Source organism: Microvirga solisilvae (assembly GCF_022808595.1).
Classification (GTDB): Bacteria; Pseudomonadota; Alphaproteobacteria; order Rhizobiales; family Beijerinckiaceae; genus Microvirga; species Microvirga solisilvae.
The window spans coordinates 335,262-390,414 of record NZ_JAKUCN010000002.1; the positions used below are offsets into that span (position 1 = coordinate 335,262).

Here is a 55,153-nt window from a genome sequence, read left to right on the forward strand (position 1 = left end):
TCCGAGGCTTTCCATCGCGCAGAGCTGTTTAAGGGATCGTTGCCGGATAAGGTTAACCGTCGAGTTCCGGATAGCGCCGGAAGATGCCGTCCTCATTGAAGGGGATGCGGCGCGGGCTTTCGAGATAGGCTTTGATCCGGGGGCGCCGGGCGACAGCTTCGTGAAGGGCCGCGACCTTCGGTGTCTGCTTGAGCACGCGCTTCGTCGCCTTGGGAAAGGCGTAGAGCAGACCTTCCACGACCTGGAACAACGACAGGTCGGCATAAGTGAGCGAGCGCCCGACGAGATATCCGCTGCCGGACGGATTGCGCGCGATGATCGTCTCGAACCAGTCGAAGAATTTCGGGATGCGCTCTTTGCGGTATTCGGCGGAGCGCCTCAGCGCCTCTTCTTTCTGATCCTCGTAATAGAGGCCGATGCCGATGGGATGATGCGTGTCGTGAGCCTCCGCCACGATATCGGCGATGGTGAGCTGGATCTGATGCGTCCACAATCCGCCCGCCGGATCCTTCGGCGCCAAGCCATGCCGTGCGCCGAGATAGAGCAGAATCGCCGCCATCTGTCCGATGATGGTGTCGCCATCCTTCAGGAAGGGAGCGGCAAAGGGCGGCTGCTCTACCTCGTCCATGAGCTTCATCAGCGCATCCATGCCACGAGGCTGGCGCGCCACATCAATGTAATCGGCTCCCGCCTCTTCGAGCGCCAACCGCACGAACTCGCCGCGTCCCGGAATCGTCGGCCAGTAGTAGAGTTCGTAGGCCATGTGCTGCTCCCGCTCTCTTTGTTGTTCCGTCGCACGAAAAGAGTGGAGCGCTGATTGAGGATTTCAAACGCCGTCTTGCGCCAACCGATCCAAGGCTTCGCCTTCGAGCCTGTAATGTCTGTGGTGGAGATCGCGCATGCCGATGGATTCGTAGAAGCGGATGGCGGGGCGGCCTTCTTCGACGAAAAGCTCGATGCGAATCCAGCTACGTTCTTGCGCGATCCGCGCAACGGCCGCCATAAGCAAGCGCGCCGCGCCGGAGCGGCGCTCTTCCGGCAGAATATAAAGTGCATGAACGATGCCCATGGGCTTGCCGCGCCAGCCCGCATAGCCGCGAAAGAACGAGACGAAGCCGACAGGTTGTCCCTCGCGCTCGGCAATCAGAGCCTCGAATAGAGGATCGGCGCCGAAGCCTTTCTCTTCGATATCCTTCACTGAGACCCAAGGCGTCTGACCGGGAAGGTGATCCTCGATCAGGCCGGATGTGAAGCGAAAGAGCGTTTCGGCATCCTCAGCGGCCGCCCTGCGCACGCGAAGCGGCGAGCGCTCCATATCAGCAGCTTCCGTCTTAATGTGCCTCGTCCCAGTTCTGCGCGGCACGGGCTTCCACGGCGAGCGGGACTTTCAGGGTCACTGCGGGGAAGGGGGCTTCCGTCATCACGCGGGAGATCACGGGCAGTGTTGCCTCCACCTCGTCGTCGGGCGCTTCGAATACCAATTCGTCGTGCACCTGAAGCAGCATGCGTGCGGAGAGGCGCTCGGCCTTGAGCGCCTCTTCCATGCGGATCATGGCGCGGCGGATAATGTCGGCGGCGGTGCCTTGGATTGGGGCGTTGATCGCCTGACGCTCCACGCCCGCGCGCTCGGACGGGTTCGACGACTTGATCTGCGGGTAATGGCACACGCGCCCAAACAGCGTGGTGACGAAGCCTTTCTCCTTACAGAACCGCTTCGTCTCGTCCATGTAGTTGCGGATGCCGGGGAACTGCTCGAAGTACTGCTTGATGAACGCGGAGGCTTCCGCGTTGCCGATGCCGAGGCGGTTGGCGAGGCCGAAAGCGGAGATGCCGTAGATGATGCCGAAATTGATGGTCTTAGCCTGACGGCGCAGATCCGACGTCATCTGGTCGAGCGGCACGCCGAACATGGCCGACGCCGTTGCCGCGTGAATGTCGACGCCATTCGCGAACGCTTCCTGTAATTGCGGAATGTCGGCGATGTGGGCGAGCAGGCGCAGCTCGATCTGGCTGTAATCCGCCGAGATGATCTTGTGTCCCTCGGGCGCGACGAAAGCCTTGCGGATCTTGCGGCCCGCTTCTGTCCGGATCGGGATGTTCTGCAGGTTGGGATCGGACGAGGAAAGACGTCCCGTGGTGGTGGCTGCAAGCGAGAAGGACGTATGCACCCGCTTGGTCTCAGGGTGCATGTGGTCCTGCAATGTATCCGTATAGGTCGATTTCAGTTTCGAGAGCTGACGCCATTCGAGGATTTTCGCGGGCAGCTCATGACCGGCCTGCGCCAACTCGTCGAGGAGGGTCGCGGGCGTCGCCCATTGGCCGGACGGCGTTTTCTTCGCGCCGGGCAAGCCCATCTTGCCGAACAGAATGTCGCCGATCTGCTTCGGTGAACCGAGCGCGAATTTCTCGCCCGCCATCTCGTGGATCTCGTCTTCGAGACGCGCAAGCGTCTGCGCGAAATCGCCTGAGAGGCGGCTCAGGATCTGCCGGTCCACGAGAATGCCGCGCATCTCCATGCGCGCGATCACATCGACGAGCGGACGCTCCAGCGTCTCATAGACGGTGGCGCGATGCTCCGCGACGAGGCGGGGTTTCAGAACCTGCCAGAGACGCAGCGTGACGTCGGCGTCTTCCGCCGCGTAGGCTGTCGCCTTGGAAATCTCCACCTTGTCGAAGGTCACCTTGTTGCGGCCTGTGCCGGCAACATCCGAGAAGCTGATCGGCGCGTGGCCGAGATGGCGCCGGGACAATTCGTCCATGCCGTGCGAGCCCTTGCCGGCATCGAGCACGTAGGAGATCAGCATCGTGTCGTCGATGGGACGCACATCGATGTTGTGGCGCTTGAACACGATCCAATCGTATTTCAGGTTCTGCCCGATCTTCAGAATCGATGCATCCTCCAGCATCGGACGGATCGCATCGAGCGCGTCGGTGACGGGGATCTGTCCCTTCACGAGACCGCCGCCGAAGAGATCGGATTCATCGCGGTGCTGCAGCGGCACATAACAGGCTTTGCCGGGCTCGAGCGCAAGAGAGAAGCCGACCATGTCCGCGCGGTTCGCATCGAGGTCGCTCGTCTCCGTGTCGACGGCGACATAACCCTGCGCGGTTGCCTGCGCGACCCATTCCTTCAGGCGCGCGAGATCCGTGATCGTCTCATAGGACGATGTGTCGATGGGAACGGATGCCGCTTCCGTCGCGCGCTTGCCCGCAAGCTGCGACGGCGTGCCGACGCCCTCAACAGGCTTGCGCGCAGCGCCCGTCTCCGGAAGATCCATGCCCGCGAAGGGATCGACATCGCCCGAAACCGCATCGCCCTTCTCGAAGAGCGGAGGTTCAGCCGCCGCCCCGGCAAATCCGCCGCTGCGCTCCCACTTGATCGCCTCGCCGCCCGGCATCAAGCGCGGGTCCGGCTCGATCGCGGCGGGATCAGCATCGTAGATTTCAGCGATGCGGCGCGTGAGCGTGCTGAACTCCATGGCTTTCAGGAAGCCGACGAGCGTCTTGGCATCGGGCTCGGGCATGCGCAGATCGTCGAGCGGCACGGGCACCGGCGCTTCGCAATCGAGCGTCACGAGCTTCTTGGAGAGGCGCGCGGCCTCCGCGTTGTTGATCAGCGTTTCGCGGCGCTTGGGCTGCTTGATCTCGTTCGCGCGCTCCAAGAGCGTCTCGAGATCGCCGTATTCCTTGATCAGCTGGGCTGCGGTCTTGAGACCGATGCCGGGCACGCCCGGCACATTGTCGGAGGTGTCGCCCATGAGCGCGAGAACGTCGCCGATCTTTTCCGGCGGGATGCCCTCCCACTTCTCGGTGACGGCGGCTTCATCGAGATTACGCTCGGGGCGGTAGCCCGGCTTGCCCTTGGAGCCGGATTCGAAATCGTAGAAGCAGACCTTCGGGCCCACGAGCTGCATTAGATCCTTGTCGGAGGAGATGATGAGCACGTCCGCGCCGCGCGCCTTCGCCTGCTGCGTATAGGTGGCGATGAGATCGTCCGCTTCGTAGCGCTGCAACTCCACAGGCTCCAGGCCGAAGGCGCGGATCGCCTCGCGCATGAGTGGCATCTGCACCTTCAGGTCTTCCGGCGCGTCGGGGCGGTGGCCCTTGTAATCCTCGTAGAGTTCCTTGCGGAACGAGCCCTCGGACTTGTCGAGCACGATGGCGAGATGCGTGGGCTTCAATCCCGCTGCGCCGTCGCGCATGAATTGCAGCAGCTTGGTGACGAACAGGCGCACGGCCCCCGTCGGCATGCCGTCCGAGCTGCGGGTATTGTACTTCTGGTCCTGGTTCATGGACTGGAAGTAGGCCCGGAAGATGAAGGAGGAGCCGTCGACGAGGAAGATGTGGTCGCCGGCTTGGACGGGACGGGAGGAAGCCATGGGTCTCGGAGCTTGAGAGAATTCGACCCGCTACAAATAGTGTTTTCAGGGCCCGATGGCTACGTCCACGGCTTCGTTATGCAGCCTTGAGGCGCGCCAAATCGAGATCGAGTTCCCTCAGCGCCTGCATCACCACACCCTCGGTGAGGAGATCCAGGGAGGATTCGACCACGTGGATGGCGGCGAGCGCCCGGAGTTCCGGAATGGTCTGCGATTCGAGGGCGGCCTCGAAGGAGGGGCGCAGCAGGTCCATGGCCCGGGTGCCGGGGCCGCAGATCACGATATGGTCGGGCTCCAGAGTCTGGATCAGGATGGCCACCGCATCGCCCAGAACCTCGCCGGCTTCCTGGAAGAGATGGAGCAGGGCGGGTTCGCCCGCGCGGGCCTGCTCGACGATGGTGCCCATGGCCTCCTCGCCCGGCAGCAGCAGGGTCGGGGCGGGGCGGTGGTCGATAAGCTGCGCGTCCCGGTGCAGGGCATAATCGGCAAGATAGGCCTCGATGCAGCCGCGCCCGCCGCAGCGGCATTGCGGTCCGCTCCGGCGCAGGCGCACATGGCCGAACTCGCTGCCGCCGAAGCGCGCGCCGCGATACAACTCGCCCTGGATGAGAAATCCCATGCCGACACCGTCGCCCACCATCAGGCAGGCGGTGCGGCCTGAGCGAAAATCGGGATTGAGCTGGGCGATGGCAAATGCCATGGCGCTGGCGTCATTCTCGATCAGCACCGGCTTACCGAGCCGTTCGCTTAAGCCTGACGCAAGGGGCAAGTCGCGGGTGCCTAGCACCGGGCTCCAGGCTACGACACCATCGCGGGTATCCACATAGCCCTGGCACGCAAGGCCGATGGCCTTCACGTTGGTTGCGCCGGTCTCGCTGGCGAAAGCGGTGATGGTCTGCGCCAGAACATCCATCAGCTCTTCGGCCCCGAGGCTGCGCAGGGGCCGCTCGATATGGCGGCTCGCCCGGTTGCGGCCGGCGCTATCCACGAGGCGCAGTTCGATGCGGTTGAAGCCGGTCCAGACGCCGATCACACAGCCGAGCGAATCGGCAAAGAACAGGCGTGTCTTGGGGCGGCCTCGGATGAGGCCTGGGCTCTGATCCGCCGCCTCGTCCGCCACCAGGATGCCCTCATCCAGCAGGCTCGCCGTCAGCTCCGAGACGCTCGCCGGGCTCATGCCGATATGCTGGCCGATCTCCACCCGCGCCATGGGTCCTTCCCGGCGCAAAGCGTCCAGAAGGCGCCGCCGGGCGGTTTCGCGGGGGGAGAGGGACAATGTGGTCATGGCGCTTATTTATTCACGCAACGAATAAATCACCGTGGGATAAAAAGGCTATCCGACCAAATAATGAGAGAGGGGCCGCTTGAACGCAAGGTTGAGTGGGATAATTATTTCCCCGCTCGAAATATAACGCATGGCAGCGTGAGCCAACGTTCGTTGATCCGCCAAGGAGAGACAGCCTGCCATAAGCACAGGGCCTTGCAGGGAATTCCGGGCCCAGGAGGAAATCTATGTCGTTCAAGAAGCACGCTCTCATCAGCCTTGCCGCCTTGGCCCTTTCGACTTCTGCCGCCCTCGCGCAGGCCAAGGGTCCGGTCGTTGGCGTCAGCTGGTCGAACTTCCAGGAAGAGCGCTGGAAGACCGACGAAGCCGCCATCAAGGCTGCGGTCGAGAAGGCCGGCGGCACCTATGTGTCGGCCGACGCCCAGTCTTCGCCTGCCAAGCAGCTCACCGATATCGAAAGCCTGATCTCCCGCGGCGCCAAGGCGCTGATCATTCTGGCGCAGGACGCGGACGCCGTTCGCCCCGCCGTCGAGAAGGCCGTGGCTGAGGGCATCGCGGTCGTGGGCTATGACCGCCTCATCGAAATCCCGCAGGCCTTCTATCTCACCTTCGACAACGTCGAGGTGGGTCGTCTCCAGGCTCGTGAAGTGCTGAAGCTGAAGCCCGAGGGCAACTATGCCTTCATCAAGGGCTCGGGTGCTGATCCGAATGCCAACTTCCTGTTCCAGGGCTCGATGGAAGTGCTGAAGCCCGCCATCGATTCCGGCAAGATCAAGAATGTCGGGGAGGCCTACACGGATGGCTGGCTCCCGGCCAACGCGCAGCGGAACATGGAGCAGTTCCTCACCAAGAACAACAACAAGATCGACGCCGTGATCGCCGCCAATGACGGCACTGCCGGTGGCGCGATCGCAGCTCTGAGCGCACAGGGCCTCGCAGGCACCGTGCCGGTCTCCGGCCAGGACGCCGACAAGGCCGCTCTGAACCGCGTCGCGCTCGGCACGCAGACCGTGACCGTGTTCAAGGACGCTCGCGAACTCGGCCGCAACGCCGCCGAAATCGCGGTGCAGCTCGCCAGCGGCAAGAAGCTCGCCGATATCCAGGGCGCGAAGCCGTGGAACCTCGGCCCGAAGAAGCAGAACATGACTGCTCTCTTCCTCACCCCCGTGGCGATCACGAAGGACAACCTCGATGTGGTCATCAAGGCCGGCTGGGCTTCCAAGGAAGTCGTCTGCCAGGGCGTGAAGGCCGGCTCGGTTGCAGCTTGCAACTAAGACAGCTTAGTCCTCGATCAGCCCTTCCCGGCAAGCCTGCCGGGAAGGGTCTTTCTCATTGAACTTCTTTTTTGCGTGACGTCATGAACGCACCTGTTGCCACAACCGCGCCGCCGCCCAGCAGCACATCCGGCTCGCTTCTCTCGAAGCTCGAGATCGATGTACGCATGCTCGGCATGCTGGCGGCCCTCGCCGTGATCTGGCTCGGTTTCGATCTTCTCTCCGGCGGCGTTTTTCTGACGCCGCGCAATCTCTGGAATCTGTCGGTGCAGACCGCCTCGGTCGCCATCATGGCAACGGGCATGGTGCTCGTGATCGTGACCCGCAACATCGACCTGTCGGTCGGTGCGATCCTTGGCGTCACGGGCATGATCATCGGCGTCGCGCAGGTGCAGTGGCTGCCCGCCTATCTCGGGCTCGAGCACTGGCTCACCGCGCCGCTCGCGGTGCTGCTCGCCATCGCTGTCGGTGGAGCCATCGGTCTCTTCCAAGGCTGGCTCATCGCCTATCTCGGCATTCCCTCCTTCATCGTCACGCTCGGCGGCCTGCTCGTGTGGCGTGGCGCGGCCTGGTGGGTCACGACCGGTCAGACCGTCGCGCCGATGGATACGCGCTTCAAGGCGTTCGGCGGCGGTGTCGAAGGCGCGCTCGGCGCGACCGCCACATGGGTGATCGCGGCCATTGCCTGCGGCCTCATCATCATCGGGCTCGGGCTCTCGCGCCGCCGTCGCCTGCGCTTCGGCTTTCCTGTGCGTCCGGGCTGGGCCGATGCGGTGATCGCCTTCGTTGCCTGCGGCGCGGTGCTGGCGGCTGCCACCATCGCCAATTCCTATCCCATGCCCATGGGCACGGCCCGCGCCTGGGCCGAGGCTCGCGGCATCACATGGCCCGAAGGCGGATTGTTCATCCCGCAGGGCGTCGCGCTGCCGGTGCTGATCGCCGTGATCGTCGGTCTGGTGATGACCTTCATCGCTACACGCCGCCGCTTCGGCCGCTATGTCTTCGCCATCGGCGGCAATCCGGAAGCGGCTGAACTGTCAGGCATCAATACCCGCTGGACGCTGATGAAGGTGTTCGGCCTCATGGGTCTGCTCTGCGGCATCTCCGCGTGCATTTCCACCGCGCGCCTGAATGCTGCCACCAACGCAGCCGGCACGCTCGACGAGCTTTACGTGATCGCCTCTGCCGTGATCGGGGGCACGTCGCTTGCTGGCGGCATCGGCACGATTGCCGGTGCGATGCTCGGCGCGCTCGTCATGCAGTCGCTGCAATCAGGCATGGTGCTGCTCGGTGTCGATACGCCGCTCCAAAACATCGTCGTCGGCGCGGTTCTCGTGCTGGCGGTGTGGGTCGACGGTCTCTATCGCCGTCGCATCAAGTAAGAGAGGACGCGTATCATGCACAACAATGGAACGACGCCTCTCGTCGAGATGCGCAACATCTCCATCGCCTTCGGCGGCATCAAGGCCGTGGACGACGTGTCCATCGATCTGCGCCCCGGCGAAGTGGTGGGCCTGCTCGGCCACAATGGCGCTGGCAAGTCGACGCTGATCAAGATCCTCTCCGGCGCCTACAAGCCGGATGCGGGCGAGATCTATGTCAACGGCCAGCACGCGGATATTTCCACCCCGCGCGATGCCAAGAAGTTCGGCATCGAAACGATCTATCAGACGCTGGCGCTCGCCGATAACATCGATGCGGCGGGAAACATCTTCCTTGGCCGCGAGGTTCTGACGCCCTACGGCACGCTCGACGATGCGACGATGGAGTCGGAAACACGCAAGGTGATGGCGCGTCTCAACCCACATTTCCGCCGTTTCAAGGAGCCGGTGAAAGCGCTCTCCGGCGGTCAGCGTCAATCGGTGGCGATTGCGCGCGCGATCTACTTCAATGCCCGAGTACTGATCATGGACGAGCCGACAGCCGCACTCGGCCCCGCCGAGACGCAGCAGGTGGCCGATCTCGTGCTGCAGCTGAAGAAGGAAGGCATCGGCATCTTCCTCATCAGCCACGACATCCATGATGTGTTCGGCCTCGCCGACCGCGTGAGCGTGATGAAGAACGGCAAGCTCGTGGGATCCGCCAAGGTGCAGGACGTCACGCAGGACGAAGTGCTCGGCATGATCATCCTCGGCAAATGCCCGCCCAGTGCAACGCCGGGACCGGGCGCGAGTTGAAGAAGGCGGTCATCCCGGGGCTGCATAGCAGAACCCGGGACGACAGTCTGGTTAAGCCCTAGACCCCAGGGCGACTTGAGCGGAGGCTTCGGCTTCCGCTTCTTTTTTTCGGACCGAGTCCATCGTGTCCCGTCGCACGATCAGGCAGAGGATCACGAGCGGAATGCCGAGCGCCGCCGTTCCGGTAAACAGCAGCGGATAGCCATAAGCATCCACCACTGCGCCCGACGCGCCGCCGATCAGTTTTCCGGGCAAAGCATAGAGCGAGCTGAGCAGCGCGTATTGCGTGGCGGCGAAACCCGGCGATGTGAGGCCCGACATGTAGGCGACGAGCGCCGCGCCCGCGAAGCCTTGCGCGAAATTGTCGATGCTGATGGTAAGCGTGAGGCCCGTCAGCGTGGCGTTGCCGGCCGCGAGCCAGGAGAACATCGCATTCGATCCGGCGGCGATGCTCGCACCGATCAGCAGGCTCCACCAGAGGCCAATGCGCGTGAGCGCGAGGCCGCCGGCAAAGGCGCCGATGATGCCGATCCACACGCCATAGAGCTTCGAGATATTGGCGATATCGGCCTTCGAGAATCCGAGATCGATATAGAGCGGGTTCGCCATGATGCCCGCCATGAAATCGGGCAGGCGATAGCAGGCGATGAGCGCCAGGATCGGGATCAGCATCATCCGCTTGCGCTGGAAGAGATCGGCCAGCGGTTCGATGATGGCCTGCGCGAAGGGCATGTTCTTGCGCACCTGGAACTCGTCGATGCGTGGGGCGAGCATCGTGCCGATGAGGCCGACGAGCATAAGCGCCGCCATTGCGAGATAGGCGGAATGCCAGTTTACGATCTCGGCGATGTAGAGCGCGCCCGCGCCGGCGCAGATGAGGGCGAGGCGGTAGCCCAGCAGGAGGGCCGCCGCCATCATGCCCTGCCGCTCGGTAGGGGCGGCATCGATGCGCCAGCCGTCGATCACCACATCCTGCGTGGCCGAGAAGAAGGCGATCATCACGGCGGAAACGACGGTGAGCGGCAGGCTTACCTGCGGCCCCGTCAGCGCCATACCAATCAGACCAGCCATGACGCCGAGCTGCGCCAGCGCCATCCATCCGCGGCGGCGGCCGAGAAGACGCGCGAGCACCGGCACGTCATAGCGGTCGACGATGGGGGCCCAGAGAAACTTGAAGGAGTAGGCGAGGCCCACCCAGCTCATCAGGCCGATGACGGTGAGCGAGATGCCCGCCTCCCTGAGCCAGGTAGACAGCGTGCTGAACACGAGGAGGAAGGGAAGACCCGAGGAAAAGCCCAAGGGCAGCATGAGTGCGATGCGCCCATCGGTCAGGACGTCTTTGAGGGACAGGCGGCGTTTGGCTTGGACCATGGCAGGCTCGATGAATGTTGCAGGCTCAAGAACCCCTTAGGGGCTTCAAGCCTGAAGCTGGCACCTGAGCCCTTGTAGAGATGTTAACGCGCTGTTGCCAGCTGCGTTGCCGGACCACCAGAGGACGCCACCGGCTGCTGCGCCAGGGTCTCGATGGCATCGGCCAGATGATTGGCGAGGCAGTCGTAGCCCTTGTCGCTCATATGGAAGCCGTCCGCCGAGAGCATGGAGCGCAGCTCCTCCACGGAGCGGCTGTTCCAATCCTGCATCAAGGCATAGCGGGAGAACACCGAGACCTTCCGTTCCTGCCCGAGGGTGCTGACCGCCTGGACGAAGCGCTCGTAGCGGCCCATGTCCTTGATCGCCGGGAAATATTGCTGGTCGAGGAGGATTAGGCTCGATCCCGAAGCTTTCACGGCAGCAATGCCGCGCTCCAAAAGCGCGCGGAACGCATCCTCGTTCACGCCCTTGATCGCATCGTTCGTGCCAACCTGCCAGATCACGAGGTCGAAGCTCTGGGCTTTAAGGGATGACTCAAGCCGCTCGATGGTCTCGATGACTGTCTCACCGCCCTTGCCCGCGTTCACGACGGTGACACTGTCTTTCCAGCTGTCGTCCAGTTCGTCTTCGAGCTGCGCCGGGTAAGCACGGTCCGGCGAGGAGGCGCCAGCGCCTTCCGTCGAGGATGATCCGATGGCGAGAATGCGAACCGGTTCATGGCGCGCGATCTTCCGGGTGAGGGAAGGCACGGTGTCGTTGATGGTGAAAACCTTGCGCTTCGTCGCGCAAGCCATGTTCTCCGAGCTTGCCGCAGCAGGCAGGCCGGTCAATGCCAAGCTTAGGAAGAGAGCCGTCCCGGTGAAGCCGACAAATCGAGCCCCTTTGCCTGCTCTTTTTGGCGGGCAGGCACCTTTTGTTTGTTCCATTCGAGATATCGCGCCAGTGCAACAAGACCAATGATACCAAGAATGGTGAATACCATGCCGATCAATTGCGGACTAGCGGAGGATTTAACGGTTGCCAGCGTCATGATGACCTGCCCGGCCGCACTCAGAAGAGAACCCGCAGCAAAGATCGTGAGGGCGTTCTGCCCCAGGCGGATCAGGTCCGGTCCAATGGGCGTCCTCTTGAAGGCGTCCCCGATATGGAACTGGGCCAGGAGATAGGCGAGCGCCAGGAAGTGCAGAACGCGGGCAAGCCCCAGATCGTGCTTCACGAGATCGAACTTCGTCCCGGCAAATTCAGGTAGCGCAGGCATCAAGCCGAAACCTGCGGTGACGGCGAGGGCAGAGAAGACGATGAAAGCGAGAGAGGCAATCGCCAAGCCACGCTTGTAGGGAACAGGCCTCTCCAGCATCAGCAATCCCGTCAGGATGCCGAGCGTGAACAGGAACTGCCAGGCAAAGGGATTGAAGAACCAGGTTCCGGGCTCAGGCCAGCTGTGCAGGGTGAGAACGCCCATGCGCGCCAGGGCATAGACGCCGCCGGACACCAGAAGGGCGAGGCCCGCATGGATGCGCGCCAGGATGAGTGCGACCGGCGCCCACAGCATGAGGGTGACGTAGAGCGGGAGAATATTGAAATAGCCAAGCTGGTGCCCGAGCAGAATGATGCCCGTGATGCCCTTGGCTGTGTCGCCGAACACGGCATTGCGGCCATGCTCCTCGATGAGCCCGATCTCTTCGCTCAGCTCATAGCCGATCGAGAAGAGAACGATGGCGCCTGCCGTCAGTGCGAGGTGGACGCGGTAGAGTTCGAAAGCGCGCTTGAGGCAGCGCTTCACCACGCCGAACAGATCGCCCTGCGGAAGCTTGGGGCCATAGACGAGCGCAACGGAGAGGCCCGAGATGAAAATGAAGGCTTCGGTCGAATCGGAGAATCCGAAATTGCGCGGCGTGATGTGTTCGATCAGGTTGCCCGGAATATGATTGACGAAAATGATCACGAGGACGAGGCCCCGCCAGAAATCAATCGTCATGTTTCGCTTTTGGGCAGCCATCGATCTGTTCTTCAATCCTCAATGCATAATGAAACGCCAAGGTGGCAAAGGGGTTGCCTTGGCAAATCGCAAAGGCGGATGCAGCCGCGTGCACCGAAACAACTCAAACTATCATTGTGAGAACGGCGGACCGAATTACAAAAAATTCATGTTTGCGCAAGCCTAGCAGGCGGAACCGTTTTCAGTTTCTTGGATACCTTTGAAGAGCTTGGATAAAAAGACTTCGAGGGCCTGTTCGGGTGGACAATCCTTTTCTGTGAGAACACGAAGGCCCCATTGTTCGAGAACCGTTTGCTCCACCGGATTGGGGCGTAACATAAAAACATATGACGCCGGGCGATCACGCTCGTAGCCCGAGCCTGCCCAAGTTTTCCAGAGCCGATGCATGAGAAAGCGGATGTTGAGGTCGCTCATGCTGTAACCGATGAAGAGAATGGTTTTGCCGAGCGAATCCGAGCGGAACTTGATGTCGAGCGGTGATTCGAAGGAGAGCCGATCAAGATAATCCGTTTCCGTGATCACGATGGAGCCGTCATCGTCGAAGTCGCCATGGAACTTCACGATCTGTGTCATGCCTTCGCGCACGCGGGCAATGTCCTTGGCGCTCACGATCTTCACGTAATCCTTGCCCTGAAGATCGAAGGCGGCTTCCAGGTTCCGGTCGAAATTGGTGGTGTAGATGATGGGAAAGTCGAGCTTGCAGATCAGCTCATGGACCTTCGAAGCCTTGAGCTTATCATCAGGGATCGTCCAGTTCCGGTCCATCCAGCTGCGCAAGGGGCCGATACTGCCCTGCTTGATGCGGTAATATTCCGCCAGCGTCAGGTAGTTCAGGTCGTCTTCCTTGAAGTCGGAAGGATCGATGGCAAGCTCGTCGGTGATATGCTCGATCAGAGTGCTCCAGGACGGCAGGCCCACGGTCATGGAGACGCCGGCTCCGGCAAACAGAATGGCCTGCCTCTTCCGAATCGCGGCGACCAGGTCTTCCAGCACAACAAACTCCTCACAACAAACTCCCGTCCATAACGCTCGAAACCGCCGGTCGGGCTCAACGGGTGGATAAGTTTGGCCGTTTGGTGTGTTGTTGAGAGAATGAGCCGCCAGCAGGAGGGAGTCGCACGTGACAGCCTACCGGATCAAGCAGATCGACACCGTCTATGAAGGATGGCGCAAGATCCTCAAGATGACCGTCCAAATGCCGGACGGGCGGACCATGATCCGCGAGGTGCTGAACAGCGGCGATGCCGCCGCCGTGCTGCCCTACGACCTGGAGCGGCGCAAGGCGATCCTCGTCCGGCAGTTCCGCGCGCCCGTCATGCACCGCGAGGGGCATCCGGATTTTCTGGAGGCCGTGGCAGGACTGCTCGACGAGGACGAGCCCGAGGCCTGCGCAAGGCGCGAGACCATGGAGGAGGCGGGCATCCGCGTGGAGCGCCTGGAACCTTTAGGTCATTTCTGGTCGGCGCCCGGCATCACGACCGAACGGCTGCACCTGTTCCTCGCGCCCTATACGCAGGCCGACCGCGTTGCCGAAGGCGGTGGGCTGGCGCACGAGCATGAAGACATCGAGGTGCTGGAGGTGAGCTTCGAGGAATTGGCGAACCTCGTCGCCTCCAACACCATCGCCGATATGAAGACCATGATCCTCGTGCAGGCCCTGCGGATGAAGCACCCGCAGGCTTTTGAAGGTTAGCCGAGCCGCTCGGCGTGCCAGCGCAAATGATCCTCAATAAAGGTTGCGATGAAGAAATAGGAATGGTCGTAACCTTCCTGGCGGCGCAGGGTGAGCGGCTGTCCTGCTTTCGCGCAAGCCTCTTCCAATAAATGCGGCTTCAGCTGGTTCTCGAGGAAGCCATCGGCGGTTCCCTGATCGACGAGGATATGATCCACACGCGCTCCGCCCTGGATCAATGCGCAGGCATCGTAGTCATGCCACGCTGAACGGTCCGCTCCGATATAGTTCGACAGTGCTTTCTCGCCCCATGGGCAATTCATCGGCGAGGCGATGGGTGCGAAGGCCGAGACGGCCTTGAAGCGTTCCGGATTGCGCAGGGCGATGGTGAGTGCACCATGGCCGCCCATGGAATGACCGGTAATGCCTTGCCGCGACATGTCGGCGGGCAGGTTCTCGGCCACGAGCGCCGGCAGTTCGCGCTCGATATAGGAGCGCATGCGATAGTTCTTCGCCCAGGGCTCTTGCACGGCATCCACGTAGAAGCCCGCGCCGAGACCGAAATCATAGGCGCCGTCCGCATCATCCGGAACGCCATCACCGCGCGGGCTCGTATCCGGCGCGATGAGGATGAGACCGAGTTCCGAGGCAACACGTTGCGCGCCTGCTTTGACGGTAAAATTCTCCTCCGTGCAGGTCAGCCCCGAGAGGAACCACACCACCGGCACCTTGCCCTTCGCAGCTTGCGGCGGAACATAGGCCGCAAAGCGCATGGGCGTGCCGGTTTCCTGCGAGAAATGGCGATAGACGAATTGCGTGCCGCCAAAGCAGCTCGCCTGCGAGACGATTTCGAAACTCAAAACGCTCTCCCGATCAGTAGATCACGACCGAGCGGATCGACTTGCCCTCGTGCATGAGGTCGAAGGCGGTGTTGATCTCGTCGAGCGGCATGGTGTGGGTGATGAGATCGTCGATATTGATCTTGCCCTCCATGTACCAATCCACGATCTTCGGCACATCCGTGCGCCCGCGCGCGCCGCCGAAAGCGGTTCCCTTCCACACACGGCCGGTGACGAGCTGGAACGGGCGCGTCGCGATCTCCTTACCGGCTTCCGCCACGCCGATGATGATGCTCTCGCCCCAGCCGCGATGGCAGCATTCCAGCGCCTGGCGCATCACATCCGTGTTGCCGGTGGCATCGAACGAGAAATCCGCGCCGCCGCCAGTGAGATCGACGATGGCCTGCACCACCTTGTCGTTGCCGATCTCCTTCGGGTTGATGAAGTCGGTCATGCCGAACTTCTTCGCCATCTCCACCTTGGCGGGGTTGATGTCGACGCCGATGATCTTGTCCGCGCCCACCATGCGCGCGCCTTGAATCACGTTGAGGCCAATGCCGCCGAGACCGAACACGACGACATTCGCGCCTGGCCACACCTTCGCGGTGTAGATCACTGCGCCGATGCCGGTGGTGACGCCGCAACCGATGTAGCAGATCTTGTCGAAGGGCGCGTCCTCACGCACCTTGGCTAGAGCGATCTCGGGCAGCACGGTGAAATTCGCGAAGGTCGAGCAGCCCATGTAGTGGAACACGGTGTCGCCGTCGCAGCGGAAGCGGCTGGTGCCGTCGGGCATCAGGCCCTGGCCTTGCGTGGAGCGGATCGCGGTGCAGAGATTTGTGCGGCGCGACAGGCAGGATTTGCAGTTGCGACATTCGGGCGTGTAGAGCGGGATCACGTGATCGCCGGGCTTCAGCGTCGTCACGCCAGGGCCGACCTCGCGCACGATGCCCGCGCCCTCATGACCGAGGATGGCCGGGAACTTGCCTTCGGAATCGAGGCCGGAGAGCGTATAGGCATCCGTGTGGCAAACACCCGTGGCCATAACTTCGACGAGCACTTCGCCAGCCTTCGGGCCCTCCAAGCGGATGGTCTCGATGGTGAGAGGCTTGCCGGCCTCCCATGCAACTGCGGCCCTGGTTTCCATGCTCGTCTCTCCTCTGATTCGATGAGGTGGACTATGTGAAGTGCCATGACCCAAGGTCAATGGAGGCAAGCTGCTCTTCTCAGGCTTTCCAGAAGCACTTGCCGGGCATATGTGTCTCTTCGACAATCAAAGGATCAGCCTGTGCCCAACGTTCGCGCCGCTATCATTCCCGTCACGCCGTTCCAGCAGAACTGCACGTTACTCTGGTGCGAAAAGACCAAGAAGGCGGCAGTGATCGACCCCGGCGGCGATCTGGAGAGCATTCGCGATGCGATCGCGCAGAGCGGCGTGAGCGTGGAGAAGATCATTCTCACCCATGGCCATATCGATCATGCGGCAGGCGCGGCGGAGTTGCGCGAGGAGCTTGGCGTCACAATCGAAGGCCCGCACAAGGCGGATGACTTCATGCTTCAGCGTCTGGCCGAGCAGGGGCAGGCTTATGGAATTCCCGCGCGTCCGGTCACGCCGGATCGCTGGCTCGACGAGGGCGATACCGTCACCGTTGGCGAGCTGACACTCGACGTTCTGCATTGCCCTGGTCATTCGCCGGGCAGCGTCGTGCTGGTGTCGAAGGCGGAGCGCTTCGCTATCGTGGGCGACGTGATCTTCCAGGGCTCCGTCGGTCGCGTGGATTTACCCGGCGGCGACGGCAAGGCGCTCATCGCTTCGATCAAGGACAAGCTCCTGCCGCTCGGCGACGACATTGCCTTCATCTGCGGCCACGGCCCCATGAGCACGCTCGGCCAGGAGCGGCAGAGCAATCCGTTCCTCCAAGGTGAAGGATTGCTCTGAGAGCGCTGCATCGGTCTGATATTCCAGGGCTCAGATGACACGAGCCCTGGAATTCATCTCTTAGCTTTTGCGATGGCTGGGCTTAGGCCTGTCACCCGTTCCGTCGTACGCCGATAACGACGGGCGACTTGTCACGCTCCAAAGTGCTTCGAGAAATTTCCTCGTTGAACTGCACGATGGCCAAGGCCTCATTCAAAGCACGGACATACCGCGTGCGGCTGGTATGGCGGTCCATGGCCCAATGATAGCGGACCTCATAGGTCTTCGGCGTATTAGCTTCCTTGAGTGCGGCGGCTTGTCGTGCCTCATCCTGACGACGGCGGCTTTCGGCCTCCATGTCACGGCGACGATCTGCCAGCTCCCGATCGCGGTCTGCCTGCTTGCGGTCGCGTTCTCGCCGCTCGTTGTCGCGGCGCTCCTGATATTCACGATCATAATCCCGGGCAGAAGAGGTCGTGTCCGTTTCATAGACGCCTGAGCTCTCCGAGTATTCACGTGAATCCTCTCTCTGCGGCACTCCGAATGCTGAGATCCAGAATGCGGCAACAGAAATTCCAGCAACTTCCGCAGAACTATCCGCCCACATACATGCGATGATGATGAAGAACGTTGCCCACCAGCGATGCTGATACAACCAGGACACGATGGGGATGTTTTCGACAATGCCCCATACGAATGCTCCAATGCTATAAAGAAGCGCCTTTCCGATAAAATACGCGAGGATCAGGCCTACGATCGTCAGGCCTGCAATCAATGTGTCCATAATGCCCCCCGGCGGACGAGTTTTTAGGATGCGAATTCTTGAGGATGGTTGTGGTGATCCCACCCGAAACATACTGCAGCCGCAGTGTAAAAAGCAGGTAAAGCGGCCAAGGGAAAATCCCCTGGCCGCTTCATTCTAGTCGCTCAGACGCATTGCTTATTCCGCAGCCTGGATCATGACGGCGCCCTTGAGGCCCATGCGTTCCGCGACGCCGAGGCCATAGGCCTTGTCGGCGAGGTAGAAGTGGATGATCTGGCGCTTCACGATCTCCTCCGGCACGCCCTGCATCGCTTCCGCGATGTTGTCCATGAGACGGCTCTGCTCCTCCGGCGTCATGAGGCGGAAGAGGTTGCCGGGCTGCGTGTAGTCGTCATTGCCGGCGCGGTGGTCGTAGCGGTCCGCATTCCCTGAAATCTTCAATGGCGGCTCGGTGGCGCGCTGCGTCTGAACCGGGCCGTTGAAGGAATTCGGCTCGTAATAGGCATCGCCGCGATTGGGCGCGTCGAAGAGCATCGCGCCATCCGCATGGTAGTGATGCACGGGGCAACGCGGGCGGTTGACGGGAAGCGCCTCGTAATGCGTGCCGACGCGATAGCGGTGCGCATCCGCATAGGCGAAGATGCGGCCCTGCAGCATCTTGTCGGGTGAGAAGCCGATGCCGGGCACGATGTTCGACGGCGAGAACGAGGATTGCTCCACCTCCGCGAAATAGTGGGCGGCGTTGCGGTTGAGCTCGAGCACGCCGACTTCGATCAGCGGATAATCCGCATGCGGCCACACCTTGGTCACGTCGAAAGGGTTGTAGGAGGTCTTGTCCGCATCCGTCTCCGGCATGATCTGCACGCAGAACTTCCAGCGCGGGAAGTCGCCGCCCTCAATAGCCTCGTAGAGATCGCGCTGGGCGCTCTCACGATCCTTGGCGATCATGTCCGCGCCTTCGGCGTTCGTCCAGGTCTTGATGCCCTGCATGGACTTGAAGTGGAACTTCACCCAGAAGCGCTCACCTGCCTCGTTGATGAACGAATAGGTGTGCGAGCCGAAACCGTGCATGAAGCGGTAGCCCTGCGGCAGGCCGCGATCCGAGAACAGGATCGTCACCTGATGCAGGCTCTCGGGGCTGAGAGACCAGAAATCCCACATGGCTTTCGGCGAACGCAGATTCGTGGCGGGGTGGCGCTTCTGCGTGCGGATGAAGTCGGGGAATTTCAGCGGATCGCGGATGAAGAACACCGGCGTGTTGTTGCCGACGATGTCCCAGTTGCCCTCTTCCGTATAAACCTTCAGCGCGAAGCCGCGCACGTCGCGCTCGGCGTCAGCCGCGCCGCGCTCGCCGGCGACGGTGGAAAAGCGCAGGAAGACCTCCGTCTGCTTGCCGACTTCGGAGAACACCTTCGCCTTGGAATATTTCGTGATGTCGTTGGTGATGGTGAGCGTGCCATAGGCGGCAGAACCCTTGGCGTGCACCACGCGCTCCGGGATGCGCTCGCGGTTCTGGTGTGCCAGCTTCTCGACGAGCTGGTAATCCTGCAGCAGAAGCGGGCCGCGCTCGCCTGCGGAGAGGCTGTTCTGGTTGTCGGCAATCGGCGCACCGGCCGTGGTCGTCATCGTGGTCTTGGTCATGGTCGTCCCCATTGAGTGGAGGCACCATGCCGGGGCGTGGCAATAAGGTCCAATTGGATTGATTACAAAGAGCGATCAGATATTCTTATCGCCGTCATGATCACCCTTCGACAGTTACGATATTTCGAGGCGCTCGCGCGCACGCAGCATTTCGGGATGGCGGCCGACCAATGCGCCGTGACCCAGCCTGCGCTTTCCATGCAGATCAAGGAACTGGAGCGGGAACTCGGCATCGAGCTCGTGGAGCGGCGCGGCAATTCCGTGGTGCTGACCTTGGCGGGGCAGGAGATTGCCGCGCGGGCGGAGACAATCCTGGGTCAGGTGCGGGAATTGTCGGAGTTGGCGCGCCAACATCAGGGTGTGCTCTCCGGCCCCATGCGGCTCGGCATCATTCCCTCGGTCGCGCCTTATCTCCTGCCTGCGATCCTGACGGAAGTGCAGCAGCATTATCAGGCGCTCGATCTGCAGATCCGCGAGACGCAGACCGACACATTGGTAGATGAGCTGTCACGGGGCGCTCTGGATGTGATCCTGATCGCGCTACCGACTCAGAACACACAGCTTGAAGCCATGCCGCTCTTTGATGATCGCTTCCTCGTGGCGGTGCAGGCTCAGGCTGCCGATCAATGGGCCTCGAAGGATCTGCTGGAATGGATCGGGCAGGAACGTCTGCTTCTGCTGGAGGAGGGCCATTGCCTGCGCGACCAGGCGCTTCACTATTGCCAGATTGCCAACAGGCAGGCGCGACAATCTCTCGGTGCGGCATCGCTCACCACCATCATGCAGATGGTGGCAGCGGGCCATGGCATCACGCTCTTGCCTGAACTCTGCGCGGAAGCGGAAGTCGACCGCCAGCGCGTGGCGCTCATTCCATTTCCCAGCGATCCGCCGAAACGCAGCTTGGGCCTTGTGTGGCGGAAGTCATCGGGGAGGAAGAAAGATTTCGCGGCTCTGGCCGATCTCATCAGAAGCGTGCGCCAAGCGCAGGCGGCATGACAAAAGAAAAGGCTCCCCGACTCTCGTCGGGAAGCCTCTTAAGATCAGGAGCGATTGGCTTTAGCAGCCCGTGAGCTTCACACGCTCCACTTCGAGGCCGAAGAGCGGGCGCACGCGTGTGCCTATCACATTGCCCGCGAAGGCCGCGACGAGCCACACCCAGCCGTGGAAGCTGCCGGATGCGATGCCGGAGAAATATGCGCCGATATTACAGCCATAAGCCAGGCGCGCGCCGTAGCCGAGAAGCAGGCCGCCGACGATGGCGGCAGCAGCCGAGCGCAGCGGGATCTTCCAGGTGGGTGCGAAACGTCCGGCGAGCGATGAGGCAAACTGAGCGCCGAGGATGATACCGAAATCCATCACCGTCGTGATGTCATTGAAGATGCTGCTGTTCAATGCGGCCTGATTGGCGGGGCTCGACCAATAGGGCCAGCTTGCCACGTCGAAGCCGATGAAAGCGGCGATCTTCGAGCCCCAGAGGGCGAAGGCCGAAGTGACACCCCAGGGACGGCCCGCGAGATAGAGCGTGACGAAGTTCAACAGCGCCAACGCCACCGCACCCGCAACGATCGGCCAAGGGCCGCGCGTGAAGCGTGCCAAGCCATGACGCGGCGAGGGCGCGGATTCGATGAGCCTGCCGTGGCGGCGCTTCTCGAACACCACGGTGATGGCGGCAATGAGCGCGAAGACGGTGAGCTGCACGGCGAGCGCCGTCCAGGGGCCCCAGAGCTCGATGATGGAGATCTTGGGCAGGCTCGGCAGCGCCGTCCACCAATGCAGATGCGCTGCGCCGATGGCGGAGCCTGCGATGAAGGCAGCAAGCGTGATCACCATGCGCGTCGAGCCGCCACCGACAGTGTAGAGCGTGCCGGAGGCGCAGCCGCCGCCGAGCTGCATGCCGATGCCGAAGATGAAGGCGCCGAACACCACGCCGATGCCGGCGGGCGAGACGTTGCCGGCGACCGGCTGGCCGAAGAGAGTGCCGGAGGCGAGCACGGGGAAGAAGAGGATGGAGGCAATCGCCAGCATCACCATCTGCGCGCGCAGACCCTCGCCACGCCTGTCTGCGATGAAGACGCGCCAGGCGGAGGTAAAGCCGAAAGCTGCATGATAGAGCACAAGGCCAAGCGCCGCGCCGAGCACGTAGAGGGCAGCCTGCTTCGGATTGATGATGGCCCCCAGAAGGGCCGCGCCGCCAATGATGCCTGTGGCGGCAGCCAGGGACGCCGGAGCATTGATGGTCGAGCTTGTCCGGTTTCCGACGGAAAGAGGTGAAGCCACTGCCGAGCTGGACATTGACGTCTTCCTTGATTGCATAGGTGGAAGAGAAAGGCCTTTGTGGCCTGCGCCATGAACATGTGGTTCTTTTTAAAGAACGTCAATAGTTGTATTATTTAATAAATGCGCATTTAAATAATGTGAAATAGGGCGGGATTGCCTATCCCGCTCCCCCATCCGATGTTTCCTTCACATCCCAAGGATCGACCTTAAGCATGTCCATCAAGCCCGACCTCCCCGCCGCCATCGGCAACACGCCGCTCATCAAGCTCCGCCAAGCCTCCGAGGCGACCGGCTGCACGATCTTGGGCAAAGCCGAGTTCATGAATCCCGGCCAGTCTGTGAAGGACAGGGCGGCGCTGTTCATCATTCAGGATGCGGTGAAGCGCGGAGCGCTCCGTCCGGGCGGCGTGATCGTGGAGGGAACGGCGGGCAATACGGGCATCGGCCTGGCACTCGTCGCCAATGCGCTCGGTTTTCGCACGGTGATCGTAATCCCCGAGACGCAGAGCCAGGAGAAGAAGGACATGCTGCGGCTCGCAGGCGCCGAACTCATCGAGGTGCCTGCCGTGCCTTATGCGAACCCGAACAACTACGTGAAGGTCTCGGGACGTATTGCGGAGCGCCTCGCCACTTCCGAGCCCAACGGCGCGATCTGGGCGAACCAGTTCGACAACGTGGCGAACCGTCAGGCGCATATCGAAACCACCGGTCCGGAAATCTGGGAGCAGATGGGCGGAAAGGTGGATGGCTTCGTGTCGGCCGTTGGCACCGGCGGCACGCTCGCCGGCGTGGGCATGGCGCTGAAGGAGCGCAATTCCCGCATCCAGGTGGCGCTCGCCGATCCCATGGGTTCTGCCATTGCGAGCTGGGTCACGACAGGCGAGCTGAAGGCCACGGGCACATCGATCACGGAAGGCATCGGTCAGGGGCGCGTCACGAAGAATCTCGAGGGTGCACCTATCGATATCGCATTCCAGATTCCCGACGAGGAAGCACTACCGATCGTATTCGATCTTCTCGAATATGAAGGCCTGTGTGTGGGCGGCTCGTCCGGCATCAACGTGGCGGGCGCGATCCGCCTCGCCAAGCATCTGGGTCCGGGGCATACCATCGTGACGGTGTTGTGCGATTACGGCACGCGCTATCAGTCCAAGCTTTTCAATCCGGCCTTCCTGCGCGAAAAGAACCTGCCCGTGCCCGCATGGCTGGAACGCACGTCGCAGATCGATCCCGGTCTCGTGTAACAAAAAACGCCGCGCTCACTGACACGGGCGCGGCGCATGCATGAAGCGAAAGGCTGTTACGCTGCGGACGGCGTTTCCGTTTCTGTCGTGTCTGTCTCATCTGCCCGCATCTGATTCGAGCGGGAGAAATGGACCTGCGTGCGCGGCGCCTGCACGGTCTCGGCTCTTGCTACAACGTTCTGAAGATCCGCTTGAATGCTGTCGAGAAGATCGATCATCCATAGTTCGCTGGAATCGATCTTGTCGCGCAAAGCCGATTTGGCGATGTCCACTTTCGCGGAAATTTCCATGGGGCTGCGGGATTGCAGGGTGCTGAAATCCTGCTCGACGGTCGTGAGCTCGACGAGAAGCTCGTCGCGCAAGGCGCGCTGCTCGTCCGCGGTGATCAGGGGCGAATTCAGCATTCCGCGCAGGGCCGCCCACCGCAGGCCGAGCGCGCTCACGGATTGAGTGCTGCTGAGTTCTGCGAGCTTTTCATTTTCTGCCACGGGATCATCCTTCTTGAAATCAACTGAATGGAACCGTGACAGAAAGCGCGATGGTTGTGGCGTGAATCGGGCAGAGGCTCGAGAAATGCATGAACCGCGCGCGAAAACAGCACGCGCGGTTAACGAATTCAGCGAATAAAGAAATACAGTGTCAGCACGACGCCGACTCCGATCACGAGCCAGCGGATGACGTTGGTCGGGAGGCGACGGCCGAACACGACGCCGAGATAGCCGCCGATGACCGATGCCGCGCCGACGATGAGCGTCTCGGGCCAGCTCACGAGACCGGCGGCGATGAAGAGCACGACGGCCACGAGCTGGATCAGCGTTGAGCAGAGATGCTTCGCCGCGTTGATGAGATGAAAATCGTCGCCTTCGGTGATGGCCAGCGCTGCCAGCATCACGATGCCCATGCCCGCGCCGAAGAAGCCGCCATAGACGGCAACACCCGTTTGAAAGGCGAGGCCCCCAGCCCAGGCGCGCGTGGACGGATGCTGTCCCTCGCTTTTCCCGATGCGCCGGGCGAGCGCCACGATGCGCGGGCTTGCGGCAAAGAGCAGAGTCGCGAACAGCAGAAGCCACGGCACGAGCTGCCGGAAGGCTTCGTTGTTCGTGACCGTCAGGATGTAAGCGCCACCCAAACCGCCGATCAGACTCACGATGCCTAGAGCCGCGAAGCGGCGTATGTTGGCAGCGAGCTCTTTTCTGTAGGCCCAGGCGCTCGACAGGTTCGCGGGCGTGACCGCTACCGCGCTGGTGGCATTGGCGACCACCGGCGGCAGACCCGTCGCCACGAGAGCCGAGAAGGTGAAGAAGGTGCCGCCACCCGCAATGGCGTTGACGAGTCCCGCCGCGAGACCCGAAGCGGCAAGAAGCGCCGCAGAGGAGAGTTCCATGATCCGATCAGTCTGCCGAGATGAGAAGACAAGGTGGGAGCTTGGACATAGCACCTAAGGCTCCCCCCGCCCATTGAGCGAACGTCTAGCCAAGATAATGGGACAAAAAACCGCTGCCTAGCTTCGGAAAGCGCTCGCTTTCCTGTGGATCGCAGCTTGGGCGTCCATTGCTCTCAAGGCCTGGAAGGCGGATTTTAGAACACATGTCGAACATCATTCCCCTCGCCCCGCGCCTGAAACAGGCCAAGGCCCCCGCCTCCGAGGCGGAGGAGCGGGCGGCGCTGGCGGCTGATCTTATCGATCTGGTCGAGCGTGTGCGGGAAATGACCGAGCATGTGGCTGCTCTCTCCGGCCCTTCTCTTCAGATCCAGCAGACGGCCCAACATCTGCTGGATGCCGGTACCGCGCTGGAGCGCGCCGTCGAGTCCCTGACCGAGAACGGCGAGTGGGTGCCGTTCTGAAAGCCGCGACGGCTTCCCTCTATTTCAGCGCCTCCATCCGCTCTTGCGCCTGAGCCATCCCGAGATCGCGGGCGCGCGCATAAAATTCCTGCGCCTTTGCCGCATCCCCCCTGATGCCGAGAACATGCAGGCGCGAGAGGACATTCGGATCGAAGGTTTCCGCCATCAGGAAAGCCGCGCGGGGATTGCCGCCGGCCAGCGAGCGTTCGAGCAGAAGCCGGGCGCCGCTCACATCGCCCTTGCCGAACAGTTCTTCCGCTCGGATGACCAAGCGATCCTCAGTCTTCACAGGCTCCGCAGGTTTCGGCTGAGCAGGCAGCGGCTGCACGGCGCCGGGCAGGGAGGCGACCACGACGGAAGAGGGTTGAGCGGCTGGCACAGCCGATGTGACGTCCGGTGCCGCAGGCTCGATTAGCGGCAGGGCGGGCTCGACAGCTTGAGCCATCGCTTCGGCTTTCGGGAGCGGTGCATCCGCTCCCTTCTCGGTGATCCTGAACACGAGCGGCGTCGGGTTCGGCTCGAAGGGCTCGCGCAAGGCGCGCAACTCCCCAAAAGCATCGCTCAGTTCCTGAACCAGCATTTCGCTGCGCATGGTTTCCTGCGCCAGTGCCTTCTCCATCTCTGCTATGTGGGCCGATGCCGCTGCAGCTTCGCTCTTGGATGATTGCAATGCGCGCAATTCCTGCGTCACGGCGGCGAGCTGACGGGTAGCATCGTCGCTTCTCGCCTGCTCCTGACGCAGGCGCGCTTCCAGTTCCGCATTATTGTCCGACGGCGCCGCCGGCACTTGACCGCGTGCTTCCAGAAGGATGCGGTAATCGTTCTGCAGGGTCGCCAGCTCGCGGGTGGCCGCCTCGCGCAGCTCCTGCTCTCGCTGCAGGGCTTGCTGCATGTCGAGGACGGTTGTCGTCTGCGAAGACGAATCCGTTTCAAGGCGCGTTTTCAGCTCATTGTTCTCCTGCATGAGATCCGTGAGCGTCTGCGCGATCAAGCCGCTATAGGCTTGCTCCCGTTCGAGAGCCCGCTGCAGTTCGGAATCGGCGGCGCTGCAGGCTGAAGGTGTGGTCGCCTGCTCCGCTAAGCTGGGAGTTTTTGCACCTGGTGCCTGCGCATAGGCGGGAGCAAGAGGTGCAAGGCCGATCAATGTGCCGATGAGCAGTTCGGCGGTGAGGCGTTTCGATGACGATGGATATTGCCCATTCATGGCGGACCTCCTTCGGGGTGCCGAAGGCTGCCGAGAGCCTTCGGCTTAGGGTCCAGATTTGGGATGGATCAGTCCTGCCGGACGGCTCTGCGGGTCAAACGCTGGCGGTCGCTTTGCCAGGCGAGGAACTCGCGAAAGAGGGCTTCCCGCTGCTCCGCCGTTACGGTGATCCCACGGCTGTTCATGAAGCTCTCGAAGCTTTGGCCCTGGGGGAACGTGCTACTGGTCGTCGCCGCGCGATCGAGCCAATCCTGCGCCGGTTTCACACGCTCCCAGCCGGGCACGTCGGCTGCAAGATTGACCTCCTTCCATTTCGGATGCCGGCCCGGCTGCAGGAATTCATCGAAGCGGGAGAAGAAAGCGTTCACGAAGCGCCGGACGCGATTGTAGCGGTCGGAATTCTCGGGCCAGTTGAAGACGGCGAGCAAGCTGCCGACCGCGAGCGTGTCGATGGCTGTTCCGGAATCGACGAGCTGCGGATAATCCTTGGTCTCGAATTTGGCCGGGAAGTAGGATTCCGCGATCTCACCCTCGAAGGGGATCGGGAGAAGATGGAAGCGCCCTTCGGTCTGGAATTCCGCAATCGCCCGGACAGGGCGGCCCGCCACATAGACGGCGGCCTGGATCTCTCCCGATTTCAGCTTCGCGTAGGACGAGGCCTGATCGAAAGTCGCGACCTCAGGCTTGATCCCGAGCTTTTCGAAAATCAGGCGTGATGTCAGGTTCGTGCCGCTGCCGGCCTTGTCGATATTCACCTTCTTGCCGTCGAGCTGGCGGATATCCGTGATGTCACGGTTTGCGATGATGTGGACCTCCTCGTTGTAGAGGCGGGTGATGTAGCGCAGGTGCTTCACCGCATTGTCCTGCAATTTGTCGGCCTTCAGCTGCTCGCGCGCATCCATCTGCACGATGCCGATATCGACGCCGCGCAAGAACATGATGTCGCGCAGGTTCTGCAGGGAGCCGCGCCCGATCATCGGCAGGACGCGAAGCTCGTCGCCGTCGAGCACATTGGCGAGATCGGCAGCGATGCGGATATAGGTGCCGTCGGCGCCGCCCGAAATGATCCCGAGCGTGCCGGTATTGGCGCGGGAAGGGTTGAAATCAGACGCGGTCTGCGCCGAGCTGCCGACGAGACTCGAGGCGAGAAAAGCTGCGGCAATCACAGCCTGACGCGACAGGCGATTGAAAAAAGGGCGTGCCGGGAAAGCGGCGGCAGAAACTCGATTCGACATTCTTGTCCTCCCAAGACTCCATTGCCTGGACGGCCTTGCGGCTTTTTTGTCGATCGTTCTGTCTTCGCAAACTGGATCTATGAAAATAATCTTCACAATTCAGAAAACAAAACGAAGGAAGACAAATCCTATGCTTCTCAAAAGCATGGTCAATTGAGCGTCTCTTATTTGTTAATACGCAAGAAGTGCTAGTCACTACTCACAAAGGGATAGATTTTATCTTTATATTCCTTGCGGAAGTTCAATTTCTTATTCGCTGAGCGCGTCCAGCGCCCCACGAGATGGGCCTGCCCACATCAAAGTTTAAGAAAATTCTTCGCATCGGGCGGGTCCTTTAACGGTCCATTAACCATAACCGTTCGAAATCAGAGGGTATTAAAGGAATTTGAACTCCCGTGACCATCGCCGTTCGCCCCCGTCCCGCTCTTCGCTTCCGTGGCAGGTCCTTTCTGGCCCTGGTCCTCGCGCCTGAAGTGCCGTTGAGGGACTGGCTCGAGGATCTCGACGCCGTGTCGGAGCGTTCGCCCGGATTTTTCTCCGGCCGCCCGATCATTGCCGACGTCTCCAACCTCAAGCCCTCGAAATCCGAGCTGAAATTTCTGCTGGCCGCCTTCAAGATGCGCAACATCCGCATCATTGGCCTGGAAGGCGCCGCACCTGAGAACGTCGAACCCGACATGCCGCCGCAGATCAATGGCGGCAAGCCTGCGGGAGAGATCGACATCAACGAGGCAGCCGAGAATGCAGTCGCGGCCGCGTCACCGGCAGCCCATTCTCCCGCCGACGACAAGACGCTGATGATCGAAGGCTCGGTTCGTTCAGGTCAGTCGATCCTGCATCCGGAAGGCGACGTGACGGTTCTCGGCTCCGTCGCCTCGGGTGCCGAAATCGTGGCGGGCGGTTCCATCCACGTTTACGGCGCGCTGCGCGGCCGCGCGATCGCCGGCTGCACGGGCAACAGCCGCGCGCGTATTTTCTGCAGAAAGTTCGAGGCAGAGCTCATCGCCGTCGATGGACTCTACAAGACCGCCGACGATCTCGGCACGAAATTCCACGGTCAACCCGTCCAGGTGAACCTGGATGGCGATTCGATCATCCTGAAAACCCTGGATTGATAACAGAGAAAGAGAGACGACAATGGCCAAAGTCTTGGTCGTAACTTCCGGCAAAGGTGGCGTTGGCAAGACCACGTCCTCGGCAGCTTTGGGCGCGGCGCTCGCACATGGCGGCGACAAGGTCGTCGTTATCGATTTCGACGTCGGCCTGCGCAATCTCGATCTCGTCATGGGCGCCGAACGCCGCGTGGTGTTCGACCTCATCAACGTGGTGCAGGGTGATGCAAAGCTCTCTCAGGCTCTCATTCGTGACAAGCGTCTCGAGAACCTCTCGCTTCTTCCCGCCTCGCAGACCCGCGACAAGGATGCGCTGACGGAAGAAGGCGTCGCAAAGGTCCTCAACGAACTGCGCGAGAAGTTCGACTGGATCATCTGCGACAGCCCGGCCGGCATTGAGCGCGGCGCCACGATGGCCATGCGCCATGCGGATGTGGCCGTCGTCGTCACGAACCCGGAAGTGTCGTCGGTGCGCGATTCCGACCGCATCATCGGCCTCCTCGATTCCAAGACCGAGAAGGCTGAGAAGGGCGACCGCATCGAGAAGCACCTGCTGCTGACCCGCTACGATCCCGCCCGCGCCGAGCGCGGCGAGATGCTGAAGGTCGACGACGTGCTCGAAATCCTCTCCATCCCGCTCATCGGCATCATTCCGGAGAGCGAGGAGGTGCTGAAGGCATCCAACATGGGTTCGCCTGTCACCCTCAACAATCCCGCGAGCGCGCCGGGCCGGGCCTATTTCGACGCCGCGCGCCGCCTCAAGGGCGAGACCGTCGAAATGACGATCCCGAACGACAAGAAGGGCCTGCTCGGCAAATTGTTCGGACGGAGGGCTGCATGAGCCTCATGAGTTTCTTCAATCGGCGCAGCTCCGCGCCCGTGGCGCGAGAGCGCCTGCAGATCCTGCTGGCGCATGAGCGCGGCATTGTCGGCGGTCAGCCTGACTTGGTGGCAAAGCTGCGTGAGGAAATCCTCGCCGTCGTCCGTCGCCATGTGATGGTCGAACACGACAACGTTCAGGTGAAGATGAACCGCGATGCGGACATCTCGACCCTGGAGATCGAGGTCGAGATTCCGGCTCCGGTCGGGGCTCGCTGAACCGCGCATCACTGACAATCAAGCGGCCCTTTGCTGAAGCAGAGGGCCGCTTTGTTTTAAGGCTGATTGCTCCACACGCCGATCTTCGCCTCGCGCGCGTGATTGGCCGCGGCCTTCAGTTCCGGCGTCGCCTCCGCCGTCGGCTGGCCGCCGCCGTTGAACAGAATGACCCGCGAAAGGTCCTGCTCGCCGACGCGGCAGCGATAGGTGTCGGTGCCGCCCGCAGGTTGGCAGGTGACCTCGCGTCCTTGAAGATAGGTGGTGAGGTCTTCCGGCTTGCCTGCGCCCGGCGCCCACTCGACGCCGAAGAGGCGCACCACTTCGCCCTCCAGCGACAGGGTCGCGGTGTCGATCACATCCGGCACGCCTTTCAGGCTGCGTCCGCCGGACGAGCGCGGCGCTGCAGCCAATGTATTCGCAGTTTGATTAGAGGCGAGAGCACCCGTCTCAGACGGGCCTTCGGTGCTCGCCTGCGTGGTGTTGTCCGGACGAAGGAGGAGGAAAGCGCCAATGCCTAGGATCACGAGAACGACCGCCACCACGCTCAGAGCAAAGCCGGGGCGACGTGAGACTGGCTTATCCTGGAGATTATCGTGCAGATTATCAAAGAAGGCCTGCGCTCGATCGGCCGAGGCCGACAACCCCTTGCGGACATCCGCGAGGGGAGCCGCGTTTAGAACACTGGATGTCTTCAATCGCTTCGACATCCGTCTGGACCAGCTATGGAAGCGAACCTTGCCCTTGTTCCAGCGGGCGAGGGCGTGCGTTTCGCGTGATGGCTTCGCAGGATGCTCGGATTTCGGCGCGCCGGAATCGAGCGTTAACCAATCCCGCTTCAGCTCCTGCGTCGAAGGTGGTGTCTCGCGATGGTTCGTCTCGCTGGCAGTCATCTGAGGTTTCGGCGAGGTCTTGAACAGCACCGGGTGAAGGTTGCGCAGTTCGTTGATGAGATCGGCCAGGGTGAAAGGAACCTGTTTGCCCTCCCTCTCGATCACGCGCGGCTGGCCGCTCCCATCGATCACGGTGAGCTTCAGGTGGCCGTCGACGCTGGAGGGGCGTAGCGAAGACTCGATGATGAGTTCGAGGGCGCGGCGCGCATCGTCGGTCGGATTGATCCTGTCGACTTCGGCATGGATGAGAGCGCGCATGCGCTCACGCAATTGAACCGCATTCCCGACAGGGGTGTTGCCGAGGTCGTGAGATGTGTTGCGAGATGAGACGACATCACTCATGCGATGAGCCCTCTGACGCAAGAATGCGCCTGCGGCTTTGCGTGAGCAAGGTGCTGTGCTCCGCGACGATCACAGGCTTCTGGCCGATGAATTCCACGATAAGCTGCAACGCTCCCGATCCCTCCGAAATGCGCCGACGCTTGGGATTCGTGGCGCTGTAATCGAAAACAGCATGGATCGTGCAGATTGTTCCATCAGGATTGCATTGCGTGCCGATCGCATCCTCGCGGGGGCGGTATTCGCGTTCGGGCCAGCGCTGGATGAAACGCTGCTTCTCCTTGTAGAGACGCTCCAGGCTCACCGTGCGGCCATGATAGAGGATACGTGGGGCATAAAGCTCGGCCGTGGCGCTGAGCGCGATGTCGTTCCGCGCGGACCAACTTGCCAGGTAATCGATGGCGAAGTCCTTGGCCGAGGCGGCCCGTGACCGACGCTTCTCATCCTGCGGAGCGGATGGCCGCTCAGCTGATTTCGGCTGCGTGTCGGATGACGCGGGCGGTGATGCTGCCTGTGGAGGCTGCGCTTGTTGGGGCGGTGCAGGCGCAGGCGTGGGTGAGACCGGAGGCAGCTTGAGGGGCTGTGCTTGAGAAGGCGTCGGGGACGAGCGGCCTGTCTCGCTCGGAGGGTCAATCCACGGCCTTGCACCTTGCGCGAGAGCCATAGTGCCGCCCGCGCAAAGCGCGACAATGAATGATACCGATGTCAGCAGCCGACCAGCCTGCATGGGATGTTCCGAACAGCTTTCTCACAATGAAAAATGCTCGGGGAAAAGCAGGCTGGAGGGCTCCAGGTTCCATCACGCGCCATATGGGCGCGGGCTTGCTTAGAGCTCCGCGACACTCACGGGCGCAACACCCGACAGGCCGATGGCTTGAGCGGAAGCACGGGAGAGATCAATCACGCGTCCATGGGCATAAGGACCACGATCATTGATGCGCACGACGACGGACTTGCCGGTTTTCTTGTTGACCACCCGTACCTTGGTGCCGAAGGGCAGGGTGCGATGGGCGGCGGTGAGCTCGTTGGTGTCGAAGGTTTCGCCGCTTGCGGTTTTCCGCCCCTGGAAGCCAGGGCCGTACCAGGAGGCGCGGCCGCTCTGAACGATTTTTCCGGAGGCTTCCTGCGGCTGTGCGTGTGCCATGGAGATTGGGAGAAAGGCGGCAGCCGATAGAATAGTGGTTGCCAGTGCGAGGGTTACCTTTCGTTGATCCACAATGCATTCCCTTGTTGTTGTAGAAGGGCGTGCAAAATGGAGGCTAATGAGGCAAGAATAAGACCTTCAGTCAGACTGATAGATTATCGCTAATATTGCATTTACTGAATATTTGTTCAGTTTAATGACAGGATAATGTAGCGATGGTCTCATTGTAGCCTGAGCGATGCAGCGCAGTCTTCTCGTGATTGGCGGATGTCCAGCACTTCGCTTGGATGATCCATTCAGCAAAAGCATGGTTCGGGTGCGGTCTTTGCACTTCTCATTTCCCGCAAAACGAACTTTTAGTGGCTTCCATAATTGCCTCCAGGCCCGCAGCGCCCGCATGCGGGCCTCTTTTTTGAGTCATTCATGACCCCCGTTACCAGAACAGCTGATGAAGAGGCGTTACCCCAGGCAACTGGGCAAGCTCCTCACGCTCATGCCGCTCCCTCGCAGGTGACGGGCATTCTTCTTCTCATCGCGTCCACGGTCGTCTTTTCCGTCTGCGACATCATTACGAAGCATCTCGCGGCCACGCTGCCGGCGTCTGAAATCGCCTGGATCCGCTACGCTACGTTTTCCTGCCTCGTCGTTCCCGTGGTCCTGCTCGTTGGCGGCAAGGGCCTGCTCCGCGCCAAGCGTCCAGGACTCCAGGTGTTGAGAAGCCTTGGCATGATCGGCTCGACCATCTTCTTCACGATGGGGCTTCGCTATCTGCCCGTGGCAGAATCCACGGCGATCTATTTCATCTCGCCGATTCTCATCATGGCCCTGTCGATTCTTTTCCTGGGTGAATCGGTGGGCTGGCGGCGCTGGGTTGCTGCCCTCGTCGGGCTGACCGGCGTGCTCGTGGTCATTCGCCCCGGCACGGAGGCCTTCCAGGCAACGGCCCTGTTTCCGCTGCTCGGTGCCACAAGCTGGGCCGCGGGCGCGGTGGTGACGCGCAAGATGAGTGGCAGCGATCATCCGCTCACGACGCTCGCCTATTCGGCCGTCGTCGGCTGCCTGATCTTGAGCGTGACAATTCCCTTCACCTGGGTGACGCCATCCTTGAGCGAGATTGGCTTCGCGTTGCTGATGGGCCTGTTCTTCGCCATCGGACAATGGTTCGTAGTGCTGGCCTATCGCCACGGCAATGCGTCGGTGATCGCGCCGTTTTCCTATGTGCAGCTGCTCTGGGCAGGGGCGCTCGGTTATTGGGTCTTCGGCGCGGTACCCGATGGCTGGACCATCGTGGGCGCCTGCATCATCGCGGCGAGCGGCCTCTACACGGCCTATCGGGAGCGTGTGCGCATGCAGCAGAAAAAGGCGGGTGCCTGAAAGGGTCAGGCTCCCGCTGAATGCACGACGCGCAGGCGCGGTCGCGCGGCGCGGCTGTAGAAAGTGAGGGTGATGGAATCCTCGGCCTCTTCGCCTTCCACGAGGCGATAGCCGAACTGGTCAGCGACAGCACGGACCTGTCCGACATTGGCCTTCGAGATGCGGCGGCTGAATTCCGAGATGTCCTGGCTCATGAGCGCCGCCAGCATGCCGACCTCGACGCCCTGGTCGAAATCTGCGCTGCGCGCCGGAAAGCGAAGCCGCAACCCCTCGGCAAGGTGGATGTGATGCATGTGATCCCGTTCACTTCACAACGTGTCGAAGGGGGTTATGGCCCACAAGATCCTACCGCTTGTTTAAAGCCGCCCCGGATCGGGCCACCTGTGGAAAGGGCGGACAAGGTCCCTTCGGATCCGAAAGCCGCTTTGCGCATTTATTCTTCCGCAGGCTTTGCCGTTGGTTGCGGGCTAGGGAGGGTTCCAGCATGAAGCTTCAGATGATGGGGATTGCGCTTGTCGCGACTGGCCTTCTGGCTCAGGGAGCTCTAGCCGCCGACATGGCCCGGGTGACTGTGACCCGGACCGCCCGTATCACGCCTGTCGTGCCTGAGCGGGCCATCGCCCGCCTGGCGGATCAGGATCTCGGCTATTCCGTCCTGCACGCGCCCATCGGCGCCGCGCCGGTGCGGGGCTACCGGGTGCATGTCACCTGCACGATCACGGAAACCTTCCGACAAACCTATTGTCCGACCCAGGCCTATATTGCCATCTGCCCGAGCGCGACGATCATCTGCCGCTAAGATTACGGTTAAATTGCACCGTAAATGCATGCTGTAGAAGGGATTATCGTAAGTTCAGGAAAAGTCGTCTCAGTGAAATAGCATGCCTTTCCCGCTTTGGTGGGCGAAGAAATATTCATTAAATTCGCCGAACGCCTTGTATTTGCCTCATCAGGGCACTAGGTCATTCTTATCGACATTTGGCCGGACAATCGGGCCGTTACGCCTTGGCATGCCAGGCGCACGTTCAGACAGCCTTCCCAAACATCGACGAACCCGAGCAAGGGCGCGCTGTCGCTCGCCTCACGCTCACGTGCACTGACGCATACAAACCAAGGATACTCCCATGATTTCGGGTACCGTTAAGTTCTACAACGACCAGAAGGGCTTCGGCTTCATTCAGCCTGACAACGGCGACAAGGACGTCTTCGTCCACGCCACGGCTCTCGAGCGCGCCGGCATCCGCGGCCTCCGCGAAGGCCAGAAGGTCACCTTCGACACGGCTGAAGACCGCCGCTCCGGCAAGGTTGCCGTGAACAACATCCAGACGGCCTAAAAACCTGTCTCTATCAGGCGGCGCAGCTCCCTGCGCCGCTTGGCAAAGCCGCCCTTCGGGAGCGGCTTTTTTGTTTTCAGCAAAGGATTTTCTCAATGGCCAAGGAAGAACTGATCACATTCGAAGGCGAAGTCGTAGAGATCCTGCCGGACGCCCGTTATCGGGTGAAGCTGGAGAGCGGGCACGAAATCGTCGCCTATACGGCCGGTAAGATGAAGAAGAACCGCATCAAGACGCTCGCGGGCGACCGCGTGACCGTCGAGATGTCCCCTTATGATCTCGACAAGGGCCGGCTCATCTTCCGTCACAAGGACAGCGGCTCGGGTGCTCCCCGCCCGGCAGGCGCACGCCGTCCGCAGTTTCGCCGCCGATAAACGCCGCGGGGGCTGAGAGCCTCAGTCCGCGAAAGGTTCGCAATGCCAGACAAAACTTGGACTTTCGAAGCCGGCGATTTGGTGCCGGAATGGCTGATGCGCCAGACCAACTGCGTTCTGCGCTTCGGTCGTGACGCTATCGTCGTCGAGAGCAACAGCGAGTTTCAGATCTATCCGGCCAGCGCCATGAAGGCCGAGGACACCATGGTTCTGGCGGAGATCATCGATCAGGGCATGGATGCCGAAGTCGAGCATACCCTGCCGATCAAGGCACACACGCTGCCCCGCTCGACATCTCTCAACTGATCACGCCACAGGAAGCTTTCATGAGCCACAAATTTTCGCTGGGCCAACTGGTCCATTCTTCCGGATCTCGCTTCGCCGACCGGACGGACGGCGTTTACGAGATCGTCCGCCTCATGCCGGAAGCGACCAATGGCGAGTTCGGCTACAGGATCCGGCATACCACGATGGGCACACAGCGTGCCGTCGGCGAATCCGAGATCCGGGCCGTTGCCGCGAAGCCGGAACGGCTTTCAGCTCACTAGTCCTAGACGAAGAGCAGGGCTTTCAGGTTTACGTTCCAGGCCTCGGCATAATAAGAACACGACTTGTTCAGTATGGATCGAGCAGCCTTGCCAGACATCATATCGACCGGAATCTATGGAACGCCTCCGACGGAACTGGCAGAGCAGCCTTCCGGCAGCACCCAGTTCTCGCCCCTCATCCCCGGCTCTGGAAAGCTCGAGGATTTGGCGGAAGGCTCCCTGACTGAGATGGTGCTGCTGGCGCCACCCGGCACGGTCGAGCGCCGCTACGCGACCGCCCTGGCCCTGAAGGCGCTCGCACCCGAAGGCGTGCTCACGGCTCTCGCCCCCAAGGACAAGGGCGGCTCGCGATTGGCCAAGGAGCTGAAGAGTTTCGGATGCGCCGTCGACGAGACTTCCAAGCGCCATTACCGGATCTGCATCTGCAGGCAGCCCGTACAGCTTGCAAGTATTGAAGAGGCTTTGAGCGAGGGCGCGCCGCGTTTCGACGAGGCAATCGGATTCTGGACACAGCCCGGTGTGTTCAGTTGGAACCGTCTCGATCCCGGCAGCGCGCTGCTGGAGCAGCACCTGCCTGCGCTCAGCGGCAAGGGAGCGGATTTCGGCTGCGGTATCGGCATCCTGTCGGGCACGATCCTCAAATCTTCTAAGGTCACGCATCTCACCCTTATCGACATCGATCGCCGTGCGACCGAGATGACCGCACGCAACGTCGAGGATGCGCGCGTGGAAATCCGCTGGGCGGATGTGCGCAACCTGCGCCTTGCCGGTCTTGATTTCGTGGTAATGAATCCGCCGTTCCACGATGGTGGCGCGGAAGATCAGAGCCTCGGCCAGAGCTTCATCCGCAAGGCAGCGGAATCCCTGCGTCCGGGCGGCGTGCTCTGGCTCGTCGCCAATCGGCACCTACCTTACGAGGGCGTTCTGAAGCCGCTCTTCAAACGCGTGACGCTTCACGCGGAAGCATCCGGCTACAAGATTTATGAGGCGCAAAAATGAGCAAGGTGCCAACGCTTCGCCTCGACCGATTGCTCGCCAATATGGGCTACGGCTCACGCCGCGAAGTGCAGCAGCTTGTCTATGCCGGCCTCGTCACGCTCGATGGTGAAGTGATCGAAGACGAGGATCAGCGTATCGTCATCACACGTGATCTTTCGGAGCGCATGATCGTGCGCGGCAAGCCGCTCGATCCGCCGCCGGGCCTCGCGCTGATGCTGCACAAACCCTTGGGAGTCACATGCTCGCACAAGGAGGCGGGACCTCTCGTCTATAGCCTTCTGCCCGAACGCTGGCGCCGCCGCGATCCGGCGATCTCCACCATTGGGCGTCTCGACAAGGAAACGTCGGGTCTGCTGCTCATGACCGATGACGGCAACCTGCTGCATCGGATCATCTCGCCTCGCGCCAACATCTCGAAGCGCTACCGCGTGACTCTCGATCGGCCCTTGCGCGGTGACGAGGCGGAGATCTTTGCTGCCGGCACCCTGATGCTCGAAGGCGAGGACAAGCCGCTTCTGCCGGCCGCTATGGAAAAGATCTCGGAGACAAGCGCCACGCTTACATTGACCGAGGGACGCTACCATCAGGTCCGCCGCATGTTCGCGGCCGTAGGCAACCACGTGACAGCCCTTCACCGCGACAGGATGGGCGATCTTGTTCTGCCGGAGGATTTGAAGGCTGGAGAGTACAGGCTCCTCACCGAAGCCGATCTGGCCTTGATTCTGCCGCCTGCGAAAAGCGTTTGAATTTGCTGCTCAGGTTGCTCCTGCAACCTCGATCAGGTACTCAAGATCGGGCCGGGCGCTATCGGAATTCGCAGCCCGGCTGGGTAGAGCCTTGATCCGTTCGCGCATGTCCCGTGTGATCCTGCAAACTTTGTTGGGACTTCTGTTCCTGGCATGGTTGCCCGCATGCGCGAATGCATCTCCCGAGAGTCCGTTCCTCCTCCAGCTTGAGGAAACGCTTTCGCTGTCGGATCTCTCCGATGGAGGAGAACCGGATTGGGGCGAGGAAGGCGACTTCGATGCTCTCATTCCGCCGCGCGACGTCTGCTGCTCGCGGATCGGCGAGATCGGTGGAAGCGTTCGTCCAAGCGCGGCCGATACGCTTAGCCTCGCCACCTTCATGTCGCGCCGGCATGCTACAGGGCCTCCTGCCATCTGAGATCGGCTTGCGCCAGGGACGCTTCATGCGGATCTCCGGGCGATCATCGCGCGCTTGAACAACAGCGTCATTTTTTATTTCAGAAGCAGCTTCGAATCCTTGGGCTCAATCGTTGCAGCTCTTCGTCCATGATCCCCATGGAATTGAGATTCATGCTTCTTCCGAACACCAAGCAAGTTCTCAAAATCATGGAAGCTCTCCTCCCTCAACTTCTCAAAATTCTCGGTATCATCTGGATCAATGTCATTCTGTCCGGCGACAATGCAGTGGTGATCGCCATGGCCTGTCGCGGCCTGCCGGACGACAAGCGTCGCCTCGGCATGATCCTCGGCGCGGGCGTGGCGGTTGTGCTGCGCATCGTGTTCACGATTCTCGTTGCGGCGCTCCTCTCGACGCCATTCCTCAAGATCATCGGCGGCGCTCTCCTGCTTTGGATCGCCGTGAAGCTTCTCTCCGGCGATGACGAGGAAGGGTCGGTGAAGGAAACGGATCGCCTGCTGCACGCCGTGTGGACGGTTGCCGTGGCTGATGCGGTTATGAGCCTCGACAACGTTCTGGCCATTGCGGCCGTGGCGCAGGATTCGACTTTCCTGCTCGTCATGGGCCTTGCGATTTCGATTCCCCTCATCGTGGCGGGCGCAGCGCTCATCATGATGCTCATGGACCGGATGCCCCTTTTGGTCTGGGCTGGCGCGGCGCTCCTCGGTTGGGTCGCCGGTGAGATGCTGATCTCCGATCCCTGGCTTATCGGAAAACTCGGCCAGGAGTTCGGCCATAAGGCGGAAATCCCGAGCGCCGTCATAGGAGCGCTTCTGGTCGTAGCGACGGGCTACATCGTGCGCCGCCGGACTGCCGGTGAAGAGGCCTAAGGGATAAGGCCTTAGAAAGGGCTATGATCGGCCTGTCGCTCCTTGCTGGAGCGGCAAGGCCTCGCTAGTGGGCTTGTGGTCCGAGCAGAAGGCCCGCCGTCAGAGGTTGTCTTGAGAGCCCCGATCAGGTAGGGAAGAGTCAGGCCCAAGGCCCCACGCACCCGTAGCTCAGCTGGATAGAGCGTTGCCCTCCGAAGGCAAAGGTCACACGTTCGAATCGTGTCGGGTGCGCCAATTTCCCAAGACAGCGTTTCCCAAGACAATCGAATCAGGACGCTGCCGGAACGAGTTGTTTCTGTTGGCCCCGCACCGCAATCACGGCGAGCGATGCAACGATGCAGAGCAGACCGGCGATGAAGAAGGCGGGCAGGTAGGTTTCGTAGGCGGTACGGATGGCGCCGGCTCCGAAAGCCGCGAAGGCGGCACCCATCTGATGGCCGGCGAAGACCCAACCGAAAACCAGATTGGCCCGCTCGCCGAAGCGATCGGCGGCGAGCTTCACCGTCGGGGGTACGGTTGCGACCCAGTCGAGGCCGTAGAAGATGGCGAAGAGCGACAATTCGTAGAAATTGAAGTCGGTGAACGGAAGATAGATGAGCGAAAGACCGCGCAGGCCGTAATACCAGAAGAGCAGCTTTCGGCTGTCGAACCGGTCGGAAAGCCAGCCGGAGCCGACGGTACCGACGAAGTCGAAGACGCCGATGAGGGCGAGCACGCCCGCCGCCGCAACCGCCGCGATGCCGAAATCGCCGCACAGCGACACGAAATGTGTCTGAACCAGCCCGTTGGTGCTGGCGCCGCAGATGAAGAACGTCCCGAACAGCACCCAGAATATTCCGGTGCGGCTTGCATCGCGCAGGGCGATCAGCGGCGAGGCGAGCATGGCCTTGAGCGTGGTCGGTTGGGCCGGTGCGGGCGCGCCTGATGCCTCCACTGCGCCGTAGGGAACAAGGCCCACATCGGAAGGCCGGTCGCGCAGCAGCAGAAGCGTGGTCAATGCGGCGATGAACAGCATGACGAGCATGAAGGCGAGTGCGCCGCGCCAGCCCAATCGGTCCGTCAACGCAGCCAACAGTGGCAGGAAGACAAGCTGACCCGTTGCCGTGCTCGCGGTCAGCAAGCCGATCACGAAGCCGCGCCGCTGCGAAAACCAACGGGTTGCGACCGTTGCACCGAGCACCATCGCCGTCAGCCCCGTTCCGAAACCGACGACGACACCCCAGAGCAGCATCAGCTGCCAAATTTCCCTCATGAAGAACGAGCCGAAAATGCCGGCTGCGATCAACCCAAGGGCGACAGTCGCGACGGGGCGTAGTCCGAAGCGATTCATGAAGGCTGCCGCGAAGGGGCCCATCAGCCCGAAAAGCACGAGGCGGATGGCGAAGGCCGAGGAAATGTCCGATGTCGCCCAGCCGAATTCCGTCTGCAATGGGCCCATCAGCACACCGGGAGTGCCGACGGCTCCTGCAGTCACAAGCATGGTCAGGAAGGTCGCGGCAGCGACTACCCAACCGTAATGCACGCCGCGACGGGCGAAGAAAGCGGGAATGGCGGCCCCGCTGAAAGCGGCGATAGGTTGCATGCTCTTATCCTTGTTAAGGGTATATGCCCGTTTCGTGCCAAAAAATGCAGAAACTAGAGGAGTGAGAGAAGCTCGCCGATTGTGTCGAGGCGATCCTGGCCAAGACGCTTGGCCATGTCGTCCTGACACGCCTCCCATAGCGGTAAGGCTCTTGCCAGCAAGACTTCCCCGGCCGTCGTCAGCTTGACCACGGCTTCACGCTGATCTTCACCTTTTCCCATCTCTACGAGCCCCATCTTTTCGATCACGCGCACGTTGCGGCCCATGGTCGAGCGGTCCAGCTCGAGCCGTCGGGCGAGATCGGTCAGGCTGATGGGCTGACTCCGCGCGATGTTACGAAGCATGGCGAATTGCGCGACGTTGATCCCTTCTGATGCAAGGGCAGCGTCGTAAAGTGCGGAGATCTTCCGCGTAACCATGCGAAGGCGGGTGCAGTGGCAAGGTGAACTCATGAAGCGTGTATATGCCCGCATATCACCGGAATCAAGTGGCACCTCATTTGGATATGATGCAGGCCTCACAGTCGAAGAGCGCACGCCTGAATCTGCCGGGATCTCCCTTCAAGCGGACATTTCCCTGCTACCAACATTCTTCCAAGATGAGTTCCAGAGGTAACGCTAGAAAATTCAGCGCGTATGAAGTAGCCCGCAGGAGCCTTTATGGGGGAGCAACAACTGGACGGAAAAGGGCTTATATTCTTCGTGCCAGGAGCATGAAGATGCGTGTTGTTACTGTTGCCTTATTGAGCTTGAGCAGCCTGATCGCCACAGGGGCCTTCGCCCAGGATTGGAGTGGCCTCATGGCCAGCGATCACGAGGCCCGCTGGAATGCCTGCTATAAGGAAACCAGGTTGCTTCATCGGACCCGTAACATGTCCGAAGACTATTACCGGATCCTCATCAAGGACGCCCGGCGTGTTCATATGCAGGAATGTATGGCGAGAAGCGTGCCGCCTCGTCCGACGGCCATTCCCAACATTGCCGAGAAGAAGCGCCCGGCTCAGATTGCGGGCTGGTCGGCCAACCCCTGAGCGCAATTATGCAAGTAACCTTTGAATAAATGCCACGTCAGGTTGTCAAAACATAGGTTACTGTATTACCCATTAAGGCCGGGCTTTGTGATGCCTGTCTGCGTGGGCGTTGCAGTCTCGGCCAAACGGTCTAGAAAAAATGGCCGACTAGGTTTGTCCCGCCTTCTGCTGCCATATAGCGGGACATGACAAGGGGGACTTATGAATCCGCTGGAGCAGCGTCGCGCGTCTCCGCGCTCGCGCACTCTTCTTGAGGGGCATATCGTCTACAACAATCGTCTGTCGCGGATGGAATGCACCGTGCGGGATCTCTCCGATGCCGGCGCGCGGATCGTCTTCGCCCAGCCGGTCAAAGTTCCCGCCGAGTTCGAGCTGCAGATCCCCAAGAAGAAGATCGTCCGCCGCGCCCAGGTCATGTGGTATGACGGCCAGCATCATGGCGTCATGTTCCTCGACGAGTCGAACACCGCGATCAATGCTCCTGCCGAGACCGGCAAGCCTGTGACCTTCGACAAGGAGGACTCGAGCGTGCCGGAGATTCTGGATGAAACCCGTCATCGCATCGCGCGGCTTCTCGGAATCTCAGCTGACGTTATTCAGCTGAAGATCGAAATCGAGAAGTAAGGACGGCTTCGGATCTGATCCCATGAGAGATCAGATCCTATCTTCTCGGGTGGCCGAAGCCACGTTGCCGTAAATGCTCTAGGCGGTCTTCAGCATCCATTCGTGGTCCGGATCGTTGTGGAATTTCCAGACCCGCTTCGGGCCCGCCATCACATTCAGGTAATACAGCTCATATCCATGCGGCGCGCCGACGGGATGATAGCCCTTCGGCACCAGCACTACGTCGCCGTTGCTGGCGGCGAGCGTCTCGTCGAGCGAGCGGTCATCCGTGTAGACCCGCTGCAGCGCGAAGCCTGTTGGCGGATTGAGACGGTGGTAATAGGTTTCTTCCAGCAGCGACTCGTTCGGCAGCATGTCCCGATCGTGCTTATGGGGCGGATAGCTCGACCAATGGCCGGACGGCGTGATCACTTCCACCACCAACAGGCTCTCGGCAGGTTCCGTTTCGGGCAGGATGTTGCGCACATGGCGCGTGTTGGTGCCCTTGCCTCGCGTTTCCTGGCCGACCTGGTCGGGACGGATCACACGTGCCGGAAGCTTGCCTTCCGCAGGTGCGGTGCAGACAGCGATCTCGCAATCTGTCTCCGCTCTCAAGAACCATTCGGATTGGGCAGGCGCGTAAAGCGACCACGGATCCGGCTCGAAGGGCGAGTTACGCCCACCGATCGTACCGAAATCCTCACCGGCCGCGCCCACATGTGCGCGACCTGAAAGCATCACGATGCAAGCTTCCTGACTCCCCGTCTGCTGCTTCAAGCTCTGACCGCTTTTCAGCTGGTAGACCTCGAAACCCACATAGGTCCATCCGGCGGATTCCGGCGTGATGGCGTGGATACGCCCGGTTGAATCGGGCTTCGACGGTTTGACGAGAAGCTTGGACATTAGATCGATCCTTTAGCGCAGGCCGGCTTCCTTCAGGAAGCGGGTGAGATTGGCATAGCCCATCTTGGCATAGGTGAGCGGATGAGCCTTCTTCGGATCCTGCTCCGCCTCGATCACCACCCAGCCGCTATAGCCCGGCAGTTCCTTGAACACGGAAACGAAATCCACCATGCCGTCGCCCGGCACCGTGTAAACGCCTTCGATGACCGAATCGAGGAAGCTCCAGCCTTCCGCCTTCGACTTTTCCATCACGCTCTTGCGCACGTCCTTCGTGTGCACATGGCTGATGCGGCTGCGGTAGCGGCGAGCAAGCGCTGCAGGGTCCGCCCCACCCCAGGTGGCATGGCCGGTGTCGAGCAGCAGGTGAACTGCTTCGCCAGTGGAGCGCATGAAGGCGTCGATATCGGCCTCCGATTCCACGATGGTGCCCATATGGTGGTGGTACACCACGCGCACGCCTTCCTGCAGCGTGCGCTCGGCCACTTCAGTGATGCGACGGCCAAACTCGGCCCAGTCGCCATCCTGCATCACAGGGCGCTGCGATAGAGGCTTCGAGCGGTCGCCGTGGATGGCGTTCGAGGTCTCGGCAAACACGAGTACGTTCGAGCCCATGGCTTTCAGGAGATCGAGATGCGGGCGCAGGGCCTTCATCTCCGCATCGGCATCGCGCTTGAGAAGCTCTGCAGAGTACCAGCCCGACACGCAGGCCATGTTGAAGGGCGCGAGCGCCTTCTTCAGGGCTTCCGGCTCGCGCGGGAACTTGTTTCCGAGCTCCATGCCCTCGAAGCCGGCTTCCTTGGCCTCAGCCAGGCACACCTCCAGCGGCGTCTCGCCGCCGAGTTCCGGCATGTCGTCGTTGGACCAGCCGATGGGGTTCGCCCCGATACGGATCGTCATGGCTCTTATTCCTTCTGTTTCAATCAATCGCCCACGCGCTGCGCGCCGAGAGCCGTTTCGTAATTCTTGCGGGCGGTGTTCACCTGTTCGCGCACGGAAACTTCCGGCACCGCCACATCCCACCAATGGCCGCCTTCATCGGTGGAGATGAGGGGATCAGTATCGATGACGATGACGGTGCTGCAATCCGCACTGCGTGCCTTCTTAAGCGCATCTTCCAGCTCCGCAATGCTCTTCACCTTCAGCGATTGCGCGCCAAGACTCGCCGCATGGGCGGCGAAGTCGATGTCGGGCAGCGTCACGTGGTTCGTATGCTGCAGCAGGTTGTTGAAGCTCTCGCCGCCGGTGGCGCGCTGCAGGCGGTTGATGCAGCCGTAACCGCGGTTGTCGAGAAGAACGACGGTGAGTTTCTGACCGAGCATCACAGAGGTGGCGAGTTCCGAGTTCATCATGAGATAGGAACCGTCGCCCACCATCACGATCACCTCGCGCTTCGGATCTGCCATCTTCACGCCGAGTCCGCCCGCAATCTCGTAGCCCATACAGGAATAACCGTATTCCATGTGGTATCCCAGCGCAGAGCTCGCCTTCCAATGCTTGTGCAACTCGCCCGGCAGACCGCCCGCCGCGCAGACCACTACGTCGGTTGGAGAGGAGGTGCGCTGCACCGCGCCGATGACCTGCGCATCGGAGGGAAGTTCCACATTGGTCGGATCAGTAAAGCGAGCAGATGAGTCGAACCAGCGCGATTTCTCCTCGCGACCCTTCGAGACCCACGCATCGGACGCCTTCCAGCTGCCGAGCGCACGGCTCAGCTCTTCGAGACCCACACGTGCATCGGAGACGAGCGGCAGCGCGCTGTGCTTGGTGGCATCGAAGGGCTGCACGTTGAGGCCGACGATCTTGCGGCTCGGGTTCTTGAACAGCGCCCAGGAGCCGGTGGTGAAATCCTGAAGGCGCGTGCCGACCGCGATCACCACGTCTGCATCTTCTGCCAGCGCATTCGCGGCACCCGTGCCGGTCACGCCGACAGCGCCGAGGTTGGCTTGGTGGTCATGAGGCAGGCTCGACTTGCCGGCCTGCGTTTCGCCGACGAAGAGGCCGTGCTTCTGCGCGAAGTCGGCCAGCACTTTCTCCGCTCCGGAAAAGAGCACGCCGCCGCCCGCCACGATGAAAGGCTTCTTGGCATTGCGGATAAGGTTGGCGGCTTCCGCGAGTTCGGTCTCGTCGGGACGAATACGGCGCGGTGTCCACACCTTCTCCGCGAAGAAGCTCTCGGGATAATCGTAAGCCTCGGCCTGCGTGTCTTGGCAGAGCGCCAGCGTCACCGGTCCGCAATCGGCGGGGTCGGTGAGCACGGCCATGGCGCGCTGGAGCGCGGGAATGATCTGCTCAGGGCGCGTGATGCGGTCGAAATAGCGGGAGACGGGCTTGAAGCAATCGTTTGCCGACACCGTACCATCGGAAAAATTCTCGATCTGCTGCAACACCGGATCGGGCCTGCGATTGGCGAAGACGTCGCCGGGCAGAAGCAGCACGGGAATACGGTTCACATGCGCCACGGCTGCCGCCGTCACCATGTTCGTCGCACCGGGGCCGATGGAGGTGGTGCAGGCCATCATGCGGCGACGGCGCGAAGCTTTCGCAAACGCAACGGCGGCATGGGCCATGCCCTGCTCGTTATGGGCGCGGAAGGTGGGAAGCTGGTCGCGCACGCCGTGCAGCGCCTCGCCCATACCCGCCACGTTGCCGTGGCCGAAGATGGCCCAGACTCCGCCGAAAAGCGGCAGGATTTGTCCATCGATCTCCGTCTTCTGCGCGGTGAGGAACCGGGCGACGGCTTGCGCCATGGTGAGGCGGATCGTGCTCATGAGCGTTTCTCTCAAAATGCGCCGAATGATGTCGGCAGCGTTCTCAGGTTTTGTTTGTCATGAAAAGAGGACGAAACCGGTGATCGGCTCCGCCCTTCGTCTTAGGCAGCCTTGGCTTGGCCGGACACGCGCTGCCAGCAATCGACGAGGCGCTGGAAGCGGCCGGCCATATCGGCAATTGCAGCTTCGTCCGACATCTCGCCCTTCAGCCAGCGTCGCGCGGCATCGTTGAAGATCGTACGCCCGACCGCGAAACCCTTTACCTGCGGCTCGCTGGCGGCGGCGGCAAAGGCCATCTCCAACTCATCTTCCGGTGCTTCGAGGCCGAGCAGCACGATACCACGGCAATAGGGGTCGTTTTTGGTGATGACCTTGCCGATAGCGTTCCAAGCAGCCTTGTCCTGCTGCGGCTCAAGCTTCCACCAATCGGGCTTGATGCCGAGATCGTAGAGATGCTGCACGATGCCGGCGACCGTATCTGTCTTCAGCGGCCCATGCTTGCCGGCGATGATCTCGACCAGCAATTCGCGGCCGATGCGGCGCGCGGCGTCGTGGATGCGAAGCAGTTCACGCTCCTGGCGCTGCTTCAATTCCGGCGGATCGTCGGGATGGTAGAAGCACAGGCACTTGATGGTGTGGCCGACCGGCCATTCCACGAGCTTCGCGCCGATGCTGCCGCCGCCTTCGAAATCGAGCGGGCGGGAACCCGGCAATTCGACAGGACGCCCGATCCAGAACGGATGATCGGCGGCGCGGAACAGGGCTTCGCGACCATAAGTGCCGTCGATCAGCATGCCGAAACCTTCGCGCCCATTCGCCACCTTCGCAGCGGCTTGAACGGCGAGCACCTTGAAATCGGGAATGCGGTCGATAGAGGCGTCAACCTCTTTCGCCATCACCTCCAGCTGCATGCGGTGATCGATGGCGAGCGCCATAAGCGTATCGGAAGCAGGGCGGCGGGTCGTCGACCAATGGATGTGGTTGATCTTTTCATCGAAGCGCAGTGCCTTGTGACGGCTGCCCTCCTTCAGAAAGTGCTGTAGTTCGGGGAAGGTCGGAATCTCCGGCGAGCAGAGCAGGCGAGAGACGGCAAAAGCACCGCTCGCATTGGCATAGGCGCAGCAGGTCTCGAGCTTCTCGTCCTTCAGCCATCCACGCAGGAAGCCGGAGAGAAACGCATCGCCCGCGCCGAGCACATTGTAGACTTCAACCGGGAAGCCGGGGCCTTTCACGCCGTCATCAAGCGAGGCAGGAATATCGCCGGGGAACACCACGCAACCCATGGGGCCGCGCTTGCAAACGATGGTGGCTTTCGAGATCGAGCGGATGGTGCGGATCGCCTGCAGCGTATCCTCCGAGCCACCTGCGATATGCAGTTCTTCCTCCGTGCCGACGATGAGATCGCAATCGGTGAGAATGGGCTTCAAATGCTCGGTGACCGCATCCGAGCGCACATAGCGGGACTCGCCCGCGCCATGTCCGAGAAGACCCCAGAGATTGGGGCGGTAATCCACGTCGAGCACGACCTTGCGTCCGTTCGCCTTGGCGATGCGGATCGCCTTCTTCTGTGCGGCGGCGGTGGTTTCGCGAGAGAAATGCGTACCGGTCACGACGATGGCAGCAGAGGACGCCACGAAGCTCTCGTCGATATCGTCCTCGGTCAGCGCCATGTCGGCGCAATCGGCGCGGTAGAAGATCAGTGGAAATGAATCCTCATCCCTCACACCGAGGATCACGAGCGCGGTGAGACGCTGCTTGTCGGTGACGATGCCCTCCGTGGAGACACCCTCGCGCTCCATTTGCTCGCGAATGAAACGGCCCATGGCCTCGTCGCCGACGCGGGTGATGAGGCCCGACTTCAGGCCAAGGCGCGCCGTACCGATGGCGATATTGGCCGGGCAGCCACCGACGGCCTTCGAGAAGGAGGCCATGTCCTCTAGCCGTCCGCCTACCTGCTGGCCGTACAAATCGACCGAGGCGCGTCCAATGGTGATCACATCCAGGGCTGGCTTCATGCTATTCCTCCCGCGCCGGTCCTCGGACCGTGCCAGGGCTCTGTTCTGGCCCTTGCAGTTATAGAACGTTTATTCTATTAGCATCATATCCTGGAATATCAATTCCAAACTTGCCGATAGCCGGCAAACAACATCGGGGGAAACATGATCAGGATCGCCGTTCTGGGCGCCGGCCGCATCGGTCGCATTCATGGGCGCAATGCCGCCAATCATCCCGACGCCCGCCTCGTGGCGGTCGCCGATCCGCATGCTCCCTCTGCGCAGGAGCTGGCGGCGGCCACGGGAGCCGAGGTTGCCTCGCTGGAGGAGATCGTCGAGCGCTCGGACGTGGATGCCATTCTCATCTGCACGCCGACCACGACGCATGCCGATCTCATCGAGCGCGGCGCGAAGGCGGGCAAGGCTGTGTTCTGCGAGAAGCCGGTGGATCTGTCGAGCGAGCGCATCGTGAGCTGCCTTGCGACCGTGGAGAAGGCGGGCACGCCGCTGATGATCGGCTTTAACCGCCGCTTCGATCCGAACTTTGCTTCTCTTCGCAAGCGTCTTGCCGATGGTGAGGTGGGCGACGTGGAACTGGTGACGATTCTCTCCCGCGATCCCGGCCCGCCGCCGGTGAGCTACATCAAGACCTCGGGCGGTTTGTTCCGCGACATGATGATTCACGATCTCGACATGGCGCGCTTCCTGTTGCTCGGCGACGAGCCGGTGGAAGTGCATGCGGTTGGCTCCTCGCTGGTCGACAAGGCTATCGGCGAGGCGGGTGATGTGGACACGGCCGCCGTGCTGCTGAAGACGGCGAAGGGCAAGATCGTGCAGATCTCGTGCTCGCGCCGCGCGACTTACGGCTACGATCAGCGTATCGAAGTGCATGGCTCGAAGGGCATGATCCGTGCGGGCAACATCCACCGCACCACGGTCGAAGTAGCGAATGCATCGGGCGTCACCGCCGATCCAGTGCAGGACTTCTTCCTGGAGCGTTATGCGGATGCCTATCGCGACGAGCTCACCACGTTCCTCAATGCGATCCGTGACGGCAAGCCATGCAACCCGACGGGCCGCGACGGTCTGATGGCGCAGCGCCTCGCGGATGCTGCGACGGAATCGGCGCAGACCGGAAAGCCGGTAAGAGTCTAAAGAAAGGGCGCTTCGGCGCCCTTTTTCATGTCCGGATGAAGAGTGTTTTTACCCTTCCGCCCGTTTCTCCGCCGTGCCGACGGCGAGCGCCATGGCGAGCGCGAACGATGCGGACAATGAACGGAACGCGCCGAAATCGGCCTCCGCCACTTCGATCCACACATCAGCGCTCGTCACCAGCGGGCTGAAGGCGGAATCCGTGATTGCCACCACGGGGATGTTGCTGCGTGCCGCCGATGCCGCGAGATCGGCGGTGACGGGTGCATAAGGTGTAAAGCTTATGGCGAGAACCGCATCACGCGGTGTTGCGGTGGCGAGCTGCTCGGGACCTAGCTGCGCCACATGGTCGATCAGGATTGCGCGCACACCGAGCTTGCCGAAGGCATAGGCGCAATAGGCGGCGATCGGAAATACCCGGCGCGCGCCGAGCAGATAGATCGTATCGGCCTTGGCCAAAGTCTCGATGGCGCGGGAGAGTTCTTCCGGCCGCACGGAATCGCGCATCTTCTCGAGCGAGATCGCGGCGGCGTTGGCGAAACCTTCGAGAAGCGAGGCCGCATGCACGTGCTCTCCTTCGAGATCGCGCAATCCCTTCAGGCGTTCGCGGTAATCGGGAAAGCGCTCGCGCAGCCGGTCGCGGAAGATCTGCTGGAGATGGGAGAAGCCGTCATAGCCCAGGCTTTTGGCGAAGCGCACCAGGGTCGAAGGCTGCACGCCCGCGTGCTCGGCGATGCCGGCGACGGTACCGAAGGCGACCTCTTCCGGGTGGTCCATGGCGAAGGCGGCCAGCTGCTTCAGGCGCTTGGGCATCGAGTCGCGACGGCTCAGCAGAAGCGCCCGCAGACCGTCGTAGTCGCCTGGCACTTCTCCGGTAGGTTCTGCCACCTCGATGCTTTTCCCGGTTTCCATGCCTTCCACCTTAAGCCTCAGATCGGGGACCTTGACACCGATCCTTGATAAATGGAATGAATATTCCACTATATAAACAAAAAGGTTCTGGCGTTCTATATCTAGAGACGACCGGATCGACAGAGGAAGCGCCAACAACAGCCGGTGATTCGGCTTAAAACCAATTTGCTTCCTTCTGCTCTCACGTGGGGGCTTCGGGCCTACGCCCTGCGCATCGGGATCCTGATGCGCAGGGCGTCAAAGAACCCATTCGGGAGGAAGCCATGAAGTCTTTTGTTACCGGTCTCGTTGCCGCAGCAGCCCTGACCATCGCCGCCGCCGCACCCGCCGCGGCCCAAAGCAACCGCATCATCGTCGTCACCCATGGCCAGGCCAACGACCCGTTCTGGTCGGTGGTGAAGAACGGCGTCTCTGAGGCCGGCAAGGACATGAATGTCCAGGTCGATTACCGCGCGCCGGAAACCTTCGACATGGTGGCCATGAGCCAGCTCATCGACGCGGCAGTGAACCAGAAACCCGCGGGCCTCGTGGTGTCGATCCCCGACGCCTCGGCGCTCACCGCCTCGATCCAGAAGGCGGTCGCCGCCGGCATTCCGGTGATCTCCATGAATTCCGGCTCCGACGTGTCGAAGAAACTCGGCGCCATGCTCCATGTGGGCCAGGATGAGGTCGAGGCCGGACGCATCGCCGGCGCGAAGCTCAAGGAGATGGGCGGCAAGACCGGCATCTGCGTCAACCAGGAAGTCGGCAACGTGTCGCTCGATCTGCGCTGCAAAGGCTTCACGGAAGGCTTCGGCGGCAAGGTGACGGTGCTGCCGGTCTCGAACGACCCCACCGACATTCGCGCCAAGGTGAAGGCGGCGCTGGCGGCTGACGGCTCCATCGACACGATCCTCGCGCTCGGCGCAGGCACGGCGGGCGAGCCGAGTGTCGCGGCGGTGAAGGATGCGGGCAAGACGGGCGCGGTGCGCGTTGCCACCTTCGATATGTCGGCGGGCTTCCTCAAGTCGATTGCGGCGGGCGAAGCGGTCTTCGCCATCGACCAGCAGCAATATCTGCAGGGCTACCTCCCGGTGGCCTTCCTCGCGCTCAACGCGAAATACGGCCTGATGCCCGGCGGCAACGTGCCTTCCGGCCCGAACCTGGTCACGAAGGAAAAGGCCAATCAGGTGATCGATCTCTCCGCGAAGGGCATTCGCTAAACGTCATCTCAAGCCCGCGCTCCCGATGGAGTGCGGGCTTTTCGTTCTCATGCGTTTTCAAGAGGGGAGGTGCTCATGGTGAACACCACACAGCCCGTCGCCGATCTGACACCGGCTCCCGCCGTCAAGAAACTTCAGGATGAGCGGCTGAAAGAGGTTTCCCTCCTGACGAAGATCATGCGCCGTCCCGAACTCGGCGCGCTCGCAGGTTTGATCCTCGTCACGATCTTCTTCTTCTCCACCGCCGATTCATCCATGTTCACACTCGCTGGCGTGATGAACATTCTCTCGCCTGCGGCGCAGCTCGGCATTCTCGCGATTGCCGCGGCGCTTCTCATGATCGGCGGGGAGTTCGATCTCTCCATCGGCTCCATGGTGGCCTTCACGGGCCTCGTCTTCGGTGCCTTCATTACCTTGAGCGGATTGCCGCTGATCGTCGCGATCGCGGCCACTTTCGTCGTCGCGGCGTTTCTCGGCGCGGTGAATGGGCAGATCGTCATTCGCACGCGCCTGCCATCCTTCATCGTCACGCTCGCCTTCCTGTTCATCCTGCGAGGCCTCTCGCTGGTCGGTCTCAAATGGGCGACAGGCGGCTCCACGCAGATGCGCGGCATCGGTGCGCAATCGGGCGAGGACTGGGTGCGCGAGATCTTTTCCGGCACGGCGCTCGAAGGCCTGTTCTCGTGGCTCGCCGCGCATGACCTCATCGCCAAATTCCCCAATGGCACGCCCACCGTCACCGGTGTTCCGGTATCGATCCTCTGGTTCATCGGCATGGCGCTCGCCGCCACGTGGCTGCTGCTGCGCACCCGCGCGGGCAACTGGATCTTTGCGGCAGGCGGTGACGCCAATGCGGCGCGCAATTCCGGTGTGCCGGTGGATCGCGTAAAGACAAGCCTCTTCATGCTCACCGCCTGTGCTGCGGCGCTGGTTGCCATCCTCACCGTGCTCGACGCAGGCTCCACCGATGCGCGGCGCGGCTTCCAGAAAGAGTTCGAGGCGATCATCGCCGCCGTGATCGGCGGATGCCTTCTCACCGGCGGCTACGGCTCGGCCATCGGCGCGTTCTTCGGCGCCATCATCTTTGGCATGGTCTCCATCGGCCTCACCTATACCCGCTTCGATTCCGATTGGTTCCAGGTGTTCCTCGGGGCCATGCTACTGCTCGCTGTTCTCTTCAACAACTTCATCCGCCGGAAAGTCACGGGAGAGCGCTGATGGAACGAGACAATCCGCTCATCGAGATCCGCAATCTCGTCAAGCATTTCGGCTCGGTCATCGCGCTGTCCGGCGTGTCGCTCTCCGTTCATCGCGGCGAGGTGATGTGCCTGCTCGGCGACAACGGCGCGGGCAAGTCGACGCTGATCAAGACATTGGCCGGCGTGCACAAGCCTACATCCGGCGAGTTCATGGTGGAAGGCCGGCCCGTCACCTTCACCAGTCCGCGCGATGCATTGGATGCGGGCATCGCCACGGTCTATCAGGATCTCGCGATGATTCCGCTCATGTCGGTGACGCGCAATTTCTTCATGGGCCGAGAGCCGGTGAAGGGCGTGTGGCCTTTCCGCCGGGTGGATTTCGACCATTGCGATGCGGTGACCCGCGAGGAGATGCACAAGATCGGAATCGACGTGCGCGATCCGCATCAGGCGGTGGGCACGCTCTCCGGCGGCGAGCGGCAATGCGTGGCGATTGCCCGCGCGGTCTATTTCGGCGCGAAGGTACTGATCCTCGACGAGCCCACATCCGCGCTCGGCGTGGCGCAGACCTCCATGGTGCTGAAATACATCCATCAGGTGCGCAGCAAGGGGCTGGGCGTGATCTTCATCACCCACAATGTGCGCCATGCCTATGCGGTGGGCGACCGCTTCACGGTGCTCAATCGCGGCAAGACGCTCGGCACCTATCGGAAGGACGAAATCCAGATCGAGGAACTGCAGAACCTCATGGCCGGCGGCAAGGAATTGCAGGCGGTGTCGGAGGAATTGGGCGGGATGGTTTGAAATGTCAGACCGCATCATTCTTCCAGCGAGCACAACACTCATACATTGAACCCCTCTCCCGTGTGGGAGAGGGGTAGGGGAGAGGGAATGCCGGTGCAGAATAAAGAACACCCTTCGCCCTCTCCCCTTTGCGGGAGAGGGTTCAAGGCGCGGTTGATGATGACGGCGCCAGTTCGGTCAGCACCTTCCCTCACCCCTTACCCCTCTCCCACACGGGAGAGGGGGGTGGAGTCGTCGCGCCTTTCTAGTCGGAACAAGTCGGGCCATGACGTGTGAGGTTTTCCGAAGGAAGCTGTCTGCCGTTTCAGGAGCATCGCGAATGAAGTCTCTAAGTATAGGCCTCATCGGCACCGGCTATATGGGCAAGTGCCATGCGCTGGCCTGGAATGCGGTGGCATCCGTGTTCGGGGATGTGGAGCGACCGCGTCTGGCGATGCTGGCAGAGGCTTCTCAGGATTTGGCTGAGAGAAAAGCGCATGAGCTTGGTTTCGAGCGCGCAACCGGCGATTGGCGCATCCTCATGAACGATCCCGCCATCGACGTTGTGTCGATCACCACGCCCAATGCCTTCCATCCAGATATGGCGATTGCAGCGCTCGAAGCCGGCAAGCACGTGTGGTGTGAGAAGCCCATGGCCACAAAGATCGCCGATGCGGAACGCATGTTGGCCGCGGCGCGCGCTTCAGGAAAAGTGGCGGCACTCGGCTACAACTATATTCAGAATCCGGTGATGCGCTTGATCCGCCGCATTCTCGACGAAGGTCAGATCGGCGAGGTCAACCATGTGCGCCTCGAGATGGACGAGGATTTCATGGCGAACCCGGAAGACTTCTTCTATTGGAAGAGCGAGGCATCGTCGGGCCACGGCGCGCTCGACGATTTCGGCGTGCATCCGTTGAGCCTGCTCTGGGTTCTGCTCGGCGGCGTGCGCCGCGTGTGCGGCCACATGGCGAAGCCTTACACGGATCGTCCGGTGCAGGGTGCAGGACGACGCGCGGTGGAAACCTACGACATCGCCAGCGTGCTGATGGAGCTGGAAAACGGCGCTTCCGGATTGCTCGCGCTCAACCGCTCCGCCTGGGGCCGCAAGGGCCGCATCTTCATGCAGATCTTCGGGTCGAGGGGCACCATCGTTTTCGATCAGGAGCGCATGAACGAGGTGCAGCTCTACACGGTGGATGGCGCGCGTGATCGCCAAGGCTTCCGTACCATCCTCACCGGCCCGCAGCATCCGCCTTACGACAAGTTCATCCCCGCGCCCGGTCACGGTCTCGGCTTCAACGATCTCAAGGTCATCGAATGCCGCGAGCTGATGCGCCGTATCGCGAGCGAGAAAGCGCATCTCATCGAGTTCGAGGACGGCATCCGCATCGAGCGCACGGTGGATGCGATGGCGCGCAGCGCGCATGAGGGGCGCTGGGTGGAGGTGTGACCATCTAGCGTCATCCCGGGGCTGCGGAGCAGAACCCGGGATCGTATGACAAGAGTGGCGCGGAACCATCCCCTCTCCCGAGTGGGAGAGGGGCAGGGGTGAGGGAATGCCATATCCGGAAAGGGCATGCCCTCACCCGTCGCGCTGACGCGCGTCGACCTCTCCCGCCCGGGAGAGGTGATCAGAGACCCATCCGGATCGCGATCCCTGCTCGGCTTTCGCCATCCGGGATGACGGCGTGTGTTTGCTCTTAAGCCGCGTGCGCCTTCAGCACATCGAGGAACGCATCCGCATAGCGGTCGAGCTTGGCCTGGCCGACACCGTGGACCTCGCCGAAAGCATAGACGGTCGTGGGGCGCTTCGCCGCCATGTCGATGAGGCTGCGATCGGAGAAGATGACATAGGCCGGGACGCCTTCTTCCTTTGCGAGCTTTGTGCGCAGCGCTTTCAGATCGAGCAGCAGCGGATCGTCGGAGGGCACGACCGATTCCGCTTCCATGCGCGAACGGCGACGGCGACGGTCGGCGGGCTTCATCAGAACGTCTGAGCGAAGCTCGATGGTCTCCTGGCCTTTGAGCACCGCAACGCCCTTGTCGGTGAGCGTCCAGCGGCCGTATTCGGCGAGTTCAAGACTCACCAAGCCTGCGGCGTAGATCTGGCGCAGGAGCGAACGCCATTCGTTCTTCGAGCGGTCCTTGCCGACGCCGAAGGTTTTCAGCTTGTCGTGGCCGAAGCGGAGAATGGAATCGGTCTCATCGCCCACGAGAATGCTGATGAGGTGCTCGGTGCCGAAGCGCTCGCCGGTGCGGACGATGGCGGAGAGAAGCTTCTGGGCCTCGATGGTGCCGTCGAAGGACATGACGCCGTCGATGCACAGATCGCAATTGCCGCAGGGCTCGGTGGTCTCGCCGAAATAGGCAAGCAGCGTCTGGCGGCGGCAGCGCGGTGCTTCGCAGAGCGCGACGAGCGCGTTGAGGCGCTGGCGCTCCACGCGCTTCTGCTCGTCGGAGGCATCGCTTTGCTCGATCTGCAGGCGGCGCAGGCGCATGTCGTCGAGACCGTAGAGGGTCAGCGTGTCGGCGGGCGCGCCGTCACGGCCCGCGCGGCCGATCTCCTGGTAATAGGCTTCGATGGATTTCGGCAAAGCGGCATGCGCCACGAAGCGCACGTCCGGCTTGTCGATGCCCATGCCGAAGGCGACGGT

Annotated in this window: 57 protein-coding genes and 1 tRNA gene (1 of these 58 running past the window's edge); 29 read left to right on the forward strand and 29 right to left on the reverse strand. The window is 61.7% G+C overall.

The features are described 5' to 3' along the window. Positions 1–52: 52 nt before the first annotated feature. The 4 genes from MJ639_RS06195 to MJ639_RS06210 all read right to left on the reverse strand — a co-directional run bounded on the left by MJ639_RS06195 (position 53) and on the right by MJ639_RS06210 (position 5,664). A complete protein-coding gene (locus MJ639_RS06195) occupies positions 53–763 on the reverse strand; it encodes a glutathione S-transferase (protein ID WP_243369434.1) in 711 nt (236 codons plus the stop codon). A 63-nt stretch (positions 764–826) separates the two neighbouring features. After that, on the reverse strand, positions 827–1,315 hold the full coding sequence (locus MJ639_RS06200) for a GNAT family N-acetyltransferase (protein ID WP_243369435.1): 489 nt from the start codon (positions 1,313–1,315) through the stop codon (positions 827–829). A gap of 16 nt (positions 1,316–1,331) precedes the next feature. Continuing rightward, positions 1,332–4,379, reverse strand: coding sequence for a DNA polymerase I (gene polA / locus MJ639_RS06205; protein WP_243369436.1), 3,048 nt, complete (start codon positions 4,377–4,379; stop codon positions 1,332–1,334). A gap of 76 nt (positions 4,380–4,455) precedes the next feature. Then, positions 4,456–5,664 (reverse strand): ROK family protein, encoded by a 1,209-nt coding sequence (locus MJ639_RS06210; RefSeq protein WP_243369437.1) that lies wholly within the window; start codon positions 5,662–5,664, stop codon positions 4,456–4,458. Between the two features lie 227 nt (positions 5,665–5,891). Between MJ639_RS06210 and xylF the strand changes: the two genes are divergently transcribed. The 3 genes from xylF to MJ639_RS06225 all read left to right on the forward strand — a co-directional run bounded on the left by xylF (position 5,892) and on the right by MJ639_RS06225 (position 9,115). Then, positions 5,892–6,938, forward strand: coding sequence for a D-xylose ABC transporter substrate-binding protein (gene xylF / locus MJ639_RS06215; protein ID WP_243369438.1), 1,047 nt, complete (start codon positions 5,892–5,894; stop codon positions 6,936–6,938). A gap of 83 nt (positions 6,939–7,021) precedes the next feature. Further along, entirely contained in the window at positions 7,022–8,320 is a 1,299-nt protein-coding gene (locus MJ639_RS06220; protein ID WP_243369439.1) for a sugar ABC transporter permease, read from the forward strand. Positions 8,321–8,335: 15 nt separating this feature from the next. After that, entirely contained in the window at positions 8,336–9,115 is a 780-nt protein-coding gene (locus MJ639_RS06225; RefSeq protein ID WP_243369440.1) for an ATP-binding cassette domain-containing protein, read from the forward strand. Positions 9,116–9,166: 51 nt separating this feature from the next. Here MJ639_RS06225 and MJ639_RS06230 read toward each other — a convergent pair whose 3' ends face one another. From MJ639_RS06230 to MJ639_RS06245, 4 genes are all read right to left on the reverse strand, one after another. Then, positions 9,167–10,486 carry an AmpG family muropeptide MFS transporter gene (locus MJ639_RS06230; protein ID WP_243369441.1) on the reverse strand — a complete coding sequence of 440 codons (1,320 nt, stop codon included), beginning with the start codon at positions 10,484–10,486 and terminating at the stop codon, positions 9,167–9,169. Between the two features lie 83 nt (positions 10,487–10,569). Next, complete coding sequence (locus MJ639_RS06235) at positions 10,570–11,280, reverse strand: SGNH/GDSL hydrolase family protein (RefSeq protein ID WP_243369442.1); 711 nt, start codon at positions 11,278–11,280, stop codon at positions 10,570–10,572. Positions 11,281–11,324: 44 nt separating this feature from the next. Beyond that, positions 11,325–12,464, reverse strand: a complete 1,140-nt coding sequence (locus MJ639_RS06240) for an OpgC family protein (protein WP_243369443.1) — start codon at positions 12,462–12,464, stop codon at positions 11,325–11,327. Positions 12,465–12,647: 183 nt separating this feature from the next. After that, positions 12,648–13,478 (reverse strand): SIR2 family NAD-dependent protein deacylase, encoded by an 831-nt coding sequence (locus MJ639_RS06245; RefSeq protein WP_243369444.1) that lies wholly within the window; start codon positions 13,476–13,478, stop codon positions 12,648–12,650. 127 nt (positions 13,479–13,605) lie between these two features. On the opposite strand from MJ639_RS06245, the gene MJ639_RS06250 reads away from it, so the two are divergent. Beyond that, positions 13,606–14,178 carry an NUDIX domain-containing protein gene (locus MJ639_RS06250; protein WP_243369445.1) on the forward strand — a complete coding sequence of 191 codons (573 nt, stop codon included), beginning with the start codon at positions 13,606–13,608 and terminating at the stop codon, positions 14,176–14,178. On the opposite strand, the gene fghA is transcribed toward MJ639_RS06250, so the two are convergent. Continuing rightward, the gene (fghA, locus tag MJ639_RS06255) at positions 14,175–15,017 is read right to left on the reverse strand and encodes an S-formylglutathione hydrolase (RefSeq protein ID WP_243369446.1); all 843 of its coding nucleotides are present in this window, start codon (positions 15,015–15,017) and stop codon (positions 14,175–14,177) included. The two genes, MJ639_RS06250 and fghA, sit on opposite strands and share 4 nt — an antisense overlap. Before the next feature lie 13 nt (positions 15,018–15,030). After that, a complete protein-coding gene (locus MJ639_RS06260) occupies positions 15,031–16,143 on the reverse strand; it encodes an S-(hydroxymethyl)glutathione dehydrogenase/class III alcohol dehydrogenase (protein WP_243369447.1) in 1,113 nt (370 codons plus the stop codon). Between the two features lie 141 nt (positions 16,144–16,284). Between MJ639_RS06260 and MJ639_RS06265 the strand changes: the two genes are divergently transcribed. After that, positions 16,285–16,935 (forward strand): MBL fold metallo-hydrolase, encoded by a 651-nt coding sequence (locus tag MJ639_RS06265; protein ID WP_243369448.1) that lies wholly within the window; start codon positions 16,285–16,287, stop codon positions 16,933–16,935. Positions 16,936–17,026: 91 nt separating this feature from the next. Here MJ639_RS06265 and MJ639_RS06270 read toward each other — a convergent pair whose 3' ends face one another. Both MJ639_RS06270 and MJ639_RS06275 read right to left on the reverse strand, forming a co-directional pair. After that, on the reverse strand, positions 17,027–17,698 hold the full coding sequence (locus MJ639_RS06270; protein WP_243369449.1) for a DUF502 domain-containing protein: 672 nt from the start codon (positions 17,696–17,698) through the stop codon (positions 17,027–17,029). A 156-nt stretch (positions 17,699–17,854) separates the two neighbouring features. Next, complete coding sequence (locus MJ639_RS06275) at positions 17,855–19,318, reverse strand: catalase (RefSeq protein ID WP_243369450.1); 1,464 nt, start codon at positions 19,316–19,318, stop codon at positions 17,855–17,857. A gap of 96 nt (positions 19,319–19,414) precedes the next feature. Here MJ639_RS06275 and MJ639_RS06280 point away from each other — a divergent pair, with 96 nt between their 5' ends. Then, positions 19,415–20,314, forward strand: a complete 900-nt coding sequence (locus MJ639_RS06280) for a LysR substrate-binding domain-containing protein (RefSeq protein ID WP_243369451.1) — start codon at positions 19,415–19,417, stop codon at positions 20,312–20,314. Positions 20,315–20,374: 60 nt separating this feature from the next. On the opposite strand, the gene MJ639_RS06285 is transcribed toward MJ639_RS06280, so the two are convergent. Continuing rightward, entirely contained in the window at positions 20,375–21,610 is a 1,236-nt protein-coding gene (locus MJ639_RS06285) for a YeeE/YedE family protein (protein WP_243369452.1), read from the reverse strand. A gap of 197 nt (positions 21,611–21,807) precedes the next feature. Here MJ639_RS06285 and MJ639_RS06290 point away from each other — a divergent pair, with 197 nt between their 5' ends. Then, complete coding sequence (locus MJ639_RS06290; protein ID WP_243369453.1) at positions 21,808–22,839, forward strand: cysteine synthase A; 1,032 nt, start codon at positions 21,808–21,810, stop codon at positions 22,837–22,839. A gap of 56 nt (positions 22,840–22,895) precedes the next feature. Here MJ639_RS06290 and MJ639_RS06295 read toward each other — a convergent pair whose 3' ends face one another. Next, a complete protein-coding gene (locus MJ639_RS06295; protein WP_243369454.1) occupies positions 22,896–23,327 on the reverse strand; it encodes a hypothetical protein in 432 nt (143 codons plus the stop codon). Between the two features lie 128 nt (positions 23,328–23,455). Beyond that, a complete protein-coding gene (locus MJ639_RS06300) occupies positions 23,456–24,223 on the reverse strand; it encodes a sulfite exporter TauE/SafE family protein (protein ID WP_243369455.1) in 768 nt (255 codons plus the stop codon). A gap of 203 nt (positions 24,224–24,426) precedes the next feature. Between MJ639_RS06300 and MJ639_RS06305 the strand changes: the two genes are divergently transcribed. Next, the gene (locus tag MJ639_RS06305; protein WP_243369456.1) at positions 24,427–24,684 is read left to right on the forward strand and encodes a hypothetical protein; all 258 of its coding nucleotides are present in this window, start codon (positions 24,427–24,429) and stop codon (positions 24,682–24,684) included. A gap of 19 nt (positions 24,685–24,703) precedes the next feature. Here the strand turns inward: MJ639_RS06305 and MJ639_RS06310 are convergent, their stop codons facing one another. Both MJ639_RS06310 and MJ639_RS06315 read right to left on the reverse strand, forming a co-directional pair. Further along, complete coding sequence (locus tag MJ639_RS06310) at positions 24,704–25,888, reverse strand: hypothetical protein (protein ID WP_243369457.1); 1,185 nt, start codon at positions 25,886–25,888, stop codon at positions 24,704–24,706. Positions 25,889–25,956: 68 nt separating this feature from the next. Beyond that, the gene (locus tag MJ639_RS06315; RefSeq protein ID WP_243369458.1) at positions 25,957–27,123 is read right to left on the reverse strand and encodes a TAXI family TRAP transporter solute-binding subunit; all 1,167 of its coding nucleotides are present in this window, start codon (positions 27,121–27,123) and stop codon (positions 25,957–25,959) included. Positions 27,124–27,518: 395 nt separating this feature from the next. On the opposite strand from MJ639_RS06315, the gene minC reads away from it, so the two are divergent. The 3 genes from minC to minE are packed head-to-tail and all read left to right on the forward strand — an operon-like array spanning position 27,519 to position 29,333. Further along, complete coding sequence (gene minC / locus MJ639_RS06320) at positions 27,519–28,238, forward strand: septum site-determining protein MinC (protein WP_243369459.1); 720 nt, start codon at positions 27,519–27,521, stop codon at positions 28,236–28,238. 22 nt (positions 28,239–28,260) lie between these two features. Beyond that, positions 28,261–29,076, forward strand: a complete 816-nt coding sequence (gene minD / locus MJ639_RS06325; protein WP_243369460.1) for a septum site-determining protein MinD — start codon at positions 28,261–28,263, stop codon at positions 29,074–29,076. Further along, complete coding sequence (gene minE, locus MJ639_RS06330; RefSeq protein WP_243369461.1) at positions 29,073–29,333, forward strand: cell division topological specificity factor MinE; 261 nt, start codon at positions 29,073–29,075, stop codon at positions 29,331–29,333. Before minD ends, minE begins: the two co-directional genes overlap by 4 nt. A 56-nt stretch (positions 29,334–29,389) precedes the next feature. Here the strand turns inward: minE and MJ639_RS06335 are convergent, their stop codons facing one another. The 3 genes from MJ639_RS06335 to MJ639_RS06345 form a co-directional block, all read right to left on the reverse strand. After that, positions 29,390–30,565 carry a thermonuclease family protein gene (locus MJ639_RS06335; RefSeq protein WP_243369462.1) on the reverse strand — a complete coding sequence of 392 codons (1,176 nt, stop codon included), beginning with the start codon at positions 30,563–30,565 and terminating at the stop codon, positions 29,390–29,392. Beyond that, positions 30,558–31,289 carry a hypothetical protein gene (locus tag MJ639_RS06340; RefSeq protein ID WP_243369463.1) on the reverse strand — a complete coding sequence of 244 codons (732 nt, stop codon included), beginning with the start codon at positions 31,287–31,289 and terminating at the stop codon, positions 30,558–30,560. The genes MJ639_RS06335 and MJ639_RS06340 overlap by 8 nt, the downstream gene beginning before the upstream one ends. 99 nt (positions 31,290–31,388) lie before the next feature. Beyond that, positions 31,389–31,706, reverse strand: a complete 318-nt coding sequence (locus tag MJ639_RS06345; protein ID WP_243369464.1) for a septal ring lytic transglycosylase RlpA family protein — start codon at positions 31,704–31,706, stop codon at positions 31,389–31,391. Between the two features lie 423 nt (positions 31,707–32,129). Between MJ639_RS06345 and MJ639_RS06350 the strand changes: the two genes are divergently transcribed. Beyond that, on the forward strand, positions 32,130–33,080 hold the full coding sequence (locus tag MJ639_RS06350; protein ID WP_243369465.1) for a DMT family transporter: 951 nt from the start codon (positions 32,130–32,132) through the stop codon (positions 33,078–33,080). A gap of 5 nt (positions 33,081–33,085) precedes the next feature. Here MJ639_RS06350 and MJ639_RS06355 read toward each other — a convergent pair whose 3' ends face one another. Then, complete coding sequence (locus tag MJ639_RS06355) at positions 33,086–33,373, reverse strand: hypothetical protein (protein WP_243369466.1); 288 nt, start codon at positions 33,371–33,373, stop codon at positions 33,086–33,088. Positions 33,374–33,564: 191 nt separating this feature from the next. Here MJ639_RS06355 and MJ639_RS06360 point away from each other — a divergent pair, with 191 nt between their 5' ends. From MJ639_RS06360 to MJ639_RS06405, 10 genes are all read left to right on the forward strand, one after another. After that, positions 33,565–33,879 (forward strand): hypothetical protein, encoded by a 315-nt coding sequence (locus tag MJ639_RS06360; RefSeq protein ID WP_243369467.1) that lies wholly within the window; start codon positions 33,565–33,567, stop codon positions 33,877–33,879. 325 nt (positions 33,880–34,204) lie between these two features. Continuing rightward, entirely contained in the window at positions 34,205–34,414 is a 210-nt protein-coding gene (locus MJ639_RS06365) for a cold-shock protein (protein ID WP_224315204.1), read from the forward strand. Between the two features lie 95 nt (positions 34,415–34,509). Continuing rightward, positions 34,510–34,788, forward strand: coding sequence for a translation initiation factor IF-1 (infA, locus tag MJ639_RS06370; RefSeq protein WP_091134704.1), 279 nt, complete (start codon positions 34,510–34,512; stop codon positions 34,786–34,788). 42 nt (positions 34,789–34,830) lie between these two features. Next, on the forward strand, positions 34,831–35,094 hold the full coding sequence (locus tag MJ639_RS06375) for a hypothetical protein (protein ID WP_243369468.1): 264 nt from the start codon (positions 34,831–34,833) through the stop codon (positions 35,092–35,094). Positions 35,095–35,114: 20 nt separating this feature from the next. Then, positions 35,115–35,336: a hypothetical protein gene (locus MJ639_RS06380; RefSeq protein WP_243369469.1), complete on the forward strand. Its 222-nt coding sequence runs from the start codon at positions 35,115–35,117 to the stop codon at positions 35,334–35,336. Positions 35,337–35,408: 72 nt separating this feature from the next. Beyond that, complete coding sequence (locus MJ639_RS06385; RefSeq protein ID WP_243369744.1) at positions 35,409–36,335, forward strand: class I SAM-dependent methyltransferase; 927 nt, start codon at positions 35,409–35,411, stop codon at positions 36,333–36,335. Further along, positions 36,332–37,081, forward strand: a complete 750-nt coding sequence (locus MJ639_RS06390; RefSeq protein ID WP_243369470.1) for a pseudouridine synthase — start codon at positions 36,332–36,334, stop codon at positions 37,079–37,081. The genes MJ639_RS06385 and MJ639_RS06390 overlap by 4 nt, the downstream gene beginning before the upstream one ends. A gap of 106 nt (positions 37,082–37,187) precedes the next feature. Further along, entirely contained in the window at positions 37,188–37,499 is a 312-nt protein-coding gene (locus tag MJ639_RS06395; protein WP_243369471.1) for a hypothetical protein, read from the forward strand. 152 nt (positions 37,500–37,651) lie between these two features. Then, positions 37,652–38,368 (forward strand): TerC family protein, encoded by a 717-nt coding sequence (locus MJ639_RS06400; protein ID WP_423790759.1) that lies wholly within the window; start codon positions 37,652–37,654, stop codon positions 38,366–38,368. A gap of 157 nt (positions 38,369–38,525) precedes the next feature. Beyond that, positions 38,526–38,602 (forward strand) — tRNA-Arg (locus tag MJ639_RS06405). 34 nt (positions 38,603–38,636) lie between these two features. Here the strand turns inward: MJ639_RS06405 and MJ639_RS06410 are convergent. Further along, a complete protein-coding gene (locus MJ639_RS06410; protein ID WP_243369472.1) occupies positions 38,637–39,950 on the reverse strand; it encodes an MFS transporter in 1,314 nt (437 codons plus the stop codon). 53 nt (positions 39,951–40,003) lie between these two features. Beyond that, positions 40,004–40,369, reverse strand: coding sequence for a MarR family winged helix-turn-helix transcriptional regulator (locus MJ639_RS06415; protein WP_341482626.1), 366 nt, complete (start codon positions 40,367–40,369; stop codon positions 40,004–40,006). A gap of 299 nt (positions 40,370–40,668) precedes the next feature. On the opposite strand from MJ639_RS06415, the gene MJ639_RS06420 reads away from it, so the two are divergent. Further along, positions 40,669–40,980, forward strand: coding sequence for a hypothetical protein (locus MJ639_RS06420; RefSeq protein ID WP_243369474.1), 312 nt, complete (start codon positions 40,669–40,671; stop codon positions 40,978–40,980). 201 nt (positions 40,981–41,181) lie between these two features. Then, a complete protein-coding gene (locus tag MJ639_RS06425) occupies positions 41,182–41,604 on the forward strand; it encodes a PilZ domain-containing protein (protein WP_243369475.1) in 423 nt (140 codons plus the stop codon). A gap of 78 nt (positions 41,605–41,682) precedes the next feature. Here the strand turns inward: MJ639_RS06425 and iolB are convergent, their stop codons facing one another. The 4 genes from iolB to MJ639_RS06445 all read right to left on the reverse strand — a co-directional run bounded on the left by iolB (position 41,683) and on the right by MJ639_RS06445 (position 47,269). Then, entirely contained in the window at positions 41,683–42,486 is an 804-nt protein-coding gene (gene iolB / locus MJ639_RS06430) for a 5-deoxy-glucuronate isomerase (protein WP_243369476.1), read from the reverse strand. A 12-nt stretch (positions 42,487–42,498) separates the two neighbouring features. Beyond that, complete coding sequence (gene iolE / locus MJ639_RS06435) at positions 42,499–43,383, reverse strand: myo-inosose-2 dehydratase (protein WP_243369477.1); 885 nt, start codon at positions 43,381–43,383, stop codon at positions 42,499–42,501. 23 nt (positions 43,384–43,406) lie between these two features. Next, positions 43,407–45,254 carry a 3D-(3,5/4)-trihydroxycyclohexane-1,2-dione acylhydrolase (decyclizing) gene (gene iolD, locus MJ639_RS06440; protein ID WP_243369478.1) on the reverse strand — a complete coding sequence of 616 codons (1,848 nt, stop codon included), beginning with the start codon at positions 45,252–45,254 and terminating at the stop codon, positions 43,407–43,409. Positions 45,255–45,355: 101 nt separating this feature from the next. After that, complete coding sequence (locus MJ639_RS06445; RefSeq protein ID WP_243369479.1) at positions 45,356–47,269, reverse strand: bifunctional 5-dehydro-2-deoxygluconokinase/5-dehydro-2-deoxyphosphogluconate aldolase; 1,914 nt, start codon at positions 47,267–47,269, stop codon at positions 45,356–45,358. 144 nt (positions 47,270–47,413) lie between these two features. On the opposite strand from MJ639_RS06445, the gene iolG reads away from it, so the two are divergent. Then, entirely contained in the window at positions 47,414–48,403 is a 990-nt protein-coding gene (iolG, locus tag MJ639_RS06450) for an inositol 2-dehydrogenase (protein WP_243369480.1), read from the forward strand. A 48-nt stretch (positions 48,404–48,451) separates the two neighbouring features. Here the strand turns inward: iolG and MJ639_RS06455 are convergent, their stop codons facing one another. Continuing rightward, positions 48,452–49,312 (reverse strand): MurR/RpiR family transcriptional regulator, encoded by an 861-nt coding sequence (locus MJ639_RS06455; protein ID WP_243369481.1) that lies wholly within the window; start codon positions 49,310–49,312, stop codon positions 48,452–48,454. 263 nt (positions 49,313–49,575) lie between these two features. Between MJ639_RS06455 and MJ639_RS06460 the strand changes: the two genes are divergently transcribed. The 4 genes from MJ639_RS06460 (at position 49,576) to MJ639_RS06475 (ending at position 53,949) form a co-directional block, all read left to right on the forward strand. Beyond that, the gene (locus tag MJ639_RS06460; protein ID WP_243369482.1) at positions 49,576–50,514 is read left to right on the forward strand and encodes a sugar ABC transporter substrate-binding protein; all 939 of its coding nucleotides are present in this window, start codon (positions 49,576–49,578) and stop codon (positions 50,512–50,514) included. 75 nt (positions 50,515–50,589) lie between these two features. Further along, positions 50,590–51,732, forward strand: a complete 1,143-nt coding sequence (locus MJ639_RS06465) for an ABC transporter permease (protein WP_243369483.1) — start codon at positions 50,590–50,592, stop codon at positions 51,730–51,732. Continuing rightward, positions 51,732–52,517 (forward strand): ATP-binding cassette domain-containing protein, encoded by a 786-nt coding sequence (locus tag MJ639_RS06470; protein WP_243369484.1) that lies wholly within the window; start codon positions 51,732–51,734, stop codon positions 52,515–52,517. Before MJ639_RS06465 ends, MJ639_RS06470 begins: the two co-directional genes overlap by 1 nt. Before the next feature lie 319 nt (positions 52,518–52,836). Continuing rightward, positions 52,837–53,949: a Gfo/Idh/MocA family protein gene (locus tag MJ639_RS06475; RefSeq protein ID WP_243369485.1), complete on the forward strand. Its 1,113-nt coding sequence runs from the start codon at positions 52,837–52,839 to the stop codon at positions 53,947–53,949. Between the two features lie 250 nt (positions 53,950–54,199). On the opposite strand, the gene recQ is transcribed toward MJ639_RS06475, so the two are convergent. Further along, positions 54,200–55,153 carry the 3' portion of a DNA helicase RecQ gene (recQ, locus tag MJ639_RS06480; protein WP_243369486.1) on the reverse strand. 870 nt of this gene lie beyond the right edge of the window, so only the last 954 of its 1,824 coding nucleotides appear in the window; its start codon lies off the right edge, out of view; the stop codon is at positions 54,200–54,202.

Bases quoted from the DNA above. Each gene is read 5' to 3' on its own strand.
- MJ639_RS06195 (WP_243369434.1), bottom strand. From the start codon at position 763: ATGGCCTACGAACTCTACTACTGGCCGACGATTCCGGGACGCGGCGAG.
- MJ639_RS06200 (WP_243369435.1), bottom strand. From the start codon at position 1,315: ATGGAGCGCTCGCCGCTTCGCGTGCGCAGGGCGGCCGCTGAGGATGCC.
- polA (WP_243369436.1), bottom strand. From the start codon at position 4,379: ATGGCTTCCTCCCGTCCCGTCCAAGCCGGCGACCACATCTTCCTCGTC.
- MJ639_RS06210 (WP_243369437.1), bottom strand. From the start codon at position 5,664: ATGACCACATTGTCCCTCTCCCCCCGCGAAACCGCCCGGCGGCGCCTT.
- xylF (WP_243369438.1), top strand. From the start codon at position 5,892: ATGTCGTTCAAGAAGCACGCTCTCATCAGCCTTGCCGCCTTGGCCCTT.
- MJ639_RS06220 (WP_243369439.1), top strand. From the start codon at position 7,022: ATGAACGCACCTGTTGCCACAACCGCGCCGCCGCCCAGCAGCACATCC.
- MJ639_RS06225 (WP_243369440.1), top strand. From the start codon at position 8,336: ATGCACAACAATGGAACGACGCCTCTCGTCGAGATGCGCAACATCTCC.
- MJ639_RS06230 (WP_243369441.1), bottom strand. From the start codon at position 10,486: ATGGTCCAAGCCAAACGCCGCCTGTCCCTCAAAGACGTCCTGACCGAT.
- MJ639_RS06235 (WP_243369442.1), bottom strand. From the start codon at position 11,280: ATGGCTTGCGCGACGAAGCGCAAGGTTTTCACCATCAACGACACCGTG.
- MJ639_RS06240 (WP_243369443.1), bottom strand. From the start codon at position 12,464: ATGACGATTGATTTCTGGCGGGGCCTCGTCCTCGTGATCATTTTCGTC.
- MJ639_RS06260 (WP_243369447.1), bottom strand. From the start codon at position 16,143: ATGGAAACCAGGGCCGCAGTTGCATGGGAGGCCGGCAAGCCTCTCACC.
- MJ639_RS06270 (WP_243369449.1), bottom strand. From the start codon at position 17,698: ATGGACACATTGATTGCAGGCCTGACGATCGTAGGCCTGATCCTCGCG.
- MJ639_RS06275 (WP_243369450.1), bottom strand. From the start codon at position 19,318: ATGACCAAGACCACGATGACGACCACGGCCGGTGCGCCGATTGCCGAC.
- MJ639_RS06280 (WP_243369451.1), top strand. From the start codon at position 19,415: ATGATCACCCTTCGACAGTTACGATATTTCGAGGCGCTCGCGCGCACG.
- MJ639_RS06285 (WP_243369452.1), bottom strand. From the start codon at position 21,610: ATGTCCAGCTCGGCAGTGGCTTCACCTCTTTCCGTCGGAAACCGGACA.
- MJ639_RS06290 (WP_243369453.1), top strand. From the start codon at position 21,808: ATGTCCATCAAGCCCGACCTCCCCGCCGCCATCGGCAACACGCCGCTC.
- MJ639_RS06300 (WP_243369455.1), bottom strand. From the start codon at position 24,223: ATGGAACTCTCCTCTGCGGCGCTTCTTGCCGCTTCGGGTCTCGCGGCG.
- MJ639_RS06305 (WP_243369456.1), top strand. From the start codon at position 24,427: ATGTCGAACATCATTCCCCTCGCCCCGCGCCTGAAACAGGCCAAGGCC.
- MJ639_RS06310 (WP_243369457.1), bottom strand. From the start codon at position 25,888: ATGAATGGGCAATATCCATCGTCATCGAAACGCCTCACCGCCGAACTG.
- MJ639_RS06315 (WP_243369458.1), bottom strand. From the start codon at position 27,123: ATGTCGAATCGAGTTTCTGCCGCCGCTTTCCCGGCACGCCCTTTTTTC.
- minD (WP_243369460.1), top strand. From the start codon at position 28,261: ATGGCCAAAGTCTTGGTCGTAACTTCCGGCAAAGGTGGCGTTGGCAAG.
- minE (WP_243369461.1), top strand. From the start codon at position 29,073: ATGAGCCTCATGAGTTTCTTCAATCGGCGCAGCTCCGCGCCCGTGGCG.
- MJ639_RS06335 (WP_243369462.1), bottom strand. From the start codon at position 30,565: ATGAGTGATGTCGTCTCATCTCGCAACACATCTCACGACCTCGGCAAC.
- MJ639_RS06340 (WP_243369463.1), bottom strand. From the start codon at position 31,289: ATGCAGGCTGGTCGGCTGCTGACATCGGTATCATTCATTGTCGCGCTT.
- MJ639_RS06345 (WP_243369464.1), bottom strand. From the start codon at position 31,706: ATGGCACACGCACAGCCGCAGGAAGCCTCCGGAAAAATCGTTCAGAGC.
- MJ639_RS06350 (WP_243369465.1), top strand. From the start codon at position 32,130: ATGACCCCCGTTACCAGAACAGCTGATGAAGAGGCGTTACCCCAGGCA.
- MJ639_RS06355 (WP_243369466.1), bottom strand. From the start codon at position 33,373: ATGCATCACATCCACCTTGCCGAGGGGTTGCGGCTTCGCTTTCCGGCG.
- MJ639_RS06360 (WP_243369467.1), top strand. From the start codon at position 33,565: ATGAAGCTTCAGATGATGGGGATTGCGCTTGTCGCGACTGGCCTTCTG.
- MJ639_RS06365 (WP_224315204.1), top strand. From the start codon at position 34,205: ATGATTTCGGGTACCGTTAAGTTCTACAACGACCAGAAGGGCTTCGGC.
- infA (WP_091134704.1), top strand. From the start codon at position 34,510: ATGGCCAAGGAAGAACTGATCACATTCGAAGGCGAAGTCGTAGAGATC.
- MJ639_RS06375 (WP_243369468.1), top strand. From the start codon at position 34,831: ATGCCAGACAAAACTTGGACTTTCGAAGCCGGCGATTTGGTGCCGGAA.
- MJ639_RS06380 (WP_243369469.1), top strand. From the start codon at position 35,115: ATGAGCCACAAATTTTCGCTGGGCCAACTGGTCCATTCTTCCGGATCT.
- MJ639_RS06385 (WP_243369744.1), top strand. From the start codon at position 35,409: ATGGATCGAGCAGCCTTGCCAGACATCATATCGACCGGAATCTATGGA.
- MJ639_RS06390 (WP_243369470.1), top strand. From the start codon at position 36,332: ATGAGCAAGGTGCCAACGCTTCGCCTCGACCGATTGCTCGCCAATATG.
- MJ639_RS06395 (WP_243369471.1), top strand. From the start codon at position 37,188: ATGTCCCGTGTGATCCTGCAAACTTTGTTGGGACTTCTGTTCCTGGCA.
- MJ639_RS06400 (WP_423790759.1), top strand. From the start codon at position 37,652: ATGCTTCTTCCGAACACCAAGCAAGTTCTCAAAATCATGGAAGCTCTC.
- MJ639_RS06410 (WP_243369472.1), bottom strand. From the start codon at position 39,950: ATGCAACCTATCGCCGCTTTCAGCGGGGCCGCCATTCCCGCTTTCTTC.
- MJ639_RS06415 (WP_341482626.1), bottom strand. From the start codon at position 40,369: ATGGTTACGCGGAAGATCTCCGCACTTTACGACGCTGCCCTTGCATCA.
- MJ639_RS06420 (WP_243369474.1), top strand. From the start codon at position 40,669: ATGCGTGTTGTTACTGTTGCCTTATTGAGCTTGAGCAGCCTGATCGCC.
- MJ639_RS06425 (WP_243369475.1), top strand. From the start codon at position 41,182: ATGAATCCGCTGGAGCAGCGTCGCGCGTCTCCGCGCTCGCGCACTCTT.
- iolB (WP_243369476.1), bottom strand. From the start codon at position 42,486: ATGTCCAAGCTTCTCGTCAAACCGTCGAAGCCCGATTCAACCGGGCGT.
- iolE (WP_243369477.1), bottom strand. From the start codon at position 43,383: ATGACGATCCGTATCGGGGCGAACCCCATCGGCTGGTCCAACGACGAC.
- iolD (WP_243369478.1), bottom strand. From the start codon at position 45,254: ATGAGCACGATCCGCCTCACCATGGCGCAAGCCGTCGCCCGGTTCCTC.
- MJ639_RS06445 (WP_243369479.1), bottom strand. From the start codon at position 47,269: ATGAAGCCAGCCCTGGATGTGATCACCATTGGACGCGCCTCGGTCGAT.
- iolG (WP_243369480.1), top strand. From the start codon at position 47,414: ATGATCAGGATCGCCGTTCTGGGCGCCGGCCGCATCGGTCGCATTCAT.
- MJ639_RS06455 (WP_243369481.1), bottom strand. From the start codon at position 49,312: ATGGAAACCGGGAAAAGCATCGAGGTGGCAGAACCTACCGGAGAAGTG.
- MJ639_RS06460 (WP_243369482.1), top strand. From the start codon at position 49,576: ATGAAGTCTTTTGTTACCGGTCTCGTTGCCGCAGCAGCCCTGACCATC.
- MJ639_RS06465 (WP_243369483.1), top strand. From the start codon at position 50,590: ATGGTGAACACCACACAGCCCGTCGCCGATCTGACACCGGCTCCCGCC.
- MJ639_RS06470 (WP_243369484.1), top strand. From the start codon at position 51,732: ATGGAACGAGACAATCCGCTCATCGAGATCCGCAATCTCGTCAAGCAT.
- MJ639_RS06475 (WP_243369485.1), top strand. From the start codon at position 52,837: ATGAAGTCTCTAAGTATAGGCCTCATCGGCACCGGCTATATGGGCAAG.